This window comes from Youngimonas ophiurae (nom. illeg.) (genome assembly GCF_049803795.1).
In the GTDB taxonomy this organism is placed as follows: Bacteria; Pseudomonadota; Alphaproteobacteria; order Rhodobacterales; family Rhodobacteraceae; genus Thalassobius.
Map to the genome: position 1 here is coordinate 1 of NZ_JBNAGJ010000005.1, position 55211 is coordinate 55211.

The following is a 55211-nucleotide window of genomic DNA, read 5'->3' on the forward strand; positions in this document are numbered from 1 at the left end:
GTCAAGCGTGTGATTGACTACAACGTAAAGGTTCGCGTTAAGGCGGATGGCGGCGGAGTTGATCTTGCGAATGTAAAGATGTCGATGAACCCGTTCGACGAGATCGCGGTTGAAGAGGCGATCCGGCTGAAAGAAGCGGGCAAGGCGGACGAGATCGTCGTTGTGTCGATCGGGGTGAAACAGGCGCAGGAAACGCTGCGGACGGCTCTGGCGATGGGGGCGGACCGTGCGATTTTGGTTGTTGCGGCGGATGACGTTCACACGGATATCGAACCTCTGGCCGTTGCCAAGATTCTGAAGGCCGTGATCGACGAAGAGGCCCCCGGCCTGGTCATTGCGGGCAAGCAGGCGATCGACAACGACATGAACGCGACCGGCCAGATGCTGGCGGCGCTTTTGGGGTGGGGTCAGGCGACCTTTGCCTCTGAGGTTGGGATTGACGGCGATACGGCCGTTGTCACCCGCGAGGTGGACGGCGGTCTGCAAACGATCAGCGTGAAGCTGCCGGCGATCGTGACCGCCGATCTGCGCCTGAACGAGCCGCGCTACGCCAGCCTGCCCAACATCATGAAGGCCAAGAAGAAGCCGCTGGACGAGAAAACGGCCGCCGATTACGGCGTCGATACCGCCCCGCGTCTTGAGATCGTGAAAACTGCGGAACCTGCGGCCCGTCAGGCCGGAGAGATTGTCGGCTCGGTCGATGATCTGGTTGCGAAGCTGAAAGAAAAGGGGGTCGTGTAATGGCTGTTCTTCTCCTTGCGGAAATCTCGGGTGGGGCGCTGGCGCTGGACGCCACCGCCAAAGCTGTCACTGCCGCCACCGCCCTGGGCGATGTGACGGTTCTGGTGGCCGGGCCTGCGGGCGCGGCCGAAGAGGCCGCCACCATCGCAGGTGTGGCCAAGGTTCTGGTTGCCGATGACGCGGCCTACGCCAACGGCCTGGCCGAGCCCGTGGCCGACCTGCTGGTCAGCCTGGCAGGCAATTATGAACATATCGTTGCCCCGTCCACGGCCAGCGCAAAAAACATTCTGCCGCGGGTGGCCGCGCTGCTGGATGTGATGGTTTTGTCGGATGTGACGGCGATTGTGGACGGCGCCACGTTTGAACGCCCGGTCTATGCGGGCAACGCGGTTCAGACGGTAAAATCCAACGATTCCAAGAAGGTACTGACGGTTCGCACCTCGACTTTCGATGCGGCGGGCACTGGCGCGGCCGCCCCGGTTGAGGCAATCTCCGCCGCCGGCAACGCCGGGCTTAGCACCTGGGTCGAGGACAAGGTCGCCGAAAGCGACCGGCCGGAACTGACCTCGGCTGGCGTTGTCGTTTCGGGCGGCCGCGGTGTCGGCTCCGAGGAAAACTTCGCCCTGATCGAGGCCCTGGCCGACAAGCTGGGCGCCGCCGTCGGCGCCTCGCGCGCGGCGGTGGATTCGGGCTTTGCCCCGAACGACTGGCAAGTGGGCCAGACCGGCAAGGTCGTCGCGCCGGATCTGTATATCGCCGTCGGGATTTCCGGGGCAATTCAACACCTTGCGGGCATGAAAGACAGCAAAATCATCGTCGCCATCAACAAGGACGAAGAGGCCCCCATCTTCCAGGTCGCCGACTTCGGACTCGTCGCAGACCTCTTCGACGCATTGCCTGAACTGACCGCCAAAATCTAAGGAGACCGGGATGAGCTATACTGCCCCGCTGGATGACATGATGTTCGTGCTTGAGGACCTGTGCGGTCTTGAGGACATCGCCCAATTGCCCGGACTTGAGGAAGCCTCGGCCGATATGGTGGCCGCCATTCTGGAGGAAGCCGGCAAATTCGCCGGTCAGGTTCTGGCGCCGCTGAATGCCACGGGCGATCAGCAGGGGCTGGGGTTCGAAGACGGCGCAGTTACCACGCCTGCGGGCTGGAAAGACGCCTATACCCAGATTGTCGAGATGGGCTGGAACAGCCCGACCGCCGATCCCGAACATGGGGGCATGGGCCTGCCGCAGGCGGTAAACGCTTGTATTCAGGAAATGTTTCAGGGCGCGAACATGTCTTTCCAGCTGTGTCCGATGCTGACGCAGGGCGCGATTGAGGCGATCGAGGGCTATGCCTCGGATGCGCTGAAAGAGGCCTATCTGCCCAATCTGGTCACCGGCACCTGGACCGGCACGATGAACCTGACCGAGCCGCAGGCGGGCTCGGATCTGGCGGCGATCCGGTCCAAGGCCGAACCGCAGGGCGATCACTATCTGGTTTCGGGGCAGAAGATTTTCATCACCTATGGCGAGCATGACATGGCCGAGAATATCGTCCATCTGGTGCTGGCCCGTCTGCCCGACGCGCCCGAAGGGGTCAAAGGGATTTCGCTGTTCATCGTGCCGAAATTCATGGTCAACGCAGATGGCTCTTTGGGGGCGCGCAACGATGTGCGCTGTGTCTCTATCGAGCATAAGCTGGGCATCCACGCCAGCCCCACCTGCACTCTGGCCTTTGGCGATAATGGCGGGGCCGTGGGGTATTTGGTGGGCGAGCCCAACAAAGGCCTGCAATATATGTTCGCGATGATGAATAACGCGCGGCTGAATGTCGGTCTTCAGGGGATTGGGGTGGCTGAACATGCCACCCAGCACGCCATTGCCTATGCGATGGAGCGTAAACAGGGCGGCACGCCAGCAGGCGCGGCCCCCACGATCATGGGCCACCCCGATGTGCGCCGGATGCTGGGCCTGATGAAATCCCGTACCGAGGCCGCCCGCGTGCTGGCCTATCGCGCCGCTGCCTCGCTGGATCATGCGCATCGTGCCACGGATCCCGATCAGCGCGCCTATCATCAGCGCCGCGTGGATTTCCTGATCCCGATCGCCAAGGGCTGGTCAACGGAACTGGGCGTTCACAGTGCCTCGCTGGGGGTGCAGGTGCATGGCGGCATGGGCTTTGTCGAGGAAACCGGCGCGGCTCAGCATCTGCGCGATGCCCGTATCACCACGATCTATGAGGGCACCACTGGCATTCAGGCTCTGGATCTGGTGGGGCGCAAGATCATCCGTGACAAAGGTCAGGCCGCGCAAGAGGTGATCGCCGATATGCGGGCCTCGGCCCAGGCGCTGGCTGCGCAGGACACGGCGGGCACCGATTGGGCGGCGCTGAGTGCGGCAGTTACCGAAGCGGCCGATATCGTCGCCGAGCTGACCGACTGGCTGGTCGCGCAGAACAGCCACGAGCCGCAGGCCGCCGCGGCGACGATCCTTGAACTGTTCGGGATTGCTCTGGGGGCCTGGGCGATGGGCGATGCCGCGCTGATGGCCGCGAAACGGATCGAGAACGGGCAGGGCAGCGCCAGCCTGACGGCCAAGCTGAACATCGCCGTGTTCTATCTGTCTAATGTTTTCCCGCAGGCGCGCGGGCTGCAAAAGATCGCCATGGCCGGAGCCGCGGATGTGCTCTCCCTGCAAGCCGCCGATTTCGGTGTGCCCGCCTAAGCGATCTGTCCCGGCCCTCCTATCCCAGAGCGGGGCCGGGACACTTGATCACGCCGCAGCGCGGCCCGATGTCACGCGCGGCCCGGCGCAACACCGGCTGTCGATCCGGCGTTTATTCAGCCACCAAGGGCGCATGAATGGCCCGTAACAGCCGGGCGGCCAGATCGGCCGGCAGCACCACCATCAGCCCGCGTTTTCCGCCATTGATCGCGACCTCATCGGAGCTGATCGCTGTGCGCTCGATGGCTGTCGGCACCTGACGTTTCTGACCGAACGGGCTGATCCCGCCAGTGTGAAACCCGGTCAGGCGCTCGGCTTTTTCAGGGGGCATCATGGCCGCCGATTTGCCTCCAAAGGCTGCGGCCACCTTCTTCATTGATAAGGTTCTGTCGGCGGGCAGGACAACGCAGGCCGGTTTGCCATCGACCTCGGTCATCAGGGTTTTCAGCACATGGTCAGGGGACATGCCGATGGCCTGGGCGGCTTGCAGGCCGATCCGCTCGGCACCCGGAGCATAATCATAGGAAACAATCCTGTAGGTGGCTTTGCTGCGGTCCAGAAACCGCGTGGCGGGGGTGGCTTTGCTCATGTGTCGATCCAGAATGGGGCGCGATTTACCTAGCCTGGCGTGGATCAGAGCGCCAGCAAAACCCCACCCAGCGCGCCAAGCAGAACGACGCTCCAGGGTGGGGCCTTCCATTGCATCAGCAACAGCAGACATAGCAGCGCCAGCACCAGATCCGCCAGCCCGCTTACCCCCGAGGTAAAGACCGGATCGTACAAAGCCGCGCCCAGAATTCCCACTACGGCCGCATTCGCCCCCTGCATCGCCGATTGCGCCCAAGAGTGTCGGCGCAGGTTCGCCCAATGCGGCAGGACCGCCAGCAGCAACAGAAAACCGGGCAGGAAAATCGCAATCAGCGCCAGCAGCGCGGCGGGCCAGCCGCCAATGGCCATTCCCAGATACGCAGCAAAGGTAAACAGCGGTCCGGGCACCGCCTGGGCCGCGCCATAACCGGCCAGAAAACTGTCGGCGCTAAGCCATGCGGGGACCAGCTCGGCCTCTAGCAGGGGCAGCACCACATGCCCGCCGCCAAACACCAGCGCTCCGGCGCGATAGAAGCTGTCAAACAGGGCCACCCCGCTTGCAAAGGAGCCACCAAGCGGCCCCAGCAGGGGCAGCCCCATAAGCAGAGCCAGCGCTAGGGTCAGGCATAACAGGCTGAAAACACGAGAGATACGCACCGGCATCGGCTGGGCGGTATAAACAGTGCCTCTGGCCAGAAACAGCCCGATCACCGCCCCCAGAACGATGGCTGCGGGCATGGCAATCGGGACCGGAGCAAAAGCCACCAGCGCCACCGCCAGCAGCGCAATCGTGCCGCGCTCTTTGTCCGGGCACAGGCTGTGCGCCATGCCCCAGACAGCCTGGGCGACGATTGCAACAGCGACGATTTTCAGCCCGTGCAAAGCCTGCCCGACCCAGGCGCTTTCAAGCTGCAAAACCGCGACGGCCACGGCCATCAGCACCAGCGCCGAGGGCAGGGTGAAGGCGATGAACGCCGCCAGCGCCCCCAAGGGCCCCGCGCGCATCAGCCCAACGGCAAACCCAAACTGGCTGGAGGCCGGGCCGGGCAGAAACTGACACAGCGCCACCAGATCGGCGAACTCGGTCTCGCTCAGCCATTTGCGGCGGGTGGTGAATTCATCCCGAAAATACCCGATATGCGCAATCGGCCCGCCAAACGAGCTAAGCCCCAGGCGCAGGAAAACAAGGAACACTTCGGCGGCGGAACCGCGTTTATTCTGATCGGACATAAACGGCCTGCGGGGTTGATTTCCGGCACTTTAACGCAGCAGGTGCAACAAAGTCATGTCACAAACGCGCCGCCGCTGAGCCAATCGGAAATTGGCCCGTTGGGGCATTCTAACCGCTGGAAACCACAGGAAAACCGCCGATTGGGGGGCGGGCGTTGACTTTCCACGGCGATCAGAGTGAATTGGCGCAGAGCCCCCAGAAACGGACCGCGCCGCGCCATGACTGTCCCTGCCCAATTCGATGGATGGCCCCGCCTGCGCAATGTGGGGTTCGACGGGATGCTGATCAGCTTTGGCGCTGAGCTTAGCGAGCCTGCGAACCGGGCTGCGCTGGCGTTTCGGGCGGCATTGGAACATGCGGAGTGTCCGGGGATCGAGGAAACCAGTACCTCTTTGGTGTCCTGTTTTCTGCGGTTCGATCCGCTGGCGCAGGGCCATGCGCAGATGCGGGCCAATCTGGAACATCTGCTGGCGCAGCGCGACTGGTATGCGGCCGATTTGCCCGAAGGGCGCCGTCTGTGGCGTATTCCCACGGCTTATGGCTCGGATCTGGCGCCGCAGTTGGATCAGGCCGCCGCCGCTGCGGGACTGTCCGAGCAAGAGGCCATTGCCTCGCTTTCTGGCACGCGGGTGCGGGTGCAGACCATCGGTTTTGCGCCGGGAATGCCTTATCTGGGGGCGCTGCCCGACTGCTGGGACATCCCGCGCCAGAAAACCCTGACAGAGCGAATCCCCGAGGGCGCGCTGACCGTTGCGATCCGGCAGATGGTGCTGTTTCCGGTGTCCACTCCGACCGGCTGGCGGCATGTGGGGCAAACCGCGATCCGCCTGTTCCGTCCGCAAAGCGATACGCCCTTTGTGCTGCGTCCGGGCGATGAGGTGCTGTTTCCCGCCATAACACGAGAGCAATTCGAACGGATCGCTGCCTCGGGCCCGGATGGGGGCGCAACCTGCGTGCCGCTGTCATGACGCGCCAGGTCAGCATCCTGAAGGCCGGGCCGGGTATCACCTGCCAGGATCGGGGGCGGCCGGGCTATCTGGCCTATGGCCTGTCCCGCGGCGGGGCGGCGGATATTCTGGCCCTGTCGGAGGGCGCGGCCCTGCTGGGGCAATCGCCAGATCTGGGTGCGATCGAGATGCCCGGCATGGGCGGCGATTTCAGGGCCTCTCAGGATATGCGGATCGCGCTGACCGGCGCGCAGATGACGGCCACTCTCGACGGTGCGCCCCTGGCCTGGAACGCCAGTCATCTGCTGGGCGCGGGGCAGGTGCTCAGCATCGGGCCTGCGCGCCGGGGCACCTATGGCTATCTGACTTTTGGCGGCGGGCTGGCCGAGACGCCGGTTCTGGGATCGCTGTCATCGCATCTGGCGGCGGGGCTGGGGCAGGGGGTGCAGCCGGGGACGGTTCTGCACATCGGCGCGGATCACGGCACAGAGGTGGGGATGACGCTGCCCCCTGAGCCCCGTTTCGGCGGCGGAGAGGTGCGCGTGCTGCCCAGCTTGCAGACCGATCTGTTCGATCCCGCCCAATTGCAGCGCTTTGAACAGACCGAGTTTCACCGCGATCACCGGGGCAATCGGATGGGGCTGCGGATGGTCTCGGACGGGGCGGGCTTTCGGGCCGAGGGCGGGCTGACTGCCCTGTCCGAGGTGATCGTGCCCGGCGATATTCAGATCACCGGCGATGGCACGCCCTTTGTCCTGATGGCCGAGTGCCAGACAACAGGGGGCTATCCGCGGATTGGAACCGTGCTGCCGTGTGATCTGCCGCGCGTGGCGCAGGCGATGCCGGGCGATACGATCCGGTTTGCTTTTGTGACCCGCGAGGACGCCTATCAGGCCGAAACCCGCGCGCGGGCGGGGCTGCGGGCGCTTGGTGCGGGGGTGCGGCCTCTGCTGCGCGATCCGGCGGACATGCCGGATCTGTTGTCCTATCAGTTGATCAGCGGCATGATTGCCGGAACCGAGGAGCCCTGAGCCATGAACCTGACCGTCGATCTGAATGCCGATATGGGCGAAAGCTATGGTGCCTGGTCCATGGGCGATGACGCGGCGCTGTTGCGGGTGGTCAGCTCGGCCAATGTTGCCTGCGGGATGCACGCGGGCGATTGGGATACGATGGCGCGGACCATGGCGCTGGCGGTCCGGAACGGGGTGGAAATCGGAGCGCATCCGGGTTTTGCCGATTTGCAGGGATTTGGGCGGCGGCCCCTGCGGATGGCTCTGGACAGTCTGGGCAACCTGGTGCGCTACCAGCTGGGGGCCGCGCAGGCCATGGCGCGGGCCAGTGGCGGGCAAGTGCGGCACCTGAAACTGCATGGCGCGCTGGCGAATATGGCAGCCGAGGACAAAGCCATGGCCCTGGCCTGCTACCGGGCCGCGCTACAGGTGGATCCAGAACTGATTATCCTGGTTCTGGCCGGCACGCAGCAACAGCGTGCTGCGGCAGAGCTGGGCTGCAACGCCGCCTGCGAGATTTTCGCGGACCGGGCCTATAATGACGATGCAACCCTGGTGGATCGCAGCCTGCCGGGGGCCGTGATCCACGATCCCAAGGCGGCGGCGCAGCGGGTGCTGGACATGGTGCGCGCCGGGGCCATCCTGACGCAAAGCGGCGCGCGGATTCTCACCCGGATCGACACGATCTGCCTGCATGGGGATACACCCGCAGCGGTGCAGATCGCGGCGCAGGTGCGGGCAACGCTTGAGGCGAACGGGGTGCGGATCGCGCCCTTCGCCGGCGCGCCAGTTCAGGCCTAGGCTGTTTGCAGCTCTGCCCAATGCTGACTGAGCCGGGTGCACAGATCAATCGGATCGAAGGGTTTGGTGATCACCGCCAGACAGCCCTGCGCCAACAGCCGTTCGGCAAAGGCCTCTTCGGCCTTGGCGGTCAGGAACACGGCGGGCACATTTTCCTGACCGGGGATCTTCTTGAGGGCCTGCCAGGTTTCCTCGCCTGTCATTTCGGGCATCATCACGTCCAGCAGGAACATCTGCGGGTCGAAATCGCCGATGCCTTTCAGCGCCTCGGCCCCTGATGAAAATTGTGCCACTTCGAACTGGCCCACCAGTTCCAGCGCCATTTTAACGATAACGCGGATGTCTTCGTCATCATCGACGTGCAGGATTCGTCTTAGCTCTTCCATCTTCGGGCGCTGTTTCCTGTCTTCAGCTGAGTCCGCATCCTGATCCCAAAAAGATGCGTATGCTCTTGAGTTTTATGTTTTTTCGTGCGGCGGAGCCTGTTTGGGCAGGCTGACATAGAACACGGTCTTTTCGCCAGTATCGCATGAAAATCCGATTTCGCCACCGTGCGTTTTTATGATTTTCTTACAGATTGCCAGACCCAGCCCGGTTCCCTTAACCTTGGTCCCTTTGGCCGAGGCATGTTGAACGTAGTTTTCGAAAATCCGGTCGCGCAGGTGCTCGGGGATGCCGGGGCCGGTATTGGCAATGCGGATCTGCCAGCTGTCCGGCGTGCCCAGCATTTCAATATCCACGGTTTCATGCGACGGAGAGTTCTTGATCGCGTTGGACAGCAGGTTGGCCAGCAACTGGTGTAACCGCAGCGGCACGCCCTTGATCCAGGCCTGATCGGGCGAGGCGCGCAGGCTCAATTGCACATTATGCACCGCGCAATAGCCCAGATGCGCGGCCACCGCCTCTTTGACCAGTTCGACCAGATCAAGCTGTTCGAATTCCTCTTGTTCGGGGGTGGCGCTGGTCGAGTATTTTTGCAGGTCCAGAATGTCCCCGACGATCGACAGCAGGTTGTCGGCATTGCGCTGGATCAGTTCCAGTATGGATTTCGCCTGTGGGGGCATTTCGCCCACCGTGCCCGAATCCATCAGCTTGAGCGCCCCCATGATCGAGGTCAGCGGTGTGCGCAGATCATGCACGATTTCCGAGAAGGCCTGCGCGCGGGCGCGTTCAAGCTGGCGGCGGTGTTCGCGGTCACGCAGAACCGACAGGAAAACCGGGCTGCCGTGCAGCGATGACAGATAGCGGGTGGTGATCTCCACCAGGCCTTTTTCATGCAGGGTTTCGACGGTCACCGCATCCGACATTCTGGCGCGCAGGGGTTCGACATGGCTGTGAAAGGCCTCGGTGTCGAACATCTTGGAGGAATCGTAGATCTTTTTGCTGCGCACTTCGGCCTCGGACCAGTCGCAGCGGCGGCGCGCGGTCTTATTGGCGTAGATCACGCTAAGCGTGTTCGCGTCATAGACATAGACCTCGTCATGCAGCTCTTCCAGTATTTCTGAAAGGGCGGTCTGCTGGTCTGGAAAAGGAGCGTAAGAGATCATGGTTGTCACCGATTTACTGATTACAAGGGTAGTACAAGAAAGGGGCGAATTTAGGGCTGACGGAAAGGCAGGGCATGGTGTCAGTCCTCTTCTGTTTCGGGGATGTCGCGTTTCAGCGTCACAAAGAATGTGGTGCCTTCCCCCAGAGTGCTGATGTACTCCAGCTTACCCTGGTGCCGTTTGACGATCTGTTTTGAGATATTCATGCCCAGGCCGGTGCCGCCGACCTTGCGCTGATCCGACGAGTCGATCTGGCTGAACTGGCCAAAAACGCGATCCTCGCTTTCGGGGGGGATGCCGACGCCATAGTCGATGACAGAGATGATCACCTCGGTTTCCGTGCCGCGCAGGCGCACGTCCACATGCCCGTTCTCATCCGAGAACTTCACCGCATTCGACAGAAGATTGGCCATAACCTGCATCATGCGGGCGCGGTCTGCGTGGATCAGCAGGGGCTCGGGCGCGGGGTGGGCGGTTACCGAAATGCCCAGGCTGCGGGCGAAGCCAGAGTTGGCGTCAACGGCTTCTTGCAGCAGTTCATTGGAATCGAGCGGCTCGAAATTGAACACCATCTCTCCGGCTTCGAACTTTTGCAGGTCTAGCAGATCGTCGATCAGATTGGCCAGCCGGACCGCATTCTTGCCCGCGATGTCCAAAACGGGGGCCAGTTGCGGGGGGATCTCGCCCAGCGAACCTTTGTTCACCAGATCCAGCGAGCCCTTGATCGAGGTCAGGGGCGTGCGCAGCTCGTGGCTGACGGTGGACAGGAATTCGGATTTGACGGTCAGCGCGGCCAGGGTGCGTTCGTGTTCGCGGCGCAGTTCCTCAAGCTGGCGCACCCCGGCGCGATAGAGCTTCAGAAACTGAATCGAGATGTCGATGATGAAATACATCACGAACAGGATCGTGAAAAATTCCAGCCAGGGCGGCGTGTCGATGGGCGGATAGGTCCGCAGGATGTCCATCAGCGCAATATAGGTAAAGGTCGCGCCATAGATGATCAGCCTTAGAAACAGGGCAGGCAGAATCTGGTGGTTGTTCATGGCGGCAAACAGGGCCGCGGCAAACAGGAAGAACAGCGGCGTGAAATGTCCGCCCTGGGTTTGCTGCTCGGCCACCATGATGATGAACAGGCAAATCGCCACCGAACTGACCAATGTGTTGAACATGATCCCAGCCAGGAAGCTCAGGGCCTTGCCCTGGCCCTCGCCATTCCAGTTGCGCACGCGCCGGGCGGCGATCAGGTCCAGAACCTCGGAGAACAGCACGCCGGTATAGCTGATGAACGAAATTTTCGGGTCGAAGTAGAAAGCGGTCAGCAAAGTGGCGGACATAAATATCGCCTGGCGCTGCCAAAGCAGGCCGGTGGTGGCGTCCACATAGTCCTTCAGCTGGCGTTCCAGACGGTCAAGCCTGAGCCAGTTTCTGCTGAACTTTCTGATAAGTGCTCGATGGGCCATCTGCTCTCAGCCGGATCGTTTCCTATCTGTCGTCATTTTTTTGTATTTGGCGATATTGGCGAAAATTCGGCACATTTGGATTTTTTTACCAAAGATGCAGAAAATTTAACATTTCGTGTATTGGCTGACATAAGTTTGCATGATACCCTCTGGGGTAGTAGCAAGGGGCTGTAACCGCATGTTTGTGCGTCGTTATTCGGTGTGTTTGGTGATCAAAGGGGTTTGATCACAATCTTAACGTGACGACATGTGTTGCCCATACATCATTGTGGCGTTTTTTTGTTGAAAGCGTAGAATTTTTTAGGTGACGCAACGGTTTGGTCTCCTAATGTTGTTCAAAAAACATGGTCGGGCAGGACATGACACAAACAGCTGTGGCCGCGAGCCAATCAAGATCACTGCAAGTTTTTCCCGAGTTGGAGCCTGTTGCTCCGGTTTCTCCTCGGCGCCCGGTGACGCCGGTCAAACGCACCAGGAAACGCCCCGCGCTGGCGCCTGTGGGACATATCAAATCGACGATGATGTCCTTTGGCACGATGGGGCAATATGGCGATCTTCTGGTCAATTACCTGAAGGCGCGCAAGCAGACCTTCATTGATCGTCTGCACTGGGATTTGCCGCATACCGAGGGAATGGAGTTCGATCAGTACGACACGCCTCAGGCCCGGTGGGTCGCCGTGCACGAATACGGAGAGGTCCTGGGCGGGTTCCGGCTGCTGCCGACAACGGCGCAGGTTGGGGTGTACAGCTATATGCTGCGCGACGCGCAGAAGGGGCTGCTGGACAGTATTCCTCAGGATGTGCTGTTCATCGACGCCCCGGTCGAGCCCCGGATCGTCGAGGCCTCGCGCCTGTTCATTGCCGAGGACGTTCCCGCCTCGCGCCGGATGCAGGTGCAAAACGTGATCATGGGGCAGATGGTCAGCTGCACCCGCGAGATGGGCGCAAGCCATGTGATCGGGATCGTGCCGCAGGTCTGGTCTCGCTGGCTGCGCCGGATGGATCTGGACGCGGTGCCGGTGGGGCGCAAATTCTCGATTGATGGGGTGACCAGCCAGGCGGCTTTGTTCAACGCGCTGAAGTTCTCGAACTAGGGGCTTAACAGGCGGGCCGGAAACGCCCATAAACATCAGAGGGTCCGCCAGGGCCCTCTTTGCAGTTTCGAGGCACCCATGAGCAAGACGATCTACATTCTGAACGGCCCCAACCTGAACCTTCTGGGCAAACGCGAGCCCGAAATCTATGGCGCGGACACGTTGCAGGATGTGGCGCAGCGCTGTGCCGGGGTGGCCGAGGCATTCGGCCTGCACATCAGGCTGCTGCAATCCAATCACGAGGGTCAGCTGATCGACTGGATCCACGAGGCGCGCGAACAGGCGGCGGGCATCATCATCAACCCGGCCGCCTATACGCATACGTCGGTGGCGATTCTGGATGCGCTGAATACGTTCGATGGCCCGGTGATCGAGGTGCATATCAGTCAGGTTCACAAACGCGAGCCCTTCCGTCACCATTCCTATGTCAGCGCGCGCGCGGATGCGGTGATGGCGGGCTTTGGCGTGCAGGGGTATGCTCTGGCCACCCGCCACCTGGGCGAGCTTCTGGCGCGATAACCCCCGCGGTCAGCCTTGTGGCAGAGCGGGCTGTCTTGTTTATTTTCCTTTGAACTCTGGCGCGCGTTTGTCAAAGAACGCGGCATAGCCTTCGGCAAAATCCGCTGAGGTATACAGCAGCGCCTGGGTGTCCCGCTCGGCGGCCAGAAACTCGGGCAGGGGCAGCGGGTGACGCGCCAGCAACTGTTTTGTGTAGGCGTTGGTCAGCGGCGCGCCTGTGGCGATGTCCTCGGCCAGGGCCAGCGCGTGCGGCAGAGCCTGACCGGGGGCGGTGATTTCCTCGATCAGCCCCCAGTCCAGCGCCTGCTGGGCCGAGATCGCCCGGCGCGAAAACGCCATCCATTTCGTTCGCCCCATCCCGATCCGTGCCGGCAGCGTATACAGCGCGCCCAGATCCGGAATCAGCCCCAGATTGCCAAAGGGCAGGGAAAACCGGGCATCGCTGGCTGCCACCGCGATGTCGCAGGCCGCGCTTAGCGACAGGCCCGCGCCGACGGACCAGCCCTCGATCGCGGCGATCACCGGCTTGGGGCTGTCGATCAGCGTGCGCATCAGATCGCCCGCGCGCTGCATCCGTTCGCGCCCCGCAACCGAGCTGATGCCCTTCATGGTCGAGATGTCTCCGCCCGCGCTGAAACAGCCCTGCGTGCCGGTGATCACGATGGCGCGGATCGCGGGGTCTTCGTTGGCTTCGATCAGGGCGGTCCGCAGCTCCTCGCGCAGGGCGGGGGACAGGGCGTTGCGTTTTTGCGGCAGGTTCAGCCAGATCAGGCAGGTCGCGCCCAGAACCTGGCTGACGATCAGGCCGTCCTCTGGGCCGGGCTGGGCCGGAAATTCGGTTTGTGCCATATGCGCCTCCCTTGATCCTTCGCATGTGGACTATCTTTACGAAACCTTAGTCAGTTGCAACCACTGTGCCCTAATCGGCCCAATCACATCGGACGTCTGAAGGCTAAGTCCGCTAGGCGCGCCAGCTGCGCTATGATAGGACTCGGGCAACGGTAAAAGAGGCAGAGAGGCCCGAGCATGAAACTGGCATTCGTGACGATGGTCTGGCGCGATTACTGGCTGCTGGAAAAATGGGTCAGCCATAACGCGCAATACGTGGCGCGCAGCAATCTTTATGTGCTGAACCACGGGGGGGATCCCCGGATCAATGAGATCGCGGCGGGCTGCAATGTCATCCATATCCCGCGCGAAGAGCTGACGATTGATCTGGACCGGCGCCGCTGGGATCTGCTGGGCGGGGTGACGAACGGCCTGCTGGGATTCTATGACCGGGTGATCTGCACGGATGTCGATGAGCTGATCGCCTATGTCGGCCCCAAAGCCTCGTTACAAGAGCATCTGGAGACCAGCCCTGCGGAAACGGTGGCGTTGTCTCCGGTTGGGCTGAACCTGATCCCGACAGGGCAGGGGGATGTGCGCCAGGGCGTGTTGCGCACCCATCCGCAGGCGATTCTAAGCGCGAAATACACCAAACCCTGCGTGGCGCGGGCGCGTGTCGTTTACACGATCGGCGGGCACGGATTGGTACGCGGCCAGTTTACAATCGATCCTGACCTGCTGCTGTTTCACCTGCATTACGTGACCCCCGATTACGCCGAACGCATGGCCGAGCGCCAGCAGATCGTGGCTCAATCCAAAGAGCATAACGCCCGCTCGGACGATCCGGCCAGCGTGGGCAAACGGTTCTGGATCAACTGGTCGGACCCCGCGATGATCCGCGAAAAAGAGTTCGGCCATTTTGAGCGCGCCGCAGAGGTGCCGGTGGAGGCCGGGTTTGCGGACTGTGCTCAGCTGCTGCGCGGCGCTATCAAGACCGACGGGAAAAAGATGGTCGTGGATCACGCGATCATGGCCCAAAACCCGCGCCGCGTCACCATTCCCGAACCTTTGCGCGATCTTTTGTAGCCCGACTCGCTATAGGGCGGAGTTCCCTGAAATCAGTATGCAAATGCATACCGTGCCAATCTGTCGCGGCAGGCTGCGGTTTGGTGGCTCATCCTTTAGTCGGGGGGCAGGGGCGGGGCGGGCTTTGCCTGGCTTCATGGCGTTTTCACATTTTAGTGTTGTTTTAAAGTCAGTTACGTGACGTCATAGTTAAGAATTTACAAAATTAACGGGCAGCGTGACAAAACTTTACAAATAAATGCTGTTTTTTCGCATACTTATTTCCTTGTTTTCATTTTCGACTATGATTGTGACGGAGCGCGGATAATTCAATTTCTTCCGGCCTGCGTGCCGGTCCCGTTTTCAAAGATTCAAGGGAGGAACCTTGCTGTGACTGAACAAACCACGACAGAACCTGTCTACCCCGTCTCGGCTGAATTTGCGTCCAAGGCCCATGCCGACGCAGCGAAATACGAAGAGATGTATGCAGCCTCGGTGAATGACCCCGAAGCTTTCTGGGGAGAGCACGGCAAGCGTCTGGACTGGATGGAGCCCTATACGAAGGTCAAGAACACCACTTTCGAATACGGCAAAGTCGATATCAAATGGTTCGAGGATGGCGTTCTGAACGTCGCCTATAACTGTGTGGACCGCCACCTGGCCACGCGCGGCGAACAAACCGCCATCATCTTCGAGCCCGACAACCCCGAGGACGAAGCCCAGTACATCACCTATAACCAGCTGTCGGAAAACGTGAACCGCATGGCCAACGTCCTGCTTAGCCAGGGTGTGATGCGCGGCGACCGGGTGGTGATCTATCTGCCGATGATCCCCGAGGCCGCCTATGCCATGCTGGCCTGTGCCCGCATCGGCGCGATCCACTCGATCGTTTTCGCGGGTTTCTCGCCCGATGCGCTGGCCAACCGGATCAACGACTCGGGGGCCAAAGTTGTCATCACCGCCGACACCGCCCCCCGTGGCGGCCGCCGCACCGCGCTGAAATCGAACACCGATGCGGCCTTGCTGCACTGCTCGGATAAGGTGCGCTGCCTGGTGGTGAAACACACCGGCGATCAGACCACCTGGATTGAGGGCCGCGACGTGGATGTCAAATACCTGATGTCGCACGCCAGCCCCGAATGCCCCGCGCGGCCCATGAATGCCGAAGATCCGCTGTTCATCCTGTATACCTCGGGCTCGACCGGCAAACCCAAGGGCGTTGTGCACAGCTCGGGGGGGTATCTGGTCTATGCCGCGATGACCCATCAGTATACCTTCGATTATCACGAGGGCGACGTGTACTGGTGTACTGCGGATGTGGGTTGGGTCACCGGCCACAGCTATATCGTCTACGGCCCGCTGGCCAATGGCGGCACCACGCTGATGTTCGAAGGCGTGCCCACCTATCCGGATGCCGGCCGTTTCTGGGCCGTGTGTGAGAAACACAAGGTCAACCAGTTCTATACCGCGCCCACCGCGATCCGCGCGCTGATGGGCCAGGGCACCGAGTTCGTCGAGAAATACGACCTGAGCGATCTGAAACTGCTGGGCACCGTGGGCGAGCCGATCAACCCCGAAGCCTGGAACTGGTACAATGATGTCGTCGGTAAGGGCAAATGCCCCATCGTGGACACCTGGTGGCAGACCGAAACCGGCGGTCACATGCTGACCCCGCTGCCCGGCGCCACCGCGCTGAAGCCTGGCTCGGCCACCAAGCCGTTCTTTGGGGTGCAGCCGGTGCTGCTGGATGCGACCTCGGGCGCAGAAATCGACGAAACCGCAGCCGAAGGCGTCCTGTGCATCAAGGACAGCTGGCCGGGTCAGATGCGCACCGTTTACGGTGACCACGAACGCTTTATGCAGACCTATTTCAGCGACTTCAAAGGCTACTACTTTACCGGGGATGGCTGCCGCCGCGATGGCGATGGCTACTATTGGATCACGGGCCGTGTGGACGATGTGATCAACGTGTCGGGCCACCGCATGGGCACCGCCGAGGTGGAAAGCGCCCTGGTGGCGCATTCCAAAGTCGCCGAGGCCGCCGTTGTGGGCTATCCGCATGACGTCAAGGGGCAGGGCATCTACTGCTACGTGACGCTGATGAATGGCGAAGAGCCCTCGGATGAGCTGAAAAAAGAGCTGCGCACCTGGGTGCGTACGGAAATTGGCCCCATCGCCAGCCCGGATCTGATCCAGTGGGCCCCCGGCCTGCCGAAGACCCGCTCGGGGAAAATCATGCGCCGGATCCTGCGCAAGATCGCCGAGGACGATTTCGGCAGCCTGGGCGATACCTCGACGCTGGCCGATCCTTCGGTTGTGGATGATCTGATCGAAAACCGTCAGAACAAGGGCTAAGTCCGATGGCTGATACCCCCGCCGTTCTGATCCTTCTCGGCCCTCCGGGCGCCGGGAAGGGCACGCAGGCCCGCGTTCTTGAGGACACGTTCGGCCTGGTGCAATTGTCCACGGGTGATCTGTTGCGCGCGGCCGTGGCCGCGGGCACCGATGCCGGTAAGGCGGCCAAGGCCGTGATGGAAGCCGGAGAGCTGGTCAGCGATGAAATCGTGATCAACATCCTGCGCGACCGTCTGGCCGAAGCCGATTGCACCAAGGGCGTGATTCTGGACGGTTTTCCCCGGACGACCGTTCAGGCCGAAGCTCTGGACAATCTGCTGGCCGAAAGCGGCCAGAAGATCAACGCTGCCGTCAGCCTGGAGGTGGATGACGCAGCAATGGTGACCCGGATCTCGGGTCGTTACACCTGCGCGGGATGCGGCGAGGGCTATCACGATAGCTTCAAGCAGCCGGCGCAGGACGGTGTGTGTGACAAATGCGGCGGTACGGACATGAAGCGCCGCGCCGACGATAACGCTGAAACGGTGGCCAGCCGCCTGGAGGCCTATCACGCGCAGACCGCACCATTGATCGCCTATTACGGCGATAAGGGAGTTTTGCAGCGCATCGACGCCATGGGTGAAATCGACGCGATTGCAGAAGGGCTTGCGGGCATCGTTACCAAAGCGATGGCGTAAGTTTCACCGCCTCGCCGCCTCTCATCAATTCGGCGGGGCTCAGGAGGAAGAGGAGGACCCGCATCATGGCGGATCAAAACACTACAAGTGCGTCCGACGCGGCCTATTGGGCGGCGAACGTGCGCATTATTCTCATCAGTCTGGTGATCTGGGCTGTTGTGTCCTTCGGGTTTGGCATTCTGCTGCGCCCGATGCTGGCGGGCATTGCCGTCGGCGGCACTGACCTGGGTTTCTGGTTTGCACAGCAAGGCAGCATCCTGGTGTTCTTGGCACTGATTTTTAACTACGCCTGGCGCATGAACAAGCTGGACCGTGAATTCGGCGTCGAAGAGGAGTAAACCAGATGGATCAGTTTACCATTAACCTGCTGTTTGTCGGCGCGTCCTTTGCGCTGTACATCGGCATCGCGATCTGGGCCCGCGCGGGCTCGACGTCTGAATTCTATGCTGCTGGCCGCGGCGTGCACCCCGTCACCAACGGTATGGCAACGGCTGCTGACTGGATGTCGGCCGCATCGTTCATCTCGATGGCCGGCCTGATCGCCTTCACCGGCTACGATAACAGCTCGTTCCTGATGGGCTGGACCGGCGGCTACGTGCTGCTGGCACTGCTGCTGGCCCCTTACCTGCGTAAGTTCGGCAAGTTTACCGTGTCCGAGTTCATCGGCGATCGCTTCTACAGCCCGACCGCGCGTCTGGTGGCCGTGATCTGTCTGATCGTTGCCTCGACCACCTATGTGATCGGTCAGATGACCGGCGTGGGCGTGGCCTTTGGCCGCTTCCTGGAAGTGGACAACACCACCGGCCTGCTGATCGGCGCCTGTGTTGTGTTCGCTTATGCCGTGTTTGGCGGGATGAAGGGTGTGACCTACACCCAGGTTGCTCAGTACGTCGTGCTGATCATGGCCTACACCATCCCGGCGATCTTTATCTCGCTGCAACTGACTGGCAACCCGATCCCGGCCCTGGGCCTGTTCGGTGACCACGCTGCCTCGGGCGAGCCGCTGCTGGCCAAGCTGGACGCCATCGTCAAAGAGCTGGGCTTCAACGAGTATACCGCGCATCACGCCGACACGCTGAACATGGTTCTGTTCACCCTGTCGCTGATGATCGGTACCGCGGGCCTGCCCCACGTGATCATGCGCTTCTTCACCGTTCCCAAAGTGGCTGACGCCCGTTGGTCGGCTGGCTGGGCGCTGGTGTTCATCGCTCTGCTGTATCTGACGGCCCCCGCCGTTGGTGCCATGGCGCGTCTGAACATCTCAGAGATGATGTGGCCGAACGGCGGCATCGAGGGCGGCGCTGTCACTCTGGAGCAAATCGAGAACGAAGACCGTTACGCCTGGATGGCGACTTGGGAAAAAACCGGCCTGCTGGGTTGGGAAGACAAGAACGGCGACGGTGCAATCCAGTACTACAACGACAAGAATGCCGATCTTCAGGCCATCGCGTCGGAAAACGGCTGGACCGGCAACGAGCTGACCAAGTTCAACCGTGACATCCTGGTTCTGGCCAACCCCGAGATCGCAAACCTGCCTGGTTGGGTGATCGGCCTGGTGGCTGCGGGTGGTCTGGCAGCGGCGCTGTCGACGGCGGCTGGTCTGCTGCTGGCGATCTCCTCGGCGGTTTCGCACGACCTGATGAAGGGTCAGCTGACCCCGGACATCTCGGAAAAAGGTGAACTGATGTCGGCGCGGATCGCAATGGCTGTGGCCATCGCAATCGCCACCTACCTGGGTCTGAATCCTCCGGGCTTCGCGGCGCAAACCGTTGCTCTGGCCTTTGGTCTGGCGGCTGCCTCGATCTTCCCGGCGCTGATGATGGGGATCTTCTCGAAGAAGATCAACAACAAGGGCGCCGTGGCCGGGATGCTGGCCGGTCTGGTCGTCACCCTGATCTACATCTTCCTGCACAAGGGTTGGTTCTTCATTCCTGGCACGAACAGCTTCACTGACGCTGATCCGCTGCTGGGGACGATCAAGTCCACCTCGTTCGGTGCCATCGGCGCGGCCATCAACTTTGTTGTTGCCTACCTGGTTGCAAACACCACCGAGGAAACCCCGCAAGAGATCAAGGATCTGGTCGAAAGCGTCCGCGTGCCGCGTGGCGCCGGTGCGGCCCAAGATCACTAAGATCATGCGGCCGGGGCGCCTGCACATGGCGCCCCGGCGATGAAATTGATCCCGCCCGGTTTCCTTCGGGCGGGATTTCTTTTAGCTCCGGTAATATCGCTTTGGTTTTCTGAGGTGGATCAAATCAACCGGAGCCCCGATCAGCGTATTCTCGGGGCGATCTATGTGCCCTTAGGAGTCCTCCATGCCCGCGCGCCTTCCTGATCTTCACCGTTTTCTGACGTCGGTTCATCCCTATGACGCGCTGGCCCCCGCCGCGCTGGAGGCGCTAAGCGCCAGGATGCAGCTGCGCGAGCTGAAAGCAGGCGATCCGGTTTATGCCCTGGGGCAGCCGCTGGACGGGCTGTTTCTGATTTATCACGGTCAGGTCGAGGTGCGGGACGAAAACGACGTGCCGGTGTCCCTGCTGGGGGTGCGCAACTCGTTTGGCGAACGGGGGCTCTTGCGCGATGGTCTGGCCGCCACCAGCGCCCACGCGACAGAGGACTCCATCCTGCTGCTGCTGCCCGCCGCCGATTTTCAGGCCATGCTGGATGCGCATGAACCCGCTCGCCGGTTCTTTGATCGCTCGCGCGCGGCCAAGCCCAGGGGCAACGATCTGGCCACCAGCAAAGTCGATACGCTGATGGCCCGCAACCCGCAGACCTGCGCGCCCGAGGCCAATGTGCAGGACGCCGCGCGGCTGATGCGGGAGAAGGGGATTTCCTCGCTCTGCATTTTGGAAAACGACGCGCTGGCTGGCATTCTGACGGTGCGCGATCTGTCGAACAAGGCCCTGGCCGAGGCGCTGCCGCTGAGCACACCAGTCAGCCAGATCATGACAACGGACCCGATCACCCTGTCGCCCAGTGCCATCGGATCGGACGTGCTGCACGCGATGATGGAGCGTAAGATCGGCCATATTCCGATCTGCGAAAGCGGCCGACTGGTGGGGATCGTCACGCAGACCGATCTGACCCGGTTTCAGGCCGTTTCCTCGGCCGAGCTGGTCTCGGAGATCGCTCATGCCGACAGCGCCGCGCAAATGGCCACCGTCACCAAACGTATTCCGCAGCTGCTGGTGCAGCTGGTCGCGGGCGGGAACCGGCACGAGGTGGTCACCCGTCTGATCACCGATATTGCCGACACCGCCACCCGCCGTCTGCTGGCCCTGGCCGAGGAAAAGCTGGGCAAACCGCCCGTGCCCTATCTGTGGCTGGCCTGCGGCAGCCAGGGGCGGCAGGAACAGACCGGCGTCAGCGATCAGGACAATTGCCTGTTTCTGGACGACGCGGTGACCGAGGCCGATATGCCCTATTTCCAGCAACTGGCGAAATTCGTCTGCGATGGGCTGGACGTGTGCGGCTATGTCTATTGTCCCGGTGACATGATGGCGACCAATCCCAAATGGTGCCAGCCCGTGCGCGTCTGGAAAGAGTATTTCGCCGGCTGGATCCGCAAACCCGATCCGATGGCGCAGATGCTGGCCTCGGTGATGTTCGATCTGCGGCCCATCGGCGGGGCGACGGGCCTGTTCGAAGACCTGCAAGAGGATACGCTGAAGGCGGCCGAGGCGAACTCGATCTTCGTGGCCCATATGATCGGCAATTCGCTGAAACATGCGCCGCCGCTGGGGCTGCTGCGCGGCTTTGCCACGATCCGCTCGGGCGAGCATAAAAACACGCTGGATCTGAAACACAATGGCGTGGTGCCTGTCGTCGATCTGGGCCGGGTCTATGCGTTGCAGGGCCGGCTGACGGCGGTAAATACCCGCGCCCGGCTAGAGGAAGCGGGGCAGTCGGGGGTGCTCAGCAGCTCGGGCGTGCGCGATCTGCTGGACGCTTACGATCTGATCGCCGAAACACGTCTGGCGCATCAGGCGCGGCAAGTCAAACGGGGGACCGCCCCCGATAACTATCTGGAATTGGCCGAATTGTCGGATTTTGAGCGCAGCCACCTGCGCAACGCCTTTGTGGTGGTCAAAAGCCTGCAATCGGCCGTTGGACATGGGAAAGGCGCGATCGGCTAGGCTGCGGCCGGCCCCGCGCAGGAGGAGAGCGTATGTTTCTGGAATTGATCGCGACTTTTGTTGCGGGTTTCGCGGCGGCGGGGCTGATGATGCTGGTAAACCGGACCTTGGGTGGCCGTTTGCCACGTTGGCTGACCCCGATTGCAGCGGGGGCGGCGATGATCGCGGCGACGATCTCCAGCGAATACAGCTGGTATGGCCGGACGGCCTCGTCCCTGCCCGAAGGGATCGAGGTGGCGCACACCGTCGAAAGCAAGGCGTTCTACCGGCCCTGGACCTATGTCAAACCTTATACCGAACGGTTCATGGCGGTGGATGTGGCGACGCTGCGGCGCAACCCGTCGCAGCCGGGGCTGGTTCTGGCGGATCTGCTGTTCTTTGGGCGCTGGCAGCCGGTACAGAAACTGGCTGTGATGTTCGATTGCCAGGGGCTGCGGCAGACGCAGCTGCCCGAAGAGGTGAATTTCGATGCGCAGGGGGCGCTGATCGGAGCAAACTGGGCGCCGATTGCGGCCGATGATCCCGCCTTGCTGCTGGCATGTGGAGGAGAGTGATGCTGACACACCTGAGTCTGCGACTGCGGATTTTCTTGTTCTTCGTGCTCATGGGGCTGGGCGGGCTGTCGCTGTTCGGCGTGGCCCTGGTGCTGGGGTATCGCAAGGCGATAGCGGGGGAGGTTAGCTCGGGGTTTGTGCTGTCGGGCACGATTGCGGGCTTTGGCCTTTTGGGGCTGACGGCGGGCATCTGGCTGCTGTTCGATGAAAATGTCGCCAAACCGATCGAGCGCCTGGCCGCAGGCCTGCGTGCGCGGGCTCATGCCGGGGTGGATGGCGGGGTGGATGCGGCGACGGCCAAATATCTGGGCGATCTGGCCCCCGCAGCCGAGGCCATGTCGCGTCAGCTGAGCGAAACCACCCTGCACACTGCCAGCGCCATCGCCGCCGAAACCGAGCGCCTGACAGCCGAGCGTGACCGTCTGACGGCGCTTCTGACGGAGATTCCGGTGGCGACTGTCGTGGTGAACCCCGCGCATCAGATCGTGCTGTATGACGGGCAGGCAGCGGGTGTTCTGGCGCAGATTCACACCCCGCGCCTGAATGCGCTGATCTTTGACTATTTCGACAAATCCGCCGTTCTGGCCGCCTGGAAACAAATGAGCAAACAGGGCAAAGAAGTGTCCCTGATCGCCAATGGCACCGAGGGCGATCAGACCTACAGCCTGCGTCTGAAACCGCTTGAGCAGGGCTCGGGTTATCTGCTGATCATCGACGGGGCAGAGTCGCATATTGATCCGGATGCGGCCCGCCCGCTGATCTATGACTTTGATTTGCTGGAACAAAATGCCGGAACCAGCGCCGATGCCACGCCTCTCGCGGATCTGACCTATGTGGTGTTCGATACCGAAACCACGGGGCTGTTGCCGCATAAGGACGAAATCGTGCAGATCGGCGCGGTGCGCGTGGTGCGCGGCAAGATCGTGCCGGGCGAGCAGATCGACACGCTGGTGAACCCGCAAATGCCGATCCCCGGTGCCTCGACCAAGGTACACGGGATCAATGACGCGATGGTGGCCGGCGCGCCGCTGGCCGATAAGGCCGTGCCAGATTTCCACCGCTTTGCGCGCGATGCGGTGATCGTGGCCCATAACGCGCCCTTTGACATGGCTTTCATGCACCGGCATGGCAAACGTCTGGGGCTGGAATGGACCCATCCGGTGCTGGATACGGTGCTGGTGTCGGCGGTGCTGTTCGGCGCCAGCCAGACCCATACGCTGGATGCGCTGTGCGATCGGCTGGGCATTATCATCCCCGATGCGCTGCGCCATACCGCGATGGGCGATGCCTTTGCCACGGCCGAGGTCCTGTGCAAGATGCTGCCGATGCTTCAGGCGCGTGGGATCACGACTTTCGGTGACATGCTGGCCGAGACGCGCAAGCATGGCCGCCTGCTGGAGGATCTGAACTAGCGGGTCACGCGATTTCCCCGCGATTTCCACCTGCGCGCGCCATTTGCGCCGCAATTGGCGGGCAGGTTTGGGCATCGCTTACTGCAAAGGTGCGCCATGCAATCGCCCGAATCTCCGCGTCACATACGCGACAGTCTGGAAAAACACGCCCGCCTGTTCGAGCTGATCCGCCAGCAAAATCTGGTGGCCACGGCGCGAGTCGGGCGCAAAGCCCGCCCAATCGACGAACCGATCGAGGCTGCTTTGCTGGCGGCGGCGGATGCGTCTTTGGCGCAGGGCGGCGGGTATCTGTAGGCGGCGTCAGCCGCGAAACCCGGTGGCCACCACGAATTTTTCGGAACTATCCGCGCGCGAGGCAGGCGGCTTCATGTTCACCACCTTGGTGAATTTCTGTTTCAGCAGCTTTTGCAGATCGCCCTCGGCGCCGCCGGCCAGAACCTTGGCCACAAAGGTTCCGCCCTCTTCCAGCACGTCAAAGGCCAGATAGGCCGCGGCCTCGCACAGGGCGATGATGCGCAAATGGTCGGTCTGTTTGTGCCCCGAGCTGGAGGCCGCCATGTCCGACATCACCACATCGGCCTTTCCGCCCAGCCAGTCCTTGACCTGCTGATCGGCGTCATCCTCCATGAAATCCAGCTGGTGGGTTTCTGCGCCGGCAATCGGTTCCACCTCTTGCAGGTCCACACCCAGCACGGTGCCCACTTTCTTACCCTGTTTTTCGCCCAGGGCATTCACACGTTTGACCGCCACCTGGCACCAGCCACCGGGCGCGCAGCCCAGATCGACAACCCGCGCGCCGGGCACAAGGAAACGGAACTTATCGTCCAGTTCAAGGATCTTATAGGCCGCGCGGCCGCGATAGCCGTCGGTCTTGGCCCGTTTGACATAGGGGTCATTCAGCTGGCGCTGCAACCACCGGGTCGAGCTGAGCGAGCGCCCGCGCGCGGTTTTCACCTTGACCTTCAGGTCGCGCTGGCCACGTCCGGATGTGTTCTTGCTGCCTGGTTTCTTCGCCATAAGAGCCTCTTTCGTTGCGCTCCGGTTACCTGCACTCGGGGCGGGGGGCAAGGGGGCACGCCGGGCTTAGCCGCGCAGAGCCACCAGAATGCCGCCGCCGATCATCGCCGAGCCGCCCAGCTGATCGACGCGGCGGCGGGCGCGGGGCGTGGCCCATTTTTGCCCGATCCATCCGGCCAGCGCCACATAAAGGCACAGCACCAGCCCGGCCATCGTCATTGCGGTGCCCCCCAGGATCACGAATTGCGGCGCTGCGGGCAAGGCCGGATCAATGAATTGCGCGGTGACGGCGATGAAAAACGCGTTGGCCTTGGGGTTCAGCAGCCCCACCAGCAGCCCCGAGCGGAACCCGCGATCCGGGGCGGGGGCCTCGTGTCCGGCCAGGCGCAGTTTCTGCACGCCCAGATAGATCAGATAGGCCACGCCGGCCCATTTCACCACATCAAAGCCGGTCTGCGACAGGGCCAGAACCGAGCCCAGCCCGGCAAAGCCGAGGCTCATCATCGCCGCGCCGCCCATCAGATCGCCGGCCACACAGCGCAGCCCCGCGCTTTTGCCGTGGCTCAGCGTCTGGCCGATTGCCATCATCACCGATGGTCCGGGGATCGCCGAGAAAGCCGCATAAGTCAGGGCGAATGTCAGCCACAGATGGGCCGAAACCGCGTCGAACATGGCGCTCTCCTCAGAATGGCCCGTCTTCCAGCACGCCGTCGGCGCTCATTTGCGCATAAAGCAGCCCCTCGCGCAGGCCGCGATCGGCGACAGACAGCCGATCCGTGGGCCAGCAGCGCAGCAGCGCCTGCAAAATCGCCGCGCCCGACATGATCAGCGCCTGACGGTCCTGCCCGATACGCGGATCGCGCCGCCGCCCGCTGGGGCCCAGTTTCAGATAGCCCCTGATCACCTTGTCGATCTGATCCGAGGTCATCCGCAGCCCGTCCACCTTGGTTCGGTCATAGCGTTTCAGCCCCAGATGCGAGGCGGCAACCGTCGTCACCGTGCCGCTGGTGCCGACGATCTGGAACCCGTTGGTCGCGTGCTCATCGGCATAGGGGGCGAATTCGGCCAGGTTTTCCTCGAAGAACCAGCTCATCAGGGCAAAGCGGGCGGCGTCATCCTCAACATCGTTGAACTGATCGCGCAGGGTGGCCACGCCCAGCGGCACGCTGATCCAATCCACAACCTTGGCGGCGGGGAAGGGGCTGTTTTGCGGGTGGAACCCGGCGTGCAGCCGCATGATCGCGCGCGGCCGGTCGCGGCGCGGGACTGAGCTCAGATCAATCCACACCAGCTCGGTCGAGCCCCCGCCAATATCGACCACCAGCAATTGCTGCGTGCGGGTGCTGACCAGCGGCGCGCAGGAAATCACGGCCAGGCGGGCCTCTTCTTCGGGTTGGATGATTTCAAGCGTCAGGCCGGTTTCGCGGCGAACCTTCTTGATGAATTCACCCGCGTTGGTGGCGCGCCGGCAGGCCTCGGTGGCGACCAGGCGCATCCGTTTGACCTTGTGCCGTTTCAGTTTCTGGTGACAGATACGCAGCGCCTGCACCGTGCGCCCCATCGAGGCACGGCTAAGCCGTCCCGTGCTTTCGAGCCCCGCGCCCAGTTGCACGGATTTCGAGAAACTATCGACCACATGAAACTGACTGCCCTTGGGCTGGGCAATCAACATGCGGCAACTGTTCGTACCCAGATCCAGCGCGGCATACAGCTCGGCCGGATCAGGCGGTTTTGGCGCGGGGCTCTCAACCGGCTTCGGGAATGCGCCCGCACCTGTGGGACGCTTGGGCGCCATGACTACACGCCCTCCATTTCAAGTTACCTTTAACGTAGTGAACCTGACGCGCGCGCGCAAGCACCGGCGTGGGGCTCATGATCATCTTTAGGATTTTTCCAATGCCGGGTGCTGGTGCTTTGGGGGGCGAAGCGGATAGAACCGTGGACGTCGCAGAGCGTGGTCTTTCTGTCGAAAACGGCCCTTTTGTCGCAAGAGGGCTGTTCTACAGATGGATCACAGGAAACAGGGGAATCATTCGCATGGCTGACGTCACCATTGTTTATTGGCGGGATATTCCGGCGCAGGTGATCGTGGGCAAGGGCCGCCGGGGCGCGAAAAAGCCGCTTTCGGAACGGTTCGAACAGGCGATTGACCGCGCTGCCATGAAGGTCGGGGCCTCGGATACCGATGCCTATCTGGCCGAATGGCGCAAGGCCGCCCCCTATCCGGTCGAGGGCGTGCCCTCGGAGATTGTCGAGGCCGAGGCCGCACGGCTGGAGGCCGAATATGATCAGGATCGCCTGAAGGCGCTGATCGCCAATGACGGATGGGCATGACCCCCGCTGCGATAATGGAGGCCGTGATGGCTTTGCTGAATTTCAGAAAACGCGATCAGGCGGCGCTGCCCGTCGATCCCCGGACCGAGACCTTTTTGAAGGGGTTCTCGATTGAGGTGATGCCGCGTACGGCCGAAAAGATTGATGATTTTCGGGGTCTTCTGCCGCGTGGCACCCGTGTCTATATCGCCCATATCGACGGCACCCCGATCGAGGACATGGTTACAACCGCCGCGCGCCTGTCGGACGAGGGCTTTGATGTGATGCCGCATTTTCCGGCGCGGATCATCCCCGATCCCGCCACGCTGGAAAACTGGATCAACCGCTATCAGACCGAGGCAGGCGTGACCCAGGCGCTGCTACTGGCGGGCGGCGTGGCGCAGCCTCATGGCGATTTCCATTCCTCGATGCAGCTGCTGGAAACGGGCTTGTTTGACCGCGCTGGTTTCAAGCGCCTGCATGTCGCCGGCCACCCCGAGGGCAACCGGGACATCGACCCGGACGGCAGCGATACATTGGTGATGGAGGCGCTGCGCTGGAAACAGGCATTTTCCGAACGCACCGATGCGAAGATGGCCATCGCCACACAATTCTGTTTCGACGCGCAGCCCGTCATCGACTGGGCGAACCGGCTTAGCGCCGAGGACATCGAGCTGCCCATCCATATCGGTATCGCCGGCCCTGCGAAGCTGCAAACCCTGATCAAATTCGCTATCGCCTGCGGGGTGGGCCCCTCGCTGAAGGTGCTGCAAAAACGCGCGATGGATGTGTCCAAGCTGCTGCTGCCCTACGAGCCGACCGATCTGATCGGCCAGCTGGCCGCGCATAAGGCCGACAATCCCGCCTGCAATATCACGCATGTTCACCTGTTTCCGCTGGGGGGGATCAAGACCTCGGCCCAGTGGACGCAGGATCACGGCGGCGCCTCGGGCGTTCCGGCAGGAGCAGCCTGAACCATGGCACCCGAGCGGGCGCATATCCTGCGGCTTTGGCTGCCGTTTGGGGATCCGGGGAAACGCGGGTATACTGGCTCTATTAAGTTCATTACTTTTGGAGCCCGTCATGACCATTCGCCTCATGGCCGCAGTTTTCCTGGCCCTGATCCCAGCCTGCCGGGGGCAGGCGCAGCAGGCCTATCCCGTGCCCAATCTGGCCGGGCAATGGCGCTGCGTGTCCAATTCGCCCGCCGTGTCGATCGACGTCTATTTGCAGGTCTATCCCAATCAGCAATTGCAGGGGCAGGGCACCGTCGTTTATCCCGCCACCAGCCGGATTTACAACGTGCAGGGCCCCGGCACCTGGACGGTCGCGCCGCCCGATCAGCAATATCCGCAATGGCTGATCCGGTTCCAGCTGGTGCCGCAGGGCAATCACGCGTCCTTTTCGATTTTTGCGCGCCCAACGGGCGAGCCGAACGGGCTGTACAACAGTTTCTACAATCCTCAGACCGGGCACGTGGTGGAAACCAGCTGCGCGCGTCTGGGCTGAGCACCTCCTTGAATTCGGCCCCAGGCCCCGCCGCAGCTGCGCGCGGGTGGGCCAGCTATGTCCATGAAAAGGATCAGACATGACCCGCACCATCGTAGAATCCAAAACCAAGACCGCGATCATCGGTTTCGATCAGCCCTTCTGTGTGATCGGCGAGCGGATCAACCCCACGGGCCGCAAGAAACTGGCCGCCGAACTGGAGATGGACGATTTCACCACGGTTGAGGCCGACGCCGTGGCGCAGGTTCTGGCGGGGGCAACGGTGCTGGACATCAACTCGGGCGCGGTGTTTTCCAACAAAATGGCCGAGGACGAGCGCTATGCCGACAATAACTTTGTCGAGCCGCCGCTGATGAAGGCTCTGATCGAGCGCGTGCAGGCCATTGTGGATGTGCCCTTGTGCATCGACAGCTCGGTGCCCGGCGCGCTGGAGGAAGGCCTGAAAGCCGCCGAAGGCCGCCCGCTGCTGAACTCGGTCACCGGCGAAGAGGAACGGCTGGAACTGGTGCTGCCGCTGGTCAAGAAATACAACGTGCCCGTCGTGGCCATTTCCAACGATGACACCGGCATTTCCGAAGACCCCGACGTGCGCTTTGCCGTGGCCAAGAAAATCGTGGAGCGCGCCGCCGATTTCGGCATTCCGGCGCATGACATCGTGGTGGATCCGCTGGTGATGCCCATCGGGGCCATGGCCACGGCGGGCAATCAGGTCTTTACCTTGGTGCGCCGCCTGCGGGACGAGCTGGGCGTGAACACCACTTGCGGGGCGTCGAATATCTCGTTCGGGCTGCCGAACCGGCATGGGATCAACAATGCTTTCCTGCCGATGGCGATGACGGCGGGGATGACCTCGGCTATCATGAACCCGGTCGCTTTGCCCATTGGCCCCAAGAAAATCGCCGAGAAAAAGGCCGAAGTCGAAGCCGCCGGGATCATCCTGCCCGAAGGCATGGACGATGAGGCCTTTGTGACGATATTCGGCATGGGCTCGACCAAGCCGCGCGCGGGCAAGGAAATGGAGGCCATCCGCGCCGCCAACCTGCTGACCAACAACGATCCGCACGGTGCCGAATGGATCAGATCGAACAAGTCCCCGGACGAGGCCGCCGCCGGAGGCCGCGGAGGGCGCCGGGGCGGGGGGCGCCGCCGTCGCGGCTAAGCGTTTCTGCCGGTTTGTGAAGGGCCTCGCATCTGCGGGGCCTTTTGCTTTGCGTCGGGGCGCGTTAGCGTGCAAAGCAACAAAAGGAGCGCGCATGTACACACTGGTCGGAGATTTCGGGGGCACCAATTGCCGGCTGGGGCTGGCGCAGGGAACGCGCCTTTTGCCGGACAGTCTGCGCGCCTATGTGAATGTCGATTTCGGCCAGCCGGGCGATGTGTTGCGGCACTATCTGGATCAGATGCGCGGGCCGGAGATACACCGGCTGTGTCTTGGTGCGGCGGGGCCGGTTCAGGGGGGGCGCGTCACCCTGACGAATTACCCCTGGACGCTGCTGCAAAAGGACGTGGCCGGCGCCACCGGGGCCGGGCAGGTGCTGTTTCTGAACGATTTGCAGGCGCAGGGCTATGCGTTGCATGGCCTTGAGGCCTCGGATCTGTCCCCCATTCTTGGCCCTGTTTCGGGCGCGGAAAATAACCCCGATGCGGCGCGGTTGATCGTGGCCATCGGTACGGGGGTGAACGCCGCCGTGGCCCATCGGCAGGGCGCGCGCCTGTTCGTGCCAGCGTCGGAAGCGGGTCATATGGCGTTCGGTGCGGCCGATGAAACCGATCTGAAACTCGCGGCTCGCCTGCGCAGGGAACTGGGGCACACCCCGATCGAGGCAATCCTGAGCGGCGATGGGCTGGCCCGGCTCTGGGCGTTTTTTGGCGGGGCCGAGGGGGGCTCGGGCCGGGATGTCACAGCAGCCCTTGCGGCGGGCGAGGATGCGGCGCACAGGGCGGCACAGCGCTTTGCCGCGCATCTGGCACGCTATTGCGCGGACCTGGCGCTGGTGCATCTGCCGATGGGCGGGATTTACCTGGCGGGCAGTGTGGGGAACGCTTTGGCCGGGTATCTGAAAACCCCGGACTTCGCCGCGGCATTCCGCAGGCCGGGCCCGTATCGGCCGCTGCTGAGCGCGATTCCCATCTACGCGGTTCCCGATGCGCCGCTGACGCTACAAGGATGCGCGATTGCGGCGGGGCAGGCTGGCTAGATCAGGTTCAGATCGCGCCCCATCATGGCGGCATGGGTGCGGTTGCGCGCGTTCAGTTTGCGGCTGAGCGTCTTGACATGCAGCTTGATCGTCACCTCTTGCAGGTCCAGGTCTCGGGCGATTTCCTTGTTCGATTTGCCATCGCACAACCCGCGCAGCACATCGCGTTCGCGCGGTGTCAGATGCGGGGCATCGGGGTGGGTGCTTTCGCTTTCCAGGAACTGGCGCGGGGTATAGGTGTCGCCCGCCAGAATGTGCCGCACCGCGCTGATCAGCGTCTCGGGGGCCATGGTTTTGGGCAAAAAGCCGCGCGCGCCGGATTCCAGAACGCGCCGTGCAATATCAGGCGAGGCCGTGCCCGAGATCATCGCAACGGGGAAGGGGGCGTTGGCCTCGATCACCTGGGTCAGGCCTTCGGGCAGTTTCATGCCGGGCATCGTGTAATCCAGCAGCACCAGATCGAACGCCCCATGCGCCGAGATTTTCCCCATCGCGCCGCTGAGGTCGGAACATTGGGTCAGCTCGAACCCGGCAGAGTTGTGCAGGTAGGCAGCGATGGTGTCGCGAACCAATTCGTGATCGTCGGCTATCAAAATACGTGTCATATCAATTTTATGGGCAATTACGCGCCCTTTGAGTGAGTGGGGCTCAGAACGGGATTCTGAAAACTGGAATGAACAGGATGTGGTGCGCAGAGTATAGCCTATCCATTTGCATAGGGCTATAGACCTGTTCGCCTGCGCAAGTCACAACCTAAAAGCACTGAGTCTGGGGATTTACGGTGGTTGCGATGGGTTTGAAACAGGTCTTGGCCGGGATGATTGCGCTGGTGCTGGCTCTTGGCGTTGCCAATGCCGAAGATGCGCCCGAATCTCAACCCATGATAGAGGTGGTCTATCTGGATCAGCAGGACCGGCTGCTGAACTCCAGCCAGGTGTCGATGGATGAATTGCTGGCGTTGCCGGCGGCCGAATTCACCACGTCGACGATCTGGACCATCGGACCACAGACGTTTCGCGGTGTCTGGCTGTCGGATCTGATGGAGTATCTGAAGATCTCTGAGGGGGAAATCTATCTGAGCGCGCTGAACGAATATCTGGTGGAAATCCCCCTGTCCGAGATGTTCCCCGGCGGGCCGCTGGTGGCCTATGAACGCAACGGTGCCCCAATGGGCGCGCGGGACAAGGGGCCTTTGTGGGTCGTTTTTCCGTATGATTCCGATGAACGCTTCCGTGCGGAATCCGTGTACGCCCAGAGCATTTGGCAAATGGACCGGATCGAGGTTTACCAGTAGGCTGACCCCGATGTGAAGCAGCCGGTCCTTGTTCGGGGGGCGGAGGCAGGTCAGAAACGGGCCAGAATCAGGGCAGGCCAACGGGGCATTGACATGAGCGCCATCTCGACATTCCGGCTAAAGGCGCGGTGGGTACAGGGCGGAGCGCTGGCCGTGATCAGCGCGGTGTCGCTGGCCTTGCTGGTGCCCTTGTGGCTGGAGGTCACCGAGAAACTGGACGATATGCGCACGGCCCGGCGCGACAGTGTGATCTGGACGATCGTTCAGTTGGAAGTCGAATATCTGGAGCTGGAACGCGTCGCCATGGCGCTGGACCGCGAAGGCGCCGAGGCGCTGCGTGAATTGCACCGCAGATTTAACGTGTTCTACAGCCGGGTCAGCACGCTGCGGCAAAGCCCGATCTACAACACGGCCATCGCCGAGGCCGGCGAGGGGGCCAACATGGAGCTGGTGCACGCCGGGGTCGAGCGGATGTTGCCGCTGATGGATGGCAGCGATGCCGCTTTGGTGCAGCAAAGCAAGATACTGATCGCGCAGCTGACGGCCCTGCACACGCCGATCCGGCGTATCGTGGCCAATGGCAATTTCGTGCTGACGGCCCGCACCGAAGAGGACAGGCGCGAAGCCGCGCAGCTGGTGACGCGGCTGGGGGTGGCCTCGCTCGTGCTGTTTGGCAGCCTGTTCTGGCTGGCGATGATGTTCTCGCGGCTCTATGTCATTTACAAACGGCGGGCCAAGGATAACCTGCTGACCAGTCAGCGCCTGGCGACGGTGATCACGACCTCGCCGGATGCGATTATCGTGACCGATGAAACCGGGCAGATTCGGGATTTCAACCCGGCGGCGGAAACGCTGCTGGCCTATGATCGGGATCAGGCGCTGGGGCGTCCGCTGGCCGAGATGATCGCCGACGAGCGCGGGCGCCCGCAGGCGTTGCCCTTTAAGCTGCGCAATTTCTTTCGTCGGCGGATGTCGGGGCAGACATGGGACGGGCGCTCGATTCCGCTGGAGGTCTCGCAGGGGGCGACCTCTTTGGCGCAGCAGCGGGTGTTCGTGTATTTCCTGCACGACATCACTGACCGGCTGCTATCCGAAGAGGCTCTGCGCAGCTCGCGCGATAAGGCGCTGGCAGGCGAACGGGCCAAGGCCCATTTCCTGGCCGTCATGAGCCACGAGATGCGCACGCCCCTGAACGGGATTCTGGGCGTGGTCGAACTGATGAAAAACGTCCCCCGCAGCGAAAAGGACAGGCATTATCTGTCGCTGCTGGAAAACTCGGGTCAGGTGCTGCTGGAACATGTGAACGAGGTGCTGGACATCACCGAAATCGAGGCCCGCGGTATCAAGCTGAGCATCGCCCCCTTCCATCTGGATGCGCTGATCGAGGAGGTGGTGGCCTCTTTGCGCCCGGCGGCCGAGGCCAAGGGCAACGCGCTGCACGTCAGTATCTCGCCCGATCCGCTGGGCCAGTACGAAGGCGACGCGATGCGCCTGCGGCAGGTGGTGGCCAATCTGGTCAGCAATGCGATCAAATTCACCTCGGACGGGCAGATTGATGTCACGGTGAACGTCCAGCGCGGGCCGGCGGGGGCCGAGCTGGAAATTCAGGTGACGGACACGGGTATCGGGATTGATCAGGCTCAGCTGGCCACGGTTTTCGACGATTTCGTGCGGCTGGATCGGGGCCGGACCTCGCAGGTCGAGGGCACGGGGCTGGGCCTGGGAATCGTGCGCCGGATCGTGTCGGCCATGGACGGCAAGATCGGCGTCGAAAGCATCAAGGGCGAGGGCAGCCTGTTCTGGGTGACGCTTGCCTTGGCCGAGCCGGCGGTGCCGGATCTGCGCACGCCCGCGTTGCCCAGCCTGGCGGCCGAGACAGATGAGGCCTGGACCGGAGCGCCGCTGCACATCCTGCTGGTCGAGGACAACCTGACCAACCGCTTTGTCCTGCGTGAGATGCTGGAGCTGGACGGCCATATCGTTACCGAGGCCGAAAATGGCCGGATCGGCGCGGATCTGGCCGGAGAACGCTGGTTCGACGTGATCTTGATGGATGTGAACATGCCCGTCATGGGCGGGGTCGAGGCCACCCGCCTGATCCGCGCGGGCGGGGCCAGCCGGGCCACACGGATCATTGCGCTGACCGCGCATGTGCTGGATCAGGACACGCAGCTGTATCGGGATGCGGGGATCGACCGGGTGCTCTCGAAACCGATCAGCCGCCGCAATCTGGCGCGGGCTCTGCGTGGGCAGGCGGTGATGCAGCCCAGCACGCAGACGCGCGATGTGCTGAATGCGCAGATTCTGGAGCAGCTCTGGAGCAATCTGGACCGTGAAAAGGGGCGCAAACTGTTGCAAGATGTGCTGAGCGAAGGCGCCGCGCTGATGCCCCGGCTGAAAGAGCCCGACATCTCTGCCGCGCTGGTTGATCAGGTGCATATCTTTGCCGGATCCTGCGCGGTCGTCGGGGCGCAGCGCCAGCATCACGCGCTGATCCAGCTGGAAATCGCGCTGCGTGGGGGCGCAGGGCAGAGCGCCGCGCTGATCGCACAGGTGCAAGAGCTATGGCCCCAAACCCGCAGGGCCCTGCGTGATTTCCTGGCGCAGACCTAGAGGGGGCTTGCCATGCCTCGACCAGATGTTGCTACGCGATAGGGGGGCTCTGTTTGGCAATGGTTTCAGAGGTTTTTTGGGGGTCTATATACTTAACTAGCCGCAGAATTTACGCGCCGAGAGTAATATTGCGGCGCGCAACACGTCATTTACATTAGATCTGTGAAGAACGAGAACTGATCGTCGTCTGCATTGCCATAGGCTCTTGGGCTTTGGTCAGCTTTCCGGCGTCATAAGCTCTTTTGACTGCCTTGCAGACATCCACCAACACCTCGGCCTCATAGCTATGGCCCAGATCCGACCCTAAAGTGTTGAATTCAATTGGGTTTTCCAGCTTTTCCCATAGCTTTTCGTCAAGTTCAGATCCAAGCTTTTTGCCGCTCAGTGTCTTCATGAAGGCATTGCCGCCTTCAGACTTCAATCCAAGCGCTTTCGCCATGCCCCGCTTGTGGAACACGCGCCTGCCGTCTTCCAAGACGTAGCAATCCAATTGCAAGCCGCCGATAGGGAGAATACCTTTGTGTGGTGCCGTAGGTATCTGTCCCTGTTTTGGGGTTATCGCACTAACCACATTGTCAAATGTGTCGGGGATTGGTGGTATCTCATTGTCAGCCATGAATAAGTCCTTTGTATGTTAGACGCTTTGCGTCCATTCGCTCGATTGTCATTCCTATGAAGTCCATAGTGCCGACATGCGCCGTGTTGTGGCGGAATGAGTATTCCTTCACGTAGCGGTGTAGGTGCTTTGCGCTCATGTAGTGGTAGCGACCGAAGCACCCGGTGTAGAGCATGTAGAAAAGCCGTTGAGCGACTAACCCACTGAAAACAAAAGATGTAGAGTGTAGAGCGCGTAGAGCGGGAATAGGAGAGAGGGCAGGGGAAAAGGGGAATGGGTATTCTAACTCTACAAACCCTACACTCTACATACTCTCTTTCCGTATTATTTTCAGTTACTTGCCTGTTGAGCGCATAGCCTCAACAACGCTCAGCGAAAAACGACCGACGCAGAAAGGAACGAAGCCCATGTATGTTCACGACGCAATCACCCATGGCAGGCTTGGGTTTGGAAAGCAGCTCGTGGGGTTCCGAGACGCGTAAACGCTATAGGTGCAGCCTGCGACAGATCCTGCGTGTTATTGACGGGTACTGCGACGACATTGGTTGTAACATCGAAGATTTGATGGCAGCCGAAGTTACGACAACCGTTGTATCAGAATTCGTGTCACGTAGGCGCGCAGAAGGGGTGACGGTGTCTACCATCAATCGGGATCTGACAGCGTTCGCAAATCTCATGAGGTCGATCAAAAATGACGGATGGATCGAAACAAATCCGGTTCAAAACTATGAAAAGCAGGGAATGAAAGAGATTCTGCCCGTTATTATTCCACCGTCAGAAGCCAGCATTCAGAAGCTGTCGGCGCGGGCACCTGGCACTTTGTTCTACTTTCCCAAATTCCTGGATGCTACTGGTGGCCGTGTGACTGAGATGGCGATGTTGCTCTGGTCGGATATCTCGGGCTTCGAAAACCCCGTTGAAGGGAACGTTCAGGCGATTTTGAGAAATACCAAGGGCAAGAAGGTTCGAGCAATCGAATTGCGACAAGAGGTTATCGACATTCTGTTGAAGATCCCGCGATCAAATGCCTCGCCCTACGTGTTCTGGAATTCCACAGAACACGGCTAATACAAGGATCCGTCGAACCTCTTCTGGGAATACGGACAGGAAACAGGGTTCAATGCCCGACTTCATGATCTGAGGCACAAATTTGCCATCGAACGCCTCAAGGAAGGCTGGTCTATCTATCGCGTCCAGAAATACATCGGCCATGGGTCGGTGCTGACAACTGAACGGTACTATCTCAGGTATCTTACAGAAGAAGAGAAGACCCGAGTTTCCGCGGATGGTGACAACGGATTTCGATAAGAAACGCCAAGTAAAATGACGAAGGGATCCCGTGATTGCGGGGTCCCTTTTTTCATGGTTGGAGAGTGCTGTCAGCGGTGGGAAGGGGCATAGAAACCGGCCCAAGGGGGCATAGTCGGCATAACCGGAAGTCTTCGGGCCGGGCAGGCGCTGCCCCAGTTCGCGGGCACGCTTCATGCGTTCGATGGGCGAGAGTGCATCAAGCTCAGCCTGCAACGCTGCCTCAGCGTCCGCCTTGCGCTTCAAGTCGCCATTTTCATCATTGATAGCTTCCATGATCTCGCGATCTTCACGAGCCTTCTGGAAGTTATCCAGCGTTCCTTCGGCCTCAGACCACCAGTCATCTGTAACACGCTCACCTGTGAGCACATGCAGCCGCACCGCGCTCAGGCTGTAGGCGTCATCCAACGTCATCTGAACGCCGCGCCGCGCAGCTTCGCCGATGTATTGCGCCGCGATCTCTTGGGCTTTGAATTTGAGGTCTTCATTGTTTTCGTCGCTCAGCATTTTCGCGAACGACGACAGGTTGTCGATTGCCATTTTCATGTATCCGATTTGTGGGAAAGCTTTTCTCTTGACACATCATATACCACAAAAACGAATCACTTACAAATCTGCACGGTCGCAGGTCGGGATCATGTCAATCCAAAAAGTCACACGCAGTTCACGTTTTCGTGATTTCTGGGCTGTGTAAAACAAGGCCATTCAGCAGCAATGATCCGACCCACAGCAGAAATGTTACAATCGTTTTCAAATCTGCGAGGTATTTCAACGCTCTACCCATGTGCTATTTTGACGGGCTAAAGCGTCGGAATCGTTCAAAAAATTGACCCCTTCGCCAAGCAGTCGTTACATCTGGGGCTGCAAGCGAAAGGAGCGATTTTTAAGTGGTAACCGAAGAAAGGATAGAAAGGCTGATTGAACAGTACGCGGTATTCGCGGCTGCCGATGAAGCGTTCTTGCCTGTCTTCGAACGCCTCGAAACTGAACTGGCAAAAGTACGTTCGAAAAGTTCAGCGCTGGACAGGGCGCGTGCGATTGCTGCCGGTCAGAAGGAAATGGGTTTTAACAAGGTTGCAGCTTGATCCAATGATGCGCCGTCACCGTAATGCTCGCCGTTCAGCCTGTGCCCCATTAGGTCTTTGCGGATACGGTAGTCTATCCCCGCCGCCAGCATCCTATCTTCAAAGCTATGCCGAAGGCTGTAGAAAGAGTGTTCTGGCGTCTCACGCAGTCCGTTATCGGAAAAGTACGCATTCACGGTCCCCGAAAGGCCGGGCTTGTCGAAGTAGCGGGAGAAACCTTTCGGACATTGTTTTGCAGCTTCCAGAGATACGCCCAAAAGTGGAATTTCTCGTTTTGCTCGCGGCGATTTTACCATTCTACCATCGGGGCGAATTTTGATGTGTGGCACAGCGCTTGTCAGGTCAATCGTGGTGTCATTCAATGTGGTAATTTCAGACGGGCGTGCGCCGGTGTTCACCATTACCAGCACGACGCACCGGGCTTCGGTGTTAAGACCCGCCAGCGCCTTCGGGTCCAGAAGCCTCTTTTTAATCCAATCAGAGGAAAAGGGCGGGCGGGTTCGTTGTTCACCTTCCGCGAAGCTCAAACCCGCCAAGAGCGCGTCTATGTCGATTCCGAGCCGTTTCAACTCGTTAATTTTGCCCCAGACACCGCGCAGATGTGTGAAGTCTTTGTTCGCCGTTCCCGGCTTTAAGCCTTCTTCGCCTGCAACCCGCTCCATCCACCATTCCCGAAAATCAAGCATGTCATCCCGGTTGATTTCATCCAGTGGTTTGTCGCCTACAACCATCTTGAAGTTCTTGACGGCCTTTTTGCGCGGGTTTTTCCAGAGCCGTATCTGGTTCGGACTCTTATCAATAAGCATGTCGCGAGAGGCGGGCCAAAAATCTTCTAGGGCCTTCGTAACGGTGATCTTGGGCGTAGGAACGGTGCCCGCCAGCGCTTTGGTTTCGTGGACATCTTTAGCCGTCTCCAAGCGTGCCACAAACTTTTCTGTCGGTAGTTGCAGAACATCGCAAATCGGGAGGTATCGGAAGCCGCGCAATTGCGCCAGTTCCACGGCGGCGGCATGTCGCTTTTCAGCGTCTACAGTATCCCCAGCCAGTTTAGCCTCCCAACCTTCAACAAGGTTGTCCCAGACGCCTTTCCATTTTCCCAACGCTGCTTCGCGACTGTCAGTGTGCAATGACTTCCAAATCTCGCTGCGCTCTTCAACGGCTTCATACTATTTCGGAACGCGGCGGCGAATGTGCCAGATACCATCACGCATACGTAGGGGCGGGTTCTTCATTGTAAGGCCTGTGGGTCGAAATGTGTAGCAAATTCCGCGCCCGCTGGCCGCTACAGTGTTGATTTGCCTTATTTTGTTGATTTCCACTCGTCGATTTGAGGGAAATATGGCGGAGAGACAGGGATTCGAACCCTGGGTGGGCTTGCACCCACAACGGTTTTCGAGACCGCCCCGTTCGACCACTCCGGCACCTCTCCGCGGGGGTCTGGTGGGGCGCGTTTAAAGTGTCTTTTCGACAGTGGCAAGGGCGATTTGCATTGTTTCTGCGAAGTTTTTTTCTAACTCTGTCACAGACCCCATGTTTTTCAGAGGAAACCACCCCATGAGCAACCAGATCAAGAACGCTATTCAACGGGTTTGCACGATTTTGGTGCTGGTTTTCGGATTATTGCCCGTGGCGGCAGCGGCAGAGGAGGCGGACAGGGCGCAGGACGTGCGCCGGTTCTTGCAGATCACGGGGTTTGATGTGGCGCTGGATTCGATCGCTCTGGCGGCGGATGAGGCTCCGGCGATGCTGGGGGCCGAGGCCGGGGATTTCGGCATCGTGTGGAAAAAGATGGTGCAGCAGGTGATGGACAGCGCCGAGATTCGGGAAACCGCGGTTCAGATGCTGTCTCAGACGCTGGATTCGGATCTGCTGGACCATGCGATGGGGTTCTATGGCTCGGATCTGGGGCAGCGGCTGGTTGCGGCCGAAAATGCCGCGCATATGAATCCCGATGACGCCGGCACCTATGAGGCCGGCGAGATGATCGTGGCCGCGCTGGTGCGCGCGGGCGGCGAGGGCAAGGACCGGCTGGCGTATTACCGCCGGATGACGGCGGCGATTGATGCGGGGGATGTCTCTTTGCGGGCGATGCAAGAGGTGCAGATCCGGTTTCTGATGGCGGCAGCGGCGGCCGGGGTGATCGAGCTGACCATGGACGAGCCGGACCTGCGCGCGCTGTTCCGCGCCGATGAAGCCCAGGCGCGGGCAGACATGCTGCGCGGGGCGCTGGCGAACTCGGCCTATACCTATCAGGCCTTCAGCGACGCCGAGATGCTGACCTATACCGAAGCGCTGGAGGATGCGCGGATGCAGCGGGTCTATGAGCTGATGAACGCCATCCACTATGAGATCATGGCCACCCGGTTTGAGATGCTGGCCGAACGCATGGCCGGGCTGGTGCCCTCAGAAGAGCTGTGAGCGCGGCAAATCCTTTGTTTTCAGGGCGCGGGCGCGGCAAAGGGGCTTGACTTGCGGTGGAAACATGCGGATAAGCGCGCATCTCGGGCGGGGTCTTCTCTGCCCGTGTTTCATGTAATGACGCCCATAGGGGCGCGCGGTTCGAGGTGGCACAGGCCATAAACACCTGGAAACAGGGACCACAGAACGCGGGAAAACGAAGGAAAAGCAAATGTTTGCGGTCCTCAAAACCGGCGGCAAGCAGTACAAGGTTCAGGCGGGCGATATTCTGCGCGTCGAAAAACTGGCTGCTGATGCGGGTGAAAAAATCCAATTCAACGAGATTCTGATGCTGGGCGGCGATAACCTCGTTGTGGGCGCGCCTCTGGTTGAAGATGCGGGCGTTCAGGCCGAAGTCGTCGATCAGATCAAAGGTGAGAAAGTCATCAACTTTGTGAAGCGTCGCCGGAAGCACAGCTCGAAGCGTACCAAAGGTCACCGTCAGCAGCTGACGCTGATCAAAATCACCGACATCCTGGCCTCGGGCGCAGGCAAGTCGGGTGTTAAGGCCGCTGTTGGCGCAGGTTCCGCACCTGCTGTCGCAGCCGAATAAGGAGTAACGACAGATGGCACATAAGAAAGCTGGCGGTTCATCTCGTAACGGTCGCGACTCTGACGGTCGCCGCCTTGGCGTGAAACTGTATGGTGGCCAGGCCGCTATCCCCGGAAACATCATCGTGCGTCAGCGCGGCACCAAGTGGTGGCCGGGCCAGAACGTGGGCATGGGTCGTGACCACACGATCTTTGCAACCGCCGAGGGTAAAGTGACCTTCCACAAGGGCCTGAAAGGCCGCACCTTTATTTCGGTTCTGCCAGTGGCGGAGGCCGCTGAGTAAGCCGACCTAAAGGCAAAGTTGCATAGGGGATCGGCAAATCGCCGGTCCCCTTTTTCGTTCGAGGAGGCAGCACATGTACGTTGCCGGACTGTTTGAAAATCCAGGCTTGTTTCGCCGCGCGGGTAAGGGCGCGGATCGGGGCGGGCTGCCGATCACACAGGTGTTCCTTAGCGGGGTTCTTGAAACCGCTTTGGAAAGTGCCATCTGTCTGACATTCTTTGGTTTTACCTCTGGCAGATGTCTTCATGGAGGAACGAAGACATCCACCGTTAAGGGGGCAGTATCCTCGGAGTATATAGGAGGAGTAAACATATGATGCTGAACAGGATCACCAATCAGGCGGTTATTGAAACCGACAGGTTCGATCTGCGCCCGCTGCGCAAATCCGACCAGGGCCTGATCGAACTGCACGGCGGCGATGAACGGGTGGCGCGCAACACGCGCTCGATCCCGCATCCGATGCCACCGGGCGCAACCGAAGCCTTCATCGCGCGCAGCATGGCCGATGACCGGATCGAGGACGTCTGGGCCATCGACGGCACCAAACTGGGCGCCTGCGAGGTCATGGGCCTGATCGCGCTGGAGCGCATGGACCGCGGCCAGTCCGAGATCGGCTATTGGGTCGCCCCGGCGTTCTGGAACACCGGCCTTGCCTCGCAGGCGGTCACCGCGCTGATCGAGGCGAACCCGCAAAACAGTTCGACATTGTTTGCCGAGGTGTTTCAGGACAACCCGGCCTCGGCCCGTGTGCTGACGAATTGCGGTTTCGAATACCTGGGCGATGCCGAGACGTTCTCGGTGGCGCGCAATGGCAAGGTTCCGACCTGGACCTACAGCCGAAAACTGGATTGAGCAAAGACCGGATTGCGAAACGCCCGGCCTTTGCGATAGGAGACGACCATGAAATTTCTTGATCTCGCAAAGGTCTATATCCGGTCTGGCTCGGGCGGGGGGGGCTGTATCAGCTTCCGCCGTGAGAAATATATCGAATATGGCGGACCCGATGGTGGTGACGGCGGCAAGGGCGGCAGCGTCTGGGCCGAGGCCGTCGAAGGGCTGAACACGCTGATTGATTTCCGCTATCAGCAGCATTTCTTTGCCGATAACGGCCGTCCGGGCATGGGCAACCAGCGCACCGGGGCCGATGGCGGTGACATCGTTCTGAAAGTGCCGGTGGGCACCGAAATTCTGGACGAAGACCAGGAAACGGTGATTGCCGATCTGACCGAGGTCGGCCAGCGTATCCAATTGGCCCGCGGGGGGAATGGCGGCTGGGGCAACCTGCATTTCAAATCCTCCACCAACCAGGCTCCGCGCCGATCCAATCCGGGGCAGGAGGGCGTCGAGCGTACCCTGTGGCTGCGGCTGAAACTGATCGCCGATGTGGGGCTGCTGGGCCTGCCGAATGCGGGCAAATCCACCTTTCTGGCGGCCACGTCCAATGCGCGGCCGAAAATTGCGGACTATCCCTTTACCACGCTGCACCCCAATCTGGGTGTGGTGGGCATTGATGGGGTTGAATTCGTCGTGGCGGACATCCCCGGCCTGATCGAGGGCGCATCCGAGGGGCGTGGCCTGGGCGATCTGTTCCTGGGGCATGTGGAACGCTGCGCGGTGCTGCTGCATCTGGTCGATGGCAGCTCGGGTACGCTGATCGAGGATTACCACACCATCATTGGCGAGCTGGAGGCCTATGGCGGCGCGCTGGCCGAAAAGCCGCGCATCACCGTTCTGAACAAGATCGACGCGCTGGACGATGAAGAACGCGCCTTCCTGAAGGAAGAGCTGGAGGCCGCAAGCGGTACTTCGGTGATGCTGATGTCTGGCGTTTCCCGCGAAGGGGTGGATGGGGTCTTGCGGGCCCTGCGCGCCCAGATTGACGAAGACCGCCTGCGCCAGAAAGGCGGAGCAGACGAGGAAGAGACGTGGCACCCCTGACCGACGCCAACCGCCTGGTGATCAAGATCGGCTCGGCGCTGTTGGTGGACCGGGCGACGGGGGCATTGCGCGCGGATTGGCTGAAGGGGCTGGCCGCCGATGTGGCCTGGCTGAAGGGGCTGGGCAAGGACGTGATCCTGGTGTCTTCGGGCTCGATCGCGCTGGGGCGCGGGGTGTTGGGCCTGTCTGGCCCCGATCTGCCGCTGGAACAATCCCAGGCCGCCGCCGCCGTCGGGCAAATCCGTCTGGCCCGCGCCTATGAGGAGGATCTGGCCCCCCACGGGATCACGACCGCGCAGGTTCTGGTCACGCTGGAGGACAGCGAAAACCGCCGCCGCTACCTGAACAGCCGCGCCACGCTGGAGACGCTGATCTCGCTCGGCGTGGTGCCGATTGTGAATGAAAACGATACAGTGGCCACCGATGAGATCCGCTATGGCGATAATGACCGGCTGGCCGCGCAGGTGGCCGTCACGGTGGGCGCGGATCAGCTGATTTTGCTGTCGGATGTGGATGGGTTCTATAGCGCCAATCCCCAAGAAGACCCCAGCGCGCGCCGCTATGAGGTGATCGACGAAATCACCCCCGAGATCGAGGCCATGGCCGGTGAGGGCGTGTCCGGCCTGTCCAAGGGCGGCATGATCACCAAGCTGATGGCCGCCAAAATGGCCACGGCGGGGGGCTGCGCGATGGCGATCACCGAAGGGTCCGTGATGCGGCCGCTCAGTGCGCTGCAAAACGGGGCGAATGCCACCTGGTTTACCGCGCAGGGCGATCCGCATCTGGCGCGCAAACGCTGGATCCACTCGATGAAACCGAAGGGGGAAATCGTCGTCGATGCTGGTGCGATGGCGGCCCTGGGCAAGGGAAACAGCCTGCTGCCGGCGGGCGTCAAGGGCGTGACAGGAGTCTTCGGCCGCGGGGATCCCGTGGCCATCCTGGGCCCAGACGGGCGCAAACTGGGGCAGGGGCTCAGCCGCTACACCGCGGCCGAGGCTTTCCGGATCAAGGGGCACCGCTCGGGCGAGATTGAAACGCTTTTGGGCTATCCGGGCCGCGCCGCCCTGATCCACCGAGACGACATGGCGCTTTGACGCCTAAGATATTGAACTGACAGGGAAACCGGAGGTCAGAAATGAAAGACGCAACAGATATTCACGCGGTGATGACCGAGATTGGCAAACGCGCCAAGGCCGCCGCGGCCGAGCTGGGATTTGCCAGCGCCGAACGCAAACACGCGGCCTTGATCGGGGCGGCGGATGCGGTGTGGAAGAACCGCGCCGAGATCATCGCCGCCAACGCCAAAGATCTGGAATATGGCCGCGAAAAAGGGTTGAGCCCGGCGATGATGGACCGGCTGATGCTGGACGAAGACCGGATCATGGGCATCGTCAATGGGCTGCGTGCGGTGGCGGAACAGGCCGATCCCGTGGGCGAGGTGCTGGCCGAATGGGACATGCCCTCGGGGCTGCATATTCGCCGGGTGCGCACGCCCTTGGGCGTCATCGGGGTGATCTATGAAAGCCGCCCGAACGTGACAGCGGATGCCGGTGCGCTGTGCCTGAAATCGGGGAATGCGGTGATTTTGCGGGGGGGCTCGGAAAGTTTTCATTCCTCGGGCGCGATTCATGCCTGTCTGGTCGAGGGGCTGAAAGCCGCCAACCTGCCCGAGTACGCGGTGCAGCTGGTGCCCACGCGCGACCGCGCCGCCGTTCAGGAATTGTTGACGATGACCGATTATGTGGACGTGATCGTGCCCCGTGGGGGAAAAGGCTTGGTTGGCTTGGTCCAGCGCGAGGCCCGCGTGCCCGTGTTCGCCCATCTGGAGGGGATCGTGCACGTCTATGTGGACAAGGACGCCGATCCGGCCAAGGCTCTGGATGTGGTTCTGAATGCCAAAACCCGCCGGACGGGCATTTGTGGGGCGGCAGAATGTCTTTTGATTCACAAAGACATAGCCGACACTCTGGGCGCTGATCTGGTCAATGCGCTGATCAAGGCTGGCGTTGAGGTGCGGGCCGAGGGGCTGAATGGCTCGGTCGCAGCTGCGCCCGAGGATTGGGGGAAAGAGTACCTTGATGCCATCATCGCCGCCAAGGTTGTGGATGATGTGGATGGGGCGATTGCGCATATCCGGCAATATGGTTCGAATCACACCGATTGCGTGATCACGGAAAACGATGCCGTCGCGAACCGGTTCTTTGAGCGTCTGGACAGCGCGATTCTGATGCGCAATGCCTCGACTCAGTTTGCCGATGGGGGCGAATTTGGCATGGGTGCCGAGATTGGGATCGCCACCGGGAAAATGCACGCGCGTGGCCCGGTGGGGGCGGCTCAGCTGACCAGTTTCAAATACCTGGTAGAAGGCGACGGCACCACGCGCCCCTAAAACGTGATCGAGGCCGAGGTGTCGCCCTGAGTTACCTTGGCCGTTCGCCCCAATTGACCCAGCAATCCGGGCAGCAGGGCAAATTGCACCTGCCCGGCGCTGACCTCCAGCGGGTTCACCGGGGCCGATTGCAACAGCGGCCACAGCGATTCGTCCATCTGAATGCGCCGTCCCTGGCCGGTCAGAACCCACGCTGCTCCATCATGGTTAATCACGATGTCGCCGCCAAGGGGCAGGGCGCTTTCCAAACACATCACAGCCAGAAAGGCGGCCCTGAGGCTGGGCCGATCAGGTGGAATATCCGATTGATATTCAACGGTAATTCTGGCCCCTTTCGAGATGTCGCGCAAAATGGTGTTGATCTCTTGCAAGGTGACGCTCTGACCTTCGCCAGCCTTGCCGAAGGCGACACGGAAAAACCGGACGCGGGCATTCGCATTCTCAACGCTTTCCGCGATCAGGGACAGCTCGGGCGAGGGCGGCATCCCCATCAGCAGCAGCTCCAGCCCGTTCCCGATGGCCCCGATCGGACTGATCAGATCATGGCAGATGCGCGACCCTATCAATGTGCTTAGTTCGACGCTATTGTGCGGCAAATTCTTCCCTCCGAAAGTGAGCCCATGGACGATTTGAATGCCTTTCTGGAACCTGGAATGCGGGTTCAGCACCCTGGTTGCCCCGAATGGGGGATTGGTCAGGTGCAATCGAACATTCGCGGCAAAATCACCGTGAATTTTCCAGATGCCGGAAAGGTCGTGATCGACGGGTCCCGTATTGTTCTTACTCCGGTCTTTGATGACTGAATGTGGTTAACGTAAAGCTAACACAACTTGGGGTTTAGTAAACCCTGGCCTCACCTGTTGCTTTTCCAGCATGGCTTTCCTACAAACAGGCCCAGACCGACAGGATCGCAATAAGATGCCCGAGAATTCACCGCAATACCTTGTAAAGCTTGCAGAATCCGAGGCCGAGCTGCGTGCGGCCCAGGGGCTGCGATACGAGGTTTTTATTCGCGAACTGGGCGGATCGGGGCCGCTGGTCGATCATGAACAGGGCTTGGAAATTGATCGGTTCGACCCGTATTTCGACCATCTGATCCTGCTGGATCAGGCGCGTGGCGGCGATGTGGCGGCGCAGATTGTCGGGGTTTACCGGGTGTTGCGCGATGATCAGGCGGCGGCTCTGGGGCAATTTTATTCCGAAGACGAGTACGACCTGACCCCGTTGAAACAAAGTGGGCGCAGGCTGTTGGAACTGGGGCGGTCCTGCCTGCACAAAGAGTATCGCGGCGGTGCGGCCATGTTCCATTTGTGGAATGCTCTGGCGTCCTATGTATTTGAACACAAAATAGAAATCCTGTTCGGAACGGCCAGCTTCCACGGCACCGATCCGCAGAAACTGGCCCAGCCTCTGTCGATGTTGCATCACAACCATCTGGCGCCCGAGGGGGTGCGGGTGCAGGTGCGCGGGCACAGCAGCACGCGGATGGATCTGGTGCCGCCCGAGGCGCTGGATCGTAAGGCGGCCATGCTGGGGGTGCCGGCCTTGATCAAGGCCTATCTGCGGCTGGGGGGCTTTGTCGGAGAAGGGGCCTTTATCGACACGGATTTCAACACGACGGATGTCTGCTTGATCATGGATACCGCCCGCATGAACGAGAAGCAAAAATCATTATACTCCAAAGGGGTTACGGCGTGAACCTAAACTGGGACATGCCCCCGGAACCGCCCCGCGCAAGCCTCGGCCTTCGGGGCTGGAGCCTGGCGCTTGGGCGTGGCATCCCCCTGGCGTTTCTGGTGTTCGGAGGGCTATTGCTGCTGTTGCTGGTGCGCCTGTTCGAGCGGCCGCTTTTCGGGCTTCAGCGCCCTGTTACGCCGCATATCACGCAGTTCGTGTGCCGTAATGCCTTTCGGATCATGGGGTTTCGATTTGAAACCAAGGGGGATGTGATGCGGCAACGCGGTGCCGTGGTGGCCAATCACTCGTCCTGGCTGGATATTTTCACGCTGAACGCCCGCAAACGAATCTATTTCGTGTCCAAAGCCGAGGTGGCCAAATGGCCGGGCATCGGCTGGCTGGCGCGGGCGACGGGGACTGTGTTTATCCGGCGCGACCGCAAAGAGGCGAAAGCGCAGCAAGAAATCTTTGAAAACCGTCTGCTGGCCGGGCATAAGCTGCTGTTCTTCCCCGAGGGAACCTCGACCGATGGTTTGGTGGTTTTGCCTTTTAAATCAACGCTTTTTCAGGCGTTCTTTACAGATCACTTAAGGCATGAGATGCACATCCAGCCAGCCACGGTGATCTATACGCCACGCAGCGGTGAAGACCCGCGGTTTTACGGCTGGTGGGGCGAGATGGATTTCGGCTCGCATCTGCTGAAGGTGCTGGCGAATCCGCGTCAGGGGCGCGTGAAAGTGGTGTATCACCGGCCCGTGCGGGTGGATGATTTTCCCAACCGCAAAAGCCTGGCCGCCTATGCCGAGCAGACCGTGCGCAGCGCGATGCCGGATTAGCCTTTCCAGATCCAGCCGCCGCCCAGAATGCGCGATCCTGTGGTTTCGTAGAACACGCAGGCCTGACCGGGAGAGACGCCTTCTTCGGCGGTTAGCAGTTCGACCTCGGCGGTGGTGTCCGTCAGGGGGCGGATGATTGCCTCGCGCGGGGGGCGGGTTGACCGGATTTTAACCGACACATGCCATTCCTTTTGCGAGGTGAGCGGCTCATCGCCCAGCCAGTTAATCTCGCGTACGGGGACGGTGCGGGTGGACAGCAGCTCTTTGGGGCCGACGACGACCTGCTTGTTTTCGACGTCCAGCTTGACCACGTACAGGGGCTCGGACAGCCCGCCAATGCCCAGGCCGCGGCGCTGGCCGATGGTATAGTGGATCACGCCGTTATGTTCGCCCAGAACGCGCCCGTCTGCGTGAACGATCTGTCCGGGCTCGGCCGCGCCGGGGCGCAGTTTTTCGATCACGGAGGCATAATTGCCATTGGGCACGAAACAAATGTCCTGGCTGTCGGGTTTGTCGGCCACGGCCAGGCCATATTTCGCCGCCAGCGCGCGCGTCGCATCCTTCGAGGGCAGGTGCCCCAGCGGAAAACGCAGGTAATCCAGCTGCTCGGGCGTGGTCGAGAACAGGAAATAGCTTTGGTCGCGGTTCGCATCCGTGGCGCAGTGCAGCTCGGGGCCGTGGGGGCCCATTTTACGCTGGATATAATGTCCGGTGGCCATGCAGTCGGCCTCCAGGTCTTTGGCGGTCTCCAGCAGGTCTTTGAATTTCACGCGCTCATTGCAGCGGATGCAGGGCACGGGCGTGGCGCCACCCAAGTAGCTGTCGGCGAACTCGTCGATCACCGCCTCTTGGAAGATGTTTTCATAGTCCAGCACGTAATGGGGGAAGCCCATTTCCTCGGCCACGCGGCGGGCATCGTGAATGTCGATCCCGGCGCAGCAGGCGCCCTTCTTGGCCAGCGCGGCCCCATGATCATAGAGCTGTAGCGTGACGCCGACGACATCATAGCCTTCCTCGGCCAGTTGCGCCGCCACAACTGAGCTGTCCACGCCGCCGGACATGGCCACCACCACCCGCGTTTCCGACGGCGGCTTGGCAAAGCCCAGTGAGTTCAGTTTTGTCGTCTCGTCCAGCATGATGCGCATTCCCATGGAAGTCTGCGAGAATATAGGAAAATCCTAACTACTCTCAAGTCCCGGTTTCACTCCCTGTTAAGCACCCCGTTCGATTGTGGTGCAAAGAGCGAGGAAAACGGGATGTATCTGAAAAAGGTTGAAGGGCCCCGGGCGGTGACTCTGCCGGATGGTCAGATCATGACACAGGCTGATTTACCCCCCAAAGACACGCATAGGTGGGTGGCCCGGCGCAAGGCTGCGGTTGTACGTGGGGTGTTGTACGGGTTGATCACCCAGGATGAGGCATTGAAGCGCTATGGCCTGAGCGAAGAAGAATTTCATGAATGGTGTCAGGCCATTGCTAGGCATGGGGAGGAGGCGTTAAAGGCCACGGCCCTACAAAAATATAGACAACTTTAACGATAGTATACTATTTGTTCTTTTACGGTAACGAGTGATTAACCTTTATTCGCCACGGTTGAATTGAATTACAAGCAATTTGCGGAGAACGAATATGCGTGTGCTGCTGGTAGAGGACGATCCCACCACATCGAAAAGTATCGAAATGATGCTGACCCATGCGAATCTGAACGTCTATACGACCGATTTGGGTGAGGAGGGGATCGATCTGGCCAAGCTGTATGATTACGATTTGATCCTTTTGGACCTGGGCCTGCCGGATATGAACGGGCACGAAGTGTTGCGCCAACTGCGGCTTGCACGGGTAGATACGCCCATCCTGATCCTGTCGGGGGCGGATGATACGGACAATAAGATCAAGGGGTTTGGCTTTGGCGCCGATGACTATATGACCAAGCCTTTCCATCGCGAAGAACTGATCGCACGCATTCACGCCATTATCCGGCGCTCAAAAGGGCATTCCCAGTCTGTTATCCGCACGGGCAAGGTGAACGTGAATCTGGATGCGAAAACGGTCGATGTCGGTGGCAAGACAGTACACCTGACCGGCAAGGAATATCAGATGTTGGAACTGCTTAGCCTGCGCAAAGGCACCACGCTGACCAAAGAGATGTTCCTCAACCACCTATATGGTGGCATGGATGAGCCCGAATTGAAAATCATCGACGTGTTCATCTGCAAATTGCGCAAGAAGCTGAGCCAGGCGACTGACGGTGAAAATTATATCGAAACAGTCTGGGGCCGCGGCTATGTTCTGCGCGATCCGAATCCAGCGGGGATGCCGGCGGATCAACTGGCGATAGGGGCCTAAGCCAAGTCGCTCACGGAACAGGCTGGACCTTATAGCATTGCCCCCCTATCACTTTGGCCAATGGACTTGGCCAAGTGTAGCAGGGGGCAAATGTGTTCGAACAAATTGCTGTAGATGATCTGACTCAAGATCAGGCCAAGGTTGAGCTAGACCGCCTTGCGAAACTTATAACGCAGGCCAATGAGGCGTATCATAGGCATGATTCTCCGGATTTGAGCGATGCAGAGTTCGATGCGCTCAAGCATCGCAACCATCAGATTGAAAAGCGTTTTCCTGACCTCAAACGCGCAGATAGCCCCAGTGAGAAAATTGGTGCGGCCCCGGCAGAGGGGTTCGGGAAGGTCACTCATGCAGTGCGTATGTTGTCTCTTGGCAATGCGTTTGAAGAGGCCGATGTTGTCGAGTTTGACGAGTTTGTTTGCAAGTTCCTGGGGGCGGTGCCCGGTAGTGTCAGCTATACGGCCGAGCCGAAGATCGACGGGCTTAGCCTGTCTCTGCGGTACGAAAATGGGCGTTTGGTTCAGGCCGCGACTCGGGGGGATGGCGTGACGGGGGAAAACGTCACGGAAAACGCAAAAACGATAGAGGATATTCCGCAGATTCTTGACGGTGCCCCGGATGTGCTTGAGGTGCGGGGGGAGGTCTATCTCAGCCACGCGGATTTCGAGGCGCTCAATGCGCGGCAACTGGAAAACAGCGGCAAAGTTTTTGCAAATCCGCGCAATGCAGCCGCAGGATCTTTGCGGCAGTTGGATGCAGAAATCACCCGGTCCCGCCCTTTGAATTTTTTCGCTTACGCCTGGGGGGAATTGTCGGATCCGCTGGCGGAAACGCAGATGTCTGCCATTGAGCGCCTGCAACAGCTGGGCTTCAAGGTTAACGAATTGACGCAAATCTGCCCGGATGTGACCAGCCTGATCGCGCATTATCGCAAGATCGAACAGATGAGAGCGACGCTTGGGTATGACATCGACGGGGTTGTCTACAAGGTTAACGATTTGGCGTTTCAGGCGCGTTTGGGGTTCCGGTCATCGACGCCGCGATGGGCGATTGCGCATAAATTCCCGGCCGAACTGGCCTGGACCCGGCTTGAGGGGATCGACATCCAGGTTGGGCGCACCGGCGCGCTAAGCCCTGTGGCGCGATTGCAGCCAGTGACCGTCGGCGGCGTTGTTGTCAGCAATGCAACGCTGCACAACGAAGATTACATTGCCGGTCGGGATTCGAAGGGCAACGAAATTCGGGGCGGGAAGGACATTCGCGAAGGCGACTGGGTTCAAGTCTACCGCGCGGGCGACGTGATTCCTAAGGTCGCCGATGTTGATCTTGGTAAACGCCCATCCGGCGCGCAGCCATATGTGTTTCCGCAGACATGTCCCGAATGCGGCTCTGCGGCGATCCGAGAAGAAGGGGACGCCATTCGCCGCTGCACTGGCGGAATTATTTGCCCCGCTCAAGCTGTTGAAAAAATGAAACATTTCGTAGGGCGCGCGACGTTTGATATCGAAGGTCTGGGCGCGAAACAGATTGAGATGTTTTATGCGGACTCTGTTCTGCCGATCAGGACGCCAGCCGATATATTTACCCTGGCGCAGCGCGATGCGGCCAATCTGGCCAAACTGGCGAACCGCGATGGCTGGGGGGCTAAAAGCGCGCAGAACCTGTTTCACGCAATTGAGGACCGCCGCCAGATCGGGTTTGGCCGGTTGCTGTTTGCCCTCGGGATTCGGCATGTCGGCGCTGCGGCCAGCAATCTGATTGCCCGGCACTATGGCGAGTGGGCCAATTTCGAAGCGGCGATGCAGCGTGCCGCGTCATTCGAAGGCCAGGATTGGGAGGATCTGCTGTCCATTGACGGTGTGGGCGAGGTGATGGCGCGTTCGTTGGTGACGGCATTCGCGCAAGAACAAGAGCGCGCGGTCATCGACGAACTGGTCGCCCATTTGCAGATTCAAGCGGCTGAAAAACCGGCTTCGGACAGCAGCCCTGTGGCCGGAAAAACCGTGGTTTTCACTGGCACTTTGGAGAAAATGTCCCGTGCGGAGGCCAAAGCGCGGGCCGAGGCCTTGGGCGCGAAAGTGTCTGGCTCGGTCAGTAAGAAAACCGATTTGCTGGTGGCAGGGCCGGGCGCGGGCTCGAAGGCGAAGAAGGCCGCCGAATTGGGGATCAGAACGCTGGACGAAGACGGCTGGCTAGAACTGATCGCGGGCGCATGACGGGCCGTCCGGAAATTCTGTTCCCGCTGTTCGCAGGGTTGGAAACCCTGTCCGGCGTGGGGCCTAAAACGGCGCAGCATCTTGGGCAATTGGGGGTGTATAAGCCGCGTGACTTGTTGTTTTCATTGCCTTATTCTGGAATTGATCGGGCGTTGCGAGGCTCGGTTCGGGGGGCGGTTCTGCCCGATGTTCTGACGATTGAGGTGGTGGTCGGCGCGCATAAAGCCCCCAGAACGCGCGGCGGCGCTTATCGGGTCACGGTCGAGGATGCCGAAACCACCTTCCAGTTGGTATTTTTCCATGCCCGCGCGGATTATCTGAAGCGCCTTTTGCCGATTGGCGAGCGTCGCATCGTGTCGGGCAAGGTCGAAATGTTCGACGGGATCGCCCAAATGGTGCACCCCGACCACGTGGTGCCGCTGACCGAGGCCGACGATATTCCGGTGTTCGAACCTGTCTATCCGCTGACCTCTGGCGTGACCCAGAAACAGATGGCAAAAGCGGTCAGCGCGACCTTGCAGCGCGTGCCCGAATTGCCGGAATGGGTTGATCCTGAACAGAAAAAACAGGCGGGCTGGTCGGATTGGGCCAGTGCTATTCGCCTGGCTCACGCGCCGCGCGCCCCCGAGGATCTGGCAGACAGCCATCCCGCGCGCGCCCGTTTGGCCTATGATGAATTCATGGCGCACCAGTTGACGCTTGCGCTGGCCCGCGCGCAATTGCGCAAATCCAAAGGGCGTCAGACCAAGGGCACCGGGGCGATGCGGGCACGGGTTTTGACCCGATTGCCGTACCGTCCGACGGGGGCGCAGCTGCGTGTGATCGAAGAGATCGAGACCGACATGGCGGCGCCATTACGGATGAACCGGCTGCTGCAAGGGGATGTTGGTGCTGGCAAAACGCTGGTGGCTTTCATGGCTTTGCTGGTCGCGGTCGAGGCCGGGGGGCAGGGGGTCATGATGGCTCCGACCGAGATTTTGGCGCGTCAGCACCTGGAAGGCCTGCAACCTCTGGCCAGCGATGCCGGTGTCGTGCTGGAAATTCTGACCGGCCGTGACAAAGGGGCAGAGCGCCGCGCCAAGTTGGAGGCACTGGCGCGCGGTGACATTCATATGCTGGTGGGCACCCATGCTGTTTTCCAAAAAGATGTGGAATTTCAGGATCTTCGCCTTGCCGTCATTGATGAGCAACACCGCTTTGGGGTGCGCCAGCGGCTGGAGCTGGGAAAAAAAGGCGCGCTGGCGGATGTGCTGGTGATGACCGCCACGCCGATCCCGCGCTCTTTGGCGCTGGCGCAATATGGCGATATGGACGTGTCCGTGCTGGATGAAAAACCGCCCGGTCGCAAGCCGATCAAGACGGCGCTGGTCTCGACTGCGCGCATGGAAGAGGTTGTCGAACATCTGCGCAAGGCGATCCGCGAGGGGCGGCAGGCCTATTGGGTGTGTCCGTTGGTCGAAGAGAGCGAGATCGTGAACCTGACCGCCGCCGAAGAGCGGTTCAAAACCCTGCGGGCTGCCTTGGGCGAGGGGCAGGTTGGGCTGGTCCATGGGCAGATGCCCCCGGCGGAAAAGGACGCGGCCATGGCGGATTTCGTCGCCGGGCGCAGCAGCGTGCTGGTGGCCACCACGGTCATCGAGGTCGGGGTGAACGTGCCCAATGCCTCGATCATGGTGATTGAACGGGCCGAGATTTTCGGCCTGGCACAGCTGCACCAATTACGTGGGCGCGTCGGGCGAGGCAGCGCCGATTCTACCTGTCTGCTGATGTATGATGCGCCGCTGAACGAGGGCGGCACCCGGCGTCTGACCACCCTGCGCGATACCGAAGACGGGTTCCGGATTTCCGAGGTCGATCTGGAAATGCGCGGGGCCGGGGACTTGATTGGCACGGCGCAATCCGGGCTGCCACGGTTCCGGATCGCCGATCTGGAGAGGCAGGCCGCGTTAATGGAAACCGCGCAATCGGATGCCCGCGCGCTCTTGGCGCAGGATCCAACATTGCAATCCCCCCGTGGCCAGGCAGCCCGTGTTCTGTTGTGGTTGATGGAGCAGGATCAGGCAATCCGTTTGATTTCAGTGGGTTAGGCGATTCTGTTCTGCTTTGATTGCGTTTTGTTCGCAAATGTTCTCAAAAAGTTCTTTACTTGCTGTTAAGGATATGGGAACAAAAGAGCAACAAAGGTTAACGCAGGAGACACCGCCATGTTCCGCCAGATTGCCGATATCGTAACCCGCGCCGAGGACACGCTGATTTTCGATGCTTTGGGGGTTGCCGCCTTGGTGGTGATGACCGTCGCCGCGTTGCACCTGCCCAGTTTTGTTTGAGCTGCACCCACAGTTTCTGCCTGCGATCTGATCCACCGGCCGGTGCCCATCTGTCCCAAATGCGGGTGCCGGACAGCCTGTCCCCACGCTTTCGGTTGTTGCCTCTTCCGAATTTCCGGTCCGATCAGCATCGTCACTGACCCGCCGCCTTCGTCCCGAAGCGCGGCGGTTTTTTTAGGCGCAGGCGGTCTCGGCGGCCTTGTCCATCGCTTCCAGCGTGGCCTCAAGCGTCAGCATGATCGAGGCATGACGATTCTTGTATTCACGGGCCGGGCGCAGCACCTCCAGCCCGTCGAAAGGTGGCGCCGGCGTGGGGCCATCGTCCTTTAGCATCGCCTTTAGCTGGTCGCGCGCGGTTTCGATCTGGGCTCGGCTGCATCCAATCGCATTGCCTCCCACCACCGCCGCCGAAGCTTGCCCCAGCGCGCAGGCCTTCACATCCTGGCCAAACGCCGAAATCACACCATCTGCAACCTGAATATCCACCGTCACCGTCGATCCGCACAGAGGCGAGCGCCGTTTGACCGTCGCATCGGGGGTTTCGAGC

At 60.8% G+C, this 55211-nt stretch carries 56 protein-coding genes, 1 tRNA gene and 2 pseudogenes (1 of these 59 running past the window's edge); 41 read left to right on the top strand and 18 right to left on the bottom strand.

Going from position 1 to position 55211, the window contains the following annotated elements:
• The 3 genes from ACP15O_RS11765 to ACP15O_RS11775 form a co-directional block, all read left to right on the top strand.
• Positions 1 to 741: electron transfer flavoprotein subunit beta/FixA family protein (locus ACP15O_RS11765; RefSeq protein WP_425096297.1), on the top strand; the 741-nt coding region annotated here is incomplete at its 5' end.
• Positions 741 to 1661: an FAD-binding protein gene (locus tag ACP15O_RS11770; RefSeq protein ID WP_425096298.1), complete on the top strand. Its 921-nt coding sequence runs from the start codon at positions 741 to 743 to the stop codon at positions 1659 to 1661. The genes ACP15O_RS11765 and ACP15O_RS11770, both read left to right, overlap by 1 nt.
• A gap of 10 nt (positions 1662 to 1671) precedes the next feature.
• The gene (locus tag ACP15O_RS11775; RefSeq protein WP_425096299.1) at positions 1672 to 3459 is read left to right on the top strand and encodes an acyl-CoA dehydrogenase; all 1788 of its coding nucleotides are present in this window, start codon (positions 1672 to 1674) and stop codon (positions 3457 to 3459) included.
• A 112-nt stretch (positions 3460 to 3571) separates the two neighbouring features.
• On the opposite strand, the gene ybaK is transcribed toward ACP15O_RS11775, so the two are convergent.
• Both ybaK and chrA read right to left on the bottom strand, forming a co-directional pair.
• Positions 3572 to 4048, bottom strand: coding sequence for a Cys-tRNA(Pro) deacylase (gene ybaK, locus ACP15O_RS11780; protein WP_425096300.1), 477 nt, complete (start codon positions 4046 to 4048; stop codon positions 3572 to 3574).
• A gap of 44 nt (positions 4049 to 4092) precedes the next feature.
• Positions 4093 to 5277: a chromate efflux transporter gene (chrA, locus tag ACP15O_RS11785; protein ID WP_425096301.1), complete on the bottom strand. Its 1185-nt coding sequence runs from the start codon at positions 5275 to 5277 to the stop codon at positions 4093 to 4095.
• 219 nt (positions 5278 to 5496) lie between these two features.
• Between chrA and ACP15O_RS11790 the strand changes: the two genes are divergently transcribed.
• Genes ACP15O_RS11790 through ACP15O_RS11800 form a run of 3 tightly spaced genes read left to right on the top strand, consistent with a single transcriptional unit; the run spans position 5497 to position 8039 of the window.
• A complete protein-coding gene (locus tag ACP15O_RS11790; RefSeq protein ID WP_425096302.1) occupies positions 5497 to 6246 on the top strand; it encodes a 5-oxoprolinase subunit B family protein in 750 nt (249 codons plus the stop codon).
• The gene (locus ACP15O_RS11795) at positions 6243 to 7256 is read left to right on the top strand and encodes a 5-oxoprolinase subunit C family protein (protein ID WP_425096303.1); all 1014 of its coding nucleotides are present in this window, start codon (positions 6243 to 6245) and stop codon (positions 7254 to 7256) included. Before ACP15O_RS11790 ends, ACP15O_RS11795 begins: the two co-directional genes overlap by 4 nt.
• 3 nt (positions 7257 to 7259) lie before the next feature.
• Positions 7260 to 8039, top strand: coding sequence for a LamB/YcsF family protein (locus ACP15O_RS11800; RefSeq protein ID WP_425096304.1), 780 nt, complete (start codon positions 7260 to 7262; stop codon positions 8037 to 8039).
• On the opposite strand, the gene ACP15O_RS11805 is transcribed toward ACP15O_RS11800, so the two are convergent.
• The 3 genes from ACP15O_RS11805 to ACP15O_RS11815 all read right to left on the bottom strand — a co-directional run bounded on the left by ACP15O_RS11805 (position 8036) and on the right by ACP15O_RS11815 (position 11046).
• Positions 8036 to 8425: a response regulator gene (locus ACP15O_RS11805; RefSeq protein WP_425096305.1), complete on the bottom strand. Its 390-nt coding sequence runs from the start codon at positions 8423 to 8425 to the stop codon at positions 8036 to 8038. The two genes, ACP15O_RS11800 and ACP15O_RS11805, sit on opposite strands and share 4 nt — an antisense overlap.
• A 72-nt stretch (positions 8426 to 8497) precedes the next feature.
• Positions 8498 to 9586, bottom strand: a complete 1089-nt coding sequence (locus ACP15O_RS11810; protein WP_425096306.1) for an ATP-binding protein — start codon at positions 9584 to 9586, stop codon at positions 8498 to 8500.
• Positions 9587 to 9666: 80 nt separating this feature from the next.
• A complete protein-coding gene (locus ACP15O_RS11815) occupies positions 9667 to 11046 on the bottom strand; it encodes a sensor histidine kinase (RefSeq protein ID WP_425096307.1) in 1380 nt (459 codons plus the stop codon).
• 497 nt (positions 11047 to 11543) lie between these two features.
• Between ACP15O_RS11815 and ACP15O_RS11820 the strand changes: the two genes are divergently transcribed.
• Together ACP15O_RS11820 and aroQ are read left to right on the top strand one after the other, a co-directional pair.
• On the top strand, positions 11544 to 12140 hold the full coding sequence (locus ACP15O_RS11820) for an acyl-homoserine-lactone synthase (RefSeq protein ID WP_425096308.1): 597 nt from the start codon (positions 11544 to 11546) through the stop codon (positions 12138 to 12140).
• Between the two features lie 78 nt (positions 12141 to 12218).
• Complete coding sequence (gene aroQ / locus ACP15O_RS11825) at positions 12219 to 12659, top strand: type II 3-dehydroquinate dehydratase (RefSeq protein WP_425096309.1); 441 nt, start codon at positions 12219 to 12221, stop codon at positions 12657 to 12659.
• A gap of 39 nt (positions 12660 to 12698) precedes the next feature.
• Here aroQ and ACP15O_RS11830 read toward each other — a convergent pair whose 3' ends face one another.
• The gene (locus ACP15O_RS11830; RefSeq protein WP_425096310.1) at positions 12699 to 13508 is read right to left on the bottom strand and encodes an enoyl-CoA hydratase/isomerase family protein; all 810 of its coding nucleotides are present in this window, start codon (positions 13506 to 13508) and stop codon (positions 12699 to 12701) included.
• Positions 13509 to 13685: 177 nt separating this feature from the next.
• On the opposite strand from ACP15O_RS11830, the gene ACP15O_RS11835 reads away from it, so the two are divergent.
• The 9 genes from ACP15O_RS11835 to ACP15O_RS11875 all read left to right on the top strand — a co-directional run bounded on the left by ACP15O_RS11835 (position 13686) and on the right by ACP15O_RS11875 (position 23983).
• Complete coding sequence (locus tag ACP15O_RS11835; RefSeq protein ID WP_425096311.1) at positions 13686 to 14573, top strand: hypothetical protein; 888 nt, start codon at positions 13686 to 13688, stop codon at positions 14571 to 14573.
• 369 nt (positions 14574 to 14942) lie between these two features.
• Positions 14943 to 16907 (top strand): acetate--CoA ligase, encoded by a 1965-nt coding sequence (gene acs / locus ACP15O_RS11840; RefSeq protein ID WP_425096312.1) that lies wholly within the window; start codon positions 14943 to 14945, stop codon positions 16905 to 16907.
• A 5-nt stretch (positions 16908 to 16912) separates the two neighbouring features.
• Positions 16913 to 17584 (top strand): adenylate kinase, encoded by a 672-nt coding sequence (locus ACP15O_RS11845; RefSeq protein ID WP_425096313.1) that lies wholly within the window; start codon positions 16913 to 16915, stop codon positions 17582 to 17584.
• 65 nt (positions 17585 to 17649) lie between these two features.
• Positions 17650 to 17922 (top strand): DUF4212 domain-containing protein, encoded by a 273-nt coding sequence (locus ACP15O_RS11850; RefSeq protein ID WP_425096314.1) that lies wholly within the window; start codon positions 17650 to 17652, stop codon positions 17920 to 17922.
• 5 nt (positions 17923 to 17927) lie between these two features.
• Positions 17928 to 19715, top strand: coding sequence for a sodium:solute symporter family protein (locus ACP15O_RS11855; RefSeq protein ID WP_425096315.1), 1788 nt, complete (start codon positions 17928 to 17930; stop codon positions 19713 to 19715).
• A gap of 184 nt (positions 19716 to 19899) precedes the next feature.
• A complete protein-coding gene (locus ACP15O_RS11860) occupies positions 19900 to 21723 on the top strand; it encodes a DUF294 nucleotidyltransferase-like domain-containing protein (protein ID WP_425096316.1) in 1824 nt (607 codons plus the stop codon).
• 32 nt (positions 21724 to 21755) lie between these two features.
• Positions 21756 to 22277 carry a hypothetical protein gene (locus tag ACP15O_RS11865; protein ID WP_425096317.1) on the top strand — a complete coding sequence of 174 codons (522 nt, stop codon included), beginning with the start codon at positions 21756 to 21758 and terminating at the stop codon, positions 22275 to 22277.
• Positions 22277 to 23689 (top strand): 3'-5' exonuclease, encoded by a 1413-nt coding sequence (locus tag ACP15O_RS11870; RefSeq protein WP_425096318.1) that lies wholly within the window; start codon positions 22277 to 22279, stop codon positions 23687 to 23689. Before ACP15O_RS11865 ends, ACP15O_RS11870 begins: the two co-directional genes overlap by 1 nt.
• Before the next feature lie 96 nt (positions 23690 to 23785).
• The gene (locus ACP15O_RS11875) at positions 23786 to 23983 is read left to right on the top strand and encodes a hypothetical protein (RefSeq protein ID WP_425096319.1); all 198 of its coding nucleotides are present in this window, start codon (positions 23786 to 23788) and stop codon (positions 23981 to 23983) included.
• Between the two features lie 6 nt (positions 23984 to 23989).
• Here the strand turns inward: ACP15O_RS11875 and ACP15O_RS11880 are convergent, their stop codons facing one another.
• From ACP15O_RS11880 to ACP15O_RS11890, 3 genes are all read right to left on the bottom strand, one after another.
• Positions 23990 to 24706 carry an RlmE family RNA methyltransferase gene (locus ACP15O_RS11880; RefSeq protein WP_425096320.1) on the bottom strand — a complete coding sequence of 239 codons (717 nt, stop codon included), beginning with the start codon at positions 24704 to 24706 and terminating at the stop codon, positions 23990 to 23992.
• Positions 24707 to 24772: 66 nt separating this feature from the next.
• Positions 24773 to 25378, bottom strand: coding sequence for a LysE family translocator (locus tag ACP15O_RS11885; protein ID WP_425096321.1), 606 nt, complete (start codon positions 25376 to 25378; stop codon positions 24773 to 24775).
• Positions 25379 to 25388: 10 nt separating this feature from the next.
• Positions 25389 to 26501, bottom strand: a complete 1113-nt coding sequence (locus ACP15O_RS11890) for a Ppx/GppA phosphatase family protein (RefSeq protein ID WP_425096322.1) — start codon at positions 26499 to 26501, stop codon at positions 25389 to 25391.
• A 242-nt stretch (positions 26502 to 26743) separates the two neighbouring features.
• Between ACP15O_RS11890 and ACP15O_RS11895 the strand changes: the two genes are divergently transcribed.
• The 5 genes from ACP15O_RS11895 to ACP15O_RS11915 all read left to right on the top strand — a co-directional run bounded on the left by ACP15O_RS11895 (position 26744) and on the right by ACP15O_RS11915 (position 30726).
• A complete protein-coding gene (locus ACP15O_RS11895; protein ID WP_425096323.1) occupies positions 26744 to 27040 on the top strand; it encodes a virulence factor in 297 nt (98 codons plus the stop codon).
• A gap of 26 nt (positions 27041 to 27066) precedes the next feature.
• A complete protein-coding gene (locus tag ACP15O_RS11900; RefSeq protein ID WP_425096324.1) occupies positions 27067 to 27993 on the top strand; it encodes a methylenetetrahydrofolate reductase in 927 nt (308 codons plus the stop codon).
• Between the two features lie 109 nt (positions 27994 to 28102).
• Entirely contained in the window at positions 28103 to 28528 is a 426-nt protein-coding gene (locus ACP15O_RS11905) for a hypothetical protein (RefSeq protein ID WP_425096325.1), read from the top strand.
• 79 nt (positions 28529 to 28607) lie between these two features.
• Positions 28608 to 29687: a methyltetrahydrofolate cobalamin methyltransferase gene (locus tag ACP15O_RS11910; protein ID WP_425096326.1), complete on the top strand. Its 1080-nt coding sequence runs from the start codon at positions 28608 to 28610 to the stop codon at positions 29685 to 29687.
• A 94-nt stretch (positions 29688 to 29781) separates the two neighbouring features.
• Positions 29782 to 30726, top strand: a complete 945-nt coding sequence (locus ACP15O_RS11915) for a glucokinase (protein ID WP_425096327.1) — start codon at positions 29782 to 29784, stop codon at positions 30724 to 30726.
• Here the strand turns inward: ACP15O_RS11915 and ACP15O_RS11920 are convergent.
• Entirely contained in the window at positions 30723 to 31331 is a 609-nt protein-coding gene (locus tag ACP15O_RS11920; protein ID WP_425096328.1) for a LuxR C-terminal-related transcriptional regulator, read from the bottom strand. The two genes, ACP15O_RS11915 and ACP15O_RS11920, sit on opposite strands and share 4 nt — an antisense overlap.
• A 185-nt stretch (positions 31332 to 31516) precedes the next feature.
• Between ACP15O_RS11920 and ACP15O_RS11925 the strand changes: the two genes are divergently transcribed.
• Together ACP15O_RS11925 and ACP15O_RS11930 are read left to right on the top strand one after the other, a co-directional pair.
• On the top strand, positions 31517 to 32020 hold the full coding sequence (locus tag ACP15O_RS11925) for a putative pterin-binding protein (protein ID WP_425096329.1): 504 nt from the start codon (positions 31517 to 31519) through the stop codon (positions 32018 to 32020).
• Between the two features lie 93 nt (positions 32021 to 32113).
• Positions 32114 to 34633 carry an ATP-binding protein gene (locus ACP15O_RS11930; protein ID WP_425096330.1) on the top strand — a complete coding sequence of 840 codons (2520 nt, stop codon included), beginning with the start codon at positions 32114 to 32116 and terminating at the stop codon, positions 34631 to 34633.
• A 154-nt stretch (positions 34634 to 34787) separates the two neighbouring features.
• On the opposite strand, the gene ACP15O_RS11935 is transcribed toward ACP15O_RS11930, so the two are convergent.
• Positions 34788 to 35249 carry a hypothetical protein gene (locus ACP15O_RS11935; RefSeq protein ID WP_425096331.1) on the bottom strand — a complete coding sequence of 154 codons (462 nt, stop codon included), beginning with the start codon at positions 35247 to 35249 and terminating at the stop codon, positions 34788 to 34790.
• Positions 35242 to 35406, bottom strand: a pseudogene (locus tag ACP15O_RS11940) (IS1595-like element ISRhba1 family transposase); the annotation flags it as partial. The pseudogene ACP15O_RS11940 and the gene ACP15O_RS11935, both read right to left, overlap by 8 nt.
• A gap of 254 nt (positions 35407 to 35660) precedes the next feature.
• On the opposite strand from ACP15O_RS11940, the gene ACP15O_RS11945 reads away from it, so the two are divergent.
• The gene (locus ACP15O_RS11945; RefSeq protein WP_425096332.1) at positions 35661 to 36317 is read left to right on the top strand and encodes a tyrosine-type recombinase/integrase; all 657 of its coding nucleotides are present in this window, start codon (positions 35661 to 35663) and stop codon (positions 36315 to 36317) included.
• Here ACP15O_RS11945 and ACP15O_RS11950 read toward each other — a convergent pair.
• Positions 36270 to 37097, bottom strand: coding sequence for a hypothetical protein (locus ACP15O_RS11950; protein WP_425096333.1), 828 nt, complete (start codon positions 37095 to 37097; stop codon positions 36270 to 36272). The two genes, ACP15O_RS11945 and ACP15O_RS11950, sit on opposite strands and share 48 nt — an antisense overlap.
• Before the next feature lie 347 nt (positions 37098 to 37444).
• Between ACP15O_RS11950 and ACP15O_RS11955 the strand changes: the two genes are divergently transcribed.
• Positions 37445 to 37642, top strand: coding sequence for a hypothetical protein (locus tag ACP15O_RS11955; protein ID WP_425096334.1), 198 nt, complete (start codon positions 37445 to 37447; stop codon positions 37640 to 37642).
• On the opposite strand, the gene ACP15O_RS11960 is transcribed toward ACP15O_RS11955, so the two are convergent.
• Together ACP15O_RS11960 and ACP15O_RS11965 are read right to left on the bottom strand one after the other, a co-directional pair.
• Positions 37606 to 38742, bottom strand: coding sequence for a tyrosine-type recombinase/integrase (locus tag ACP15O_RS11960; RefSeq protein ID WP_425096335.1), 1137 nt, complete (start codon positions 38740 to 38742; stop codon positions 37606 to 37608). The genes ACP15O_RS11955 and ACP15O_RS11960 overlap by 37 nt on opposite strands.
• Positions 38743 to 38981: 239 nt before the next feature.
• A tRNA-Ser gene (locus tag ACP15O_RS11965) sits at positions 38982 to 39071 on the bottom strand.
• A 125-nt stretch (positions 39072 to 39196) separates the two neighbouring features.
• Between ACP15O_RS11965 and ACP15O_RS11970 the strand changes: the two genes are divergently transcribed.
• The 7 genes and pseudogenes from ACP15O_RS11970 (at position 39197) to ACP15O_RS12000 (ending at position 45262) form a co-directional block, all read left to right on the top strand.
• The gene (locus tag ACP15O_RS11970) at positions 39197 to 40060 is read left to right on the top strand and encodes a DUF2059 domain-containing protein (RefSeq protein ID WP_425096336.1); all 864 of its coding nucleotides are present in this window, start codon (positions 39197 to 39199) and stop codon (positions 40058 to 40060) included.
• Between the two features lie 211 nt (positions 40061 to 40271).
• Positions 40272 to 40643: pseudogene (gene rplU / locus ACP15O_RS11975) on the top strand (50S ribosomal protein L21); the annotation flags it as partial.
• Between the two features lie 22 nt (positions 40644 to 40665).
• Complete coding sequence (gene rpmA / locus ACP15O_RS11980) at positions 40666 to 40935, top strand: 50S ribosomal protein L27 (RefSeq protein ID WP_425096337.1); 270 nt, start codon at positions 40666 to 40668, stop codon at positions 40933 to 40935.
• 312 nt (positions 40936 to 41247) lie between these two features.
• A complete protein-coding gene (locus ACP15O_RS11985) occupies positions 41248 to 41787 on the top strand; it encodes a GNAT family N-acetyltransferase (RefSeq protein ID WP_425096338.1) in 540 nt (179 codons plus the stop codon).
• Between the two features lie 48 nt (positions 41788 to 41835).
• Positions 41836 to 42873 (top strand): GTPase ObgE, encoded by a 1038-nt coding sequence (gene obgE / locus ACP15O_RS11990; RefSeq protein WP_425096339.1) that lies wholly within the window; start codon positions 41836 to 41838, stop codon positions 42871 to 42873.
• Positions 42861 to 43967, top strand: a complete 1107-nt coding sequence (gene proB / locus ACP15O_RS11995; protein ID WP_425096340.1) for a glutamate 5-kinase — start codon at positions 42861 to 42863, stop codon at positions 43965 to 43967. The genes obgE and proB overlap by 13 nt, the downstream gene beginning before the upstream one ends.
• Positions 43968 to 44008: 41 nt before the next feature.
• Positions 44009 to 45262 carry a glutamate-5-semialdehyde dehydrogenase gene (locus tag ACP15O_RS12000; protein WP_425096341.1) on the top strand — a complete coding sequence of 418 codons (1254 nt, stop codon included), beginning with the start codon at positions 44009 to 44011 and terminating at the stop codon, positions 45260 to 45262.
• On the opposite strand, the gene ACP15O_RS12005 is transcribed toward ACP15O_RS12000, so the two are convergent.
• Positions 45259 to 45858 carry a histidine phosphotransferase family protein gene (locus tag ACP15O_RS12005; protein WP_425096342.1) on the bottom strand — a complete coding sequence of 200 codons (600 nt, stop codon included), beginning with the start codon at positions 45856 to 45858 and terminating at the stop codon, positions 45259 to 45261. The genes ACP15O_RS12000 and ACP15O_RS12005 overlap by 4 nt on opposite strands.
• 24 nt (positions 45859 to 45882) lie before the next feature.
• Between ACP15O_RS12005 and ACP15O_RS12010 the strand changes: the two genes are divergently transcribed.
• The 3 genes from ACP15O_RS12010 (at position 45883) to olsA (ending at position 47775) form a co-directional block, all read left to right on the top strand.
• A complete protein-coding gene (locus tag ACP15O_RS12010) occupies positions 45883 to 46065 on the top strand; it encodes a DUF3553 domain-containing protein (RefSeq protein ID WP_425096343.1) in 183 nt (60 codons plus the stop codon).
• A 115-nt stretch (positions 46066 to 46180) separates the two neighbouring features.
• Positions 46181 to 46960, top strand: coding sequence for an L-ornithine N(alpha)-acyltransferase (gene olsB / locus ACP15O_RS12015; protein ID WP_425096344.1), 780 nt, complete (start codon positions 46181 to 46183; stop codon positions 46958 to 46960).
• A gap of 14 nt (positions 46961 to 46974) precedes the next feature.
• Positions 46975 to 47775, top strand: coding sequence for a lyso-ornithine lipid O-acyltransferase (gene olsA / locus ACP15O_RS12020; protein WP_425096622.1), 801 nt, complete (start codon positions 46975 to 46977; stop codon positions 47773 to 47775).
• Here olsA and mnmA read toward each other — a convergent pair.
• On the bottom strand, positions 47772 to 48920 hold the full coding sequence (gene mnmA, locus ACP15O_RS12025; protein ID WP_425096623.1) for a tRNA 2-thiouridine(34) synthase MnmA: 1149 nt from the start codon (positions 48918 to 48920) through the stop codon (positions 47772 to 47774). The two genes, olsA and mnmA, sit on opposite strands and share 4 nt — an antisense overlap.
• 111 nt (positions 48921 to 49031) lie before the next feature.
• On the opposite strand from mnmA, the gene sciP reads away from it, so the two are divergent.
• The 5 genes from sciP to ACP15O_RS12050 all read left to right on the top strand — a co-directional run bounded on the left by sciP (position 49032) and on the right by ACP15O_RS12050 (position 54664).
• Positions 49032 to 49310 (top strand): CtrA inhibitor SciP, encoded by a 279-nt coding sequence (sciP, locus tag ACP15O_RS12030; protein WP_425096345.1) that lies wholly within the window; start codon positions 49032 to 49034, stop codon positions 49308 to 49310.
• 94 nt (positions 49311 to 49404) lie between these two features.
• Complete coding sequence (gene ctrA, locus ACP15O_RS12035; RefSeq protein WP_425096346.1) at positions 49405 to 50121, top strand: response regulator transcription factor CtrA; 717 nt, start codon at positions 49405 to 49407, stop codon at positions 50119 to 50121.
• 92 nt (positions 50122 to 50213) lie between these two features.
• Positions 50214 to 52337 (top strand): NAD-dependent DNA ligase LigA, encoded by a 2124-nt coding sequence (ligA, locus tag ACP15O_RS12040; RefSeq protein ID WP_425096347.1) that lies wholly within the window; start codon positions 50214 to 50216, stop codon positions 52335 to 52337.
• Positions 52334 to 54424, top strand: a complete 2091-nt coding sequence (gene recG / locus ACP15O_RS12045; RefSeq protein WP_425096348.1) for an ATP-dependent DNA helicase RecG — start codon at positions 52334 to 52336, stop codon at positions 54422 to 54424. The genes ligA and recG overlap by 4 nt, the downstream gene beginning before the upstream one ends.
• A 117-nt stretch (positions 54425 to 54541) precedes the next feature.
• Positions 54542 to 54664: a hypothetical protein gene (locus tag ACP15O_RS12050; protein ID WP_425096349.1), complete on the top strand. Its 123-nt coding sequence runs from the start codon at positions 54542 to 54544 to the stop codon at positions 54662 to 54664.
• Positions 54665 to 54838: 174 nt separating this feature from the next.
• Here ACP15O_RS12050 and ACP15O_RS12055 read toward each other — a convergent pair whose 3' ends face one another.
• On the bottom strand, positions 54839 to 55211 hold the 3' portion of the coding sequence (locus tag ACP15O_RS12055; protein ID WP_425096350.1) for an iron-sulfur cluster assembly scaffold protein. The gene runs 80 nt beyond the window's last position; the window shows 373 of its 453 coding nt (coding positions 81-453); its start codon lies beyond the right edge, outside the window — the gene reads right to left on this strand; its stop codon occupies positions 54839 to 54841.

Excerpts from the sequence above, each read along its gene's own strand:
- ACP15O_RS11850 (WP_425096314.1), top strand. The coding sequence starts at position 17,650 with ATGGCGGATCAAAACACTACAAGTGCGTCCGACGCGGCCTATTGGGCG.
- ACP15O_RS11865 (WP_425096317.1), top strand. The coding sequence starts at position 21,756 with ATGTTTCTGGAATTGATCGCGACTTTTGTTGCGGGTTTCGCGGCGGCG.
- ACP15O_RS11805 (WP_425096305.1), bottom strand. The coding sequence starts at position 8,425 with ATGGAAGAGCTAAGACGAATCCTGCACGTCGATGATGACGAAGACATC.
- ACP15O_RS11970 (WP_425096336.1), top strand. The coding sequence starts at position 39,197 with ATGAGCAACCAGATCAAGAACGCTATTCAACGGGTTTGCACGATTTTG.
- recG (WP_425096348.1), top strand. The coding sequence starts at position 52,334 with ATGACGGGCCGTCCGGAAATTCTGTTCCCGCTGTTCGCAGGGTTGGAA.
- obgE (WP_425096339.1), top strand. The coding sequence starts at position 41,836 with ATGAAATTTCTTGATCTCGCAAAGGTCTATATCCGGTCTGGCTCGGGC.
- ACP15O_RS11925 (WP_425096329.1), top strand. The coding sequence starts at position 31,517 with ATGGGTTTGAAACAGGTCTTGGCCGGGATGATTGCGCTGGTGCTGGCT.
- sciP (WP_425096345.1), top strand. The coding sequence starts at position 49,032 with ATGTATCTGAAAAAGGTTGAAGGGCCCCGGGCGGTGACTCTGCCGGAT.
- ACP15O_RS11890 (WP_425096322.1), bottom strand. The coding sequence starts at position 26,501 with ATGGCGCCCAAGCGTCCCACAGGTGCGGGCGCATTCCCGAAGCCGGTT.
- olsB (WP_425096344.1), top strand. The coding sequence starts at position 46,181 with ATGCCCGAGAATTCACCGCAATACCTTGTAAAGCTTGCAGAATCCGAG.
- ACP15O_RS11880 (WP_425096320.1), bottom strand. The coding sequence starts at position 24,706 with ATGGCGAAGAAACCAGGCAGCAAGAACACATCCGGACGTGGCCAGCGC.
- ACP15O_RS11985 (WP_425096338.1), top strand. The coding sequence starts at position 41,248 with ATGATGCTGAACAGGATCACCAATCAGGCGGTTATTGAAACCGACAGG.
- ctrA (WP_425096346.1), top strand. The coding sequence starts at position 49,405 with ATGCGTGTGCTGCTGGTAGAGGACGATCCCACCACATCGAAAAGTATC.
- ACP15O_RS11875 (WP_425096319.1), top strand. The coding sequence starts at position 23,786 with ATGCAATCGCCCGAATCTCCGCGTCACATACGCGACAGTCTGGAAAAA.
- ACP15O_RS11870 (WP_425096318.1), top strand. The coding sequence starts at position 22,277 with ATGCTGACACACCTGAGTCTGCGACTGCGGATTTTCTTGTTCTTCGTG.
- ACP15O_RS11860 (WP_425096316.1), top strand. The coding sequence starts at position 19,900 with ATGCCCGCGCGCCTTCCTGATCTTCACCGTTTTCTGACGTCGGTTCAT.
- ACP15O_RS11845 (WP_425096313.1), top strand. The coding sequence starts at position 16,913 with ATGGCTGATACCCCCGCCGTTCTGATCCTTCTCGGCCCTCCGGGCGCC.
- ybaK (WP_425096300.1), bottom strand. The coding sequence starts at position 4,048 with ATGAGCAAAGCCACCCCCGCCACGCGGTTTCTGGACCGCAGCAAAGCC.
- ACP15O_RS11800 (WP_425096304.1), top strand. The coding sequence starts at position 7,260 with ATGAACCTGACCGTCGATCTGAATGCCGATATGGGCGAAAGCTATGGT.
- ACP15O_RS11910 (WP_425096326.1), top strand. The coding sequence starts at position 28,608 with ATGACCCGCACCATCGTAGAATCCAAAACCAAGACCGCGATCATCGGT.
- ACP15O_RS11885 (WP_425096321.1), bottom strand. The coding sequence starts at position 25,378 with ATGTTCGACGCGGTTTCGGCCCATCTGTGGCTGACATTCGCCCTGACT.
- ACP15O_RS11935 (WP_425096331.1), bottom strand. The coding sequence starts at position 35,249 with ATGGCTGACAATGAGATACCACCAATCCCCGACACATTTGACAATGTG.
- ACP15O_RS11810 (WP_425096306.1), bottom strand. The coding sequence starts at position 9,586 with ATGATCTCTTACGCTCCTTTTCCAGACCAGCAGACCGCCCTTTCAGAA.
- ACP15O_RS11795 (WP_425096303.1), top strand. The coding sequence starts at position 6,243 with ATGACGCGCCAGGTCAGCATCCTGAAGGCCGGGCCGGGTATCACCTGC.
- ACP15O_RS11950 (WP_425096333.1), bottom strand. The coding sequence starts at position 37,097 with ATGGCAATCGACAACCTGTCGTCGTTCGCGAAAATGCTGAGCGACGAA.
- chrA (WP_425096301.1), bottom strand. The coding sequence starts at position 5,277 with ATGTCCGATCAGAATAAACGCGGTTCCGCCGCCGAAGTGTTCCTTGTT.
- ACP15O_RS11895 (WP_425096323.1), top strand. The coding sequence starts at position 26,744 with ATGGCTGACGTCACCATTGTTTATTGGCGGGATATTCCGGCGCAGGTG.
- aroQ (WP_425096309.1), top strand. The coding sequence starts at position 12,219 with ATGAGCAAGACGATCTACATTCTGAACGGCCCCAACCTGAACCTTCTG.
- ACP15O_RS11905 (WP_425096325.1), top strand. The coding sequence starts at position 28,103 with ATGACCATTCGCCTCATGGCCGCAGTTTTCCTGGCCCTGATCCCAGCC.
- ACP15O_RS11930 (WP_425096330.1), top strand. The coding sequence starts at position 32,114 with ATGAGCGCCATCTCGACATTCCGGCTAAAGGCGCGGTGGGTACAGGGC.
- ACP15O_RS11900 (WP_425096324.1), top strand. The coding sequence starts at position 27,067 with ATGGCTTTGCTGAATTTCAGAAAACGCGATCAGGCGGCGCTGCCCGTC.
- rpmA (WP_425096337.1), top strand. The coding sequence starts at position 40,666 with ATGGCACATAAGAAAGCTGGCGGTTCATCTCGTAACGGTCGCGACTCT.
- ACP15O_RS11920 (WP_425096328.1), bottom strand. The coding sequence starts at position 31,331 with ATGACACGTATTTTGATAGCCGACGATCACGAATTGGTTCGCGACACC.
- ACP15O_RS11830 (WP_425096310.1), bottom strand. The coding sequence starts at position 13,508 with ATGGCACAAACCGAATTTCCGGCCCAGCCCGGCCCAGAGGACGGCCTG.
- ACP15O_RS12010 (WP_425096343.1), top strand. The coding sequence starts at position 45,883 with ATGGACGATTTGAATGCCTTTCTGGAACCTGGAATGCGGGTTCAGCAC.
- ACP15O_RS11915 (WP_425096327.1), top strand. The coding sequence starts at position 29,782 with ATGTACACACTGGTCGGAGATTTCGGGGGCACCAATTGCCGGCTGGGG.
- ACP15O_RS12000 (WP_425096341.1), top strand. The coding sequence starts at position 44,009 with ATGAAAGACGCAACAGATATTCACGCGGTGATGACCGAGATTGGCAAA.
- ACP15O_RS11835 (WP_425096311.1), top strand. The coding sequence starts at position 13,686 with ATGAAACTGGCATTCGTGACGATGGTCTGGCGCGATTACTGGCTGCTG.
- ACP15O_RS11855 (WP_425096315.1), top strand. The coding sequence starts at position 17,928 with ATGGATCAGTTTACCATTAACCTGCTGTTTGTCGGCGCGTCCTTTGCG.
- ACP15O_RS11790 (WP_425096302.1), top strand. The coding sequence starts at position 5,497 with ATGACTGTCCCTGCCCAATTCGATGGATGGCCCCGCCTGCGCAATGTG.
- ACP15O_RS12050 (WP_425096349.1), top strand. The coding sequence starts at position 54,542 with ATGTTCCGCCAGATTGCCGATATCGTAACCCGCGCCGAGGACACGCTG.
- ACP15O_RS11945 (WP_425096332.1), top strand. The coding sequence starts at position 35,661 with ATGTTCACGACGCAATCACCCATGGCAGGCTTGGGTTTGGAAAGCAGC.
- ACP15O_RS11770 (WP_425096298.1), top strand. The coding sequence starts at position 741 with ATGGCTGTTCTTCTCCTTGCGGAAATCTCGGGTGGGGCGCTGGCGCTG.
- ACP15O_RS11775 (WP_425096299.1), top strand. The coding sequence starts at position 1,672 with ATGAGCTATACTGCCCCGCTGGATGACATGATGTTCGTGCTTGAGGAC.
- ACP15O_RS11815 (WP_425096307.1), bottom strand. The coding sequence starts at position 11,046 with ATGGCCCATCGAGCACTTATCAGAAAGTTCAGCAGAAACTGGCTCAGG.
- mnmA (WP_425096623.1), bottom strand. The coding sequence starts at position 48,920 with ATGCGCATCATGCTGGACGAGACGACAAAACTGAACTCACTGGGCTTT.
- olsA (WP_425096622.1), top strand. The coding sequence starts at position 46,975 with ATGCCCCCGGAACCGCCCCGCGCAAGCCTCGGCCTTCGGGGCTGGAGC.